Raw genomic sequence first — 54,727 nt, 5'->3', positions numbered from 1 at the left:
CGTGACCCAGAAGACCCCGCACGCGATGACCCCGCCACCGGCCCCCCGTGTACCGGGGGACACCGCCCTGTCCGGCCGGGCGGCACCCGTTGCCGCGGGCCCGCCCGTCGCCGTGCTCCTCGGCGACGGACCGCCGCCCGAGCCAGTGGTCCGCGGCCGGGAGGCCGAGTCCCTCCTGGAGCGGACCCGGGCCCTGGTCGACCCCCGGCTGCGCGCCGCCGTCGAGTCGCTGCCCGGATCGATCCGGCGCGTCGCGATGTACCACTTCGGCTGGCAGGAGGCCGACGGCAGTCCGTCCTCGGGACCGGCGGGCAAGGCGGTCAGGCCCGCGCTGGTCCTCGCCGCCGCCCGCGCGCTCGGGGGCGACTCGGAGCAGGCGGTGCGGGCGGCCGTCGCCGTGGAGCTGGCCCACAACTTCACCCTGCTGCACGACGACATCATCGACGAGGACCGCACCCGTCGGCACCGCCCCACGGCCTGGGCGGTCTTCGGCATCCCGGACGCCGTCATCACGGGCGACGCCATGCTCGCCCTCGCCCAGCGGCTGCTTGCCGAGGACCCGTCACCGGCCGGTGTCCAGGCCGTGGCGCGGCTGTCGACCTGCATGATCGAGCTGTGCGCGGGCCAGCAGGCCGACTGCTCCTTCGAGGACCGCGGGCCCGAGGAGGTCACGCTGGACGAGTGCCTGGCGATGGCCACCGCCAAGACCGGCGCACTGCTCGGCTGCGCCTGTGCGATAGGGGCGCTGTACGCGGGCGCGGGGGAGCGCGCGGTCGGCGCGATGGACGGATTCGGCCGGGAGGCGGGCCTCGCCTTCCAGCTCATCGACGACCTGATCGGCATCTGGGGCGACCCCGTCCGGACCGGGAAGCCGGTCGGGGCGGATCTCGCCGCCCGGAAGAAGTCCTTGCCCGTCGTCGCCGCGCTGACCTCCGGCACCCCCGCGGCGGCCGAACTCGCCGCGCTCTACCGGGGACCGATGGGCACCCCCGGCGAGGTGAGCCGCGCCGCTGACGCCGTGGAGCGGGCCGGTGGCCGGGACTGGGCGCAGGCGGGTGCGGCGGAGCGGATGTCCCGCGCGGTCCACCACCTGTCCCGGGCGGTGGGCGACCTGGCCGGGGCGGGGGACCTGCTGACCCTGGCGGAGTTCGTCACCCGCCGGAGCCACTGAGCGCCCTCCCGCCGCACCCGCAGGACGCGTTCCCGCCGTCCCGCAGGACGCGCTCCCGCCACGTCCGCCGGACGCGCTTTCGTCCAGGCGGCCGAGCGGGAGGGTGACGGGGTGATTGTCGTGGGCACGGGCTACAGTCCGTGCCCATGACAGACGAGTCATGGGCAGGGTGGTACCGCGACCGGCAGGGTTCCGACGCCGTCGTCCTCACCACCGACGGACAGCAACTACGTCTCCGGACACGGGGCACCGACTTCGAGGGCGCGAGTTTCGACGGCCTCGTCCCCGTCGTCGGCACACCACCGGCCGACGACCGGTTCGTCCTGGTGGACGGGGCGTTGAGCGACTGCGTGCTGGAGTGGGACCTGCCGTTCCCGGTCGGCTGGGACGGGGCAGTGCATCAGGCCACGCTCAGCTGCCTGTTGTCGCTGCGCACACCTGATGCGCACCTCAGTCTCGAGCTGCAGTTCGGCGGTGCTTCCTACGCGTCGCACCGCGCCGAGCGCGACTTCGCCTCCGCTCTCGCCACGATCCAGTGCGCGCTGCCGCCCGGGGTGCGGCTGAGGACCTGCGTCGCCTGCGCCCTCTCGGACTACTTCCCGGCCCCGGAGGCGGCCCGCGGGCTCTCCGGCACACTCGCCTGCTTCCGGGGGGCCAGGGACGCCTACCGCGGAGCGGCGGGCGAGAGCGACGTACGGGACCTCTGGGACCGGCGCACCGGTTTCGTCCAGGAGATCTGGAGCTGCCGCGCGTACGAGCCCCGCCCGGACACCGGCGCGGGCACCGGCCACCGGGGCGCCTTCCCGCTCGAACACGCCTGATCCCGCCCGCGCCCGCCCCGCGCGGCCCCTTCCGTCACTCCTCCGCCTTCCTGCCACACACCGCCCCGTATCGGAACAGTCCCGGTGCGGGGCGGAATTGTCACCCGCCCGTTGTTCTACTAGCATGCGAACAAGGGAGGTTTTGATGAACCGAAAGAACCTGGGCGGGGCCCTCTTCGTGGTCCTGCCGTTCATGCTCGCCCTCGTGGCCGATCTGACGCTCTTCCTCGTGTTCCGCGACCGGCTCCCGGAGCGCGTCGCGAGCCACTTCACGGGCGGCGGCCGGGCTGACCAGTACATGGGGCGGGACTGGTACGTGCTGTTCTCCGTGCTGGCGTTCGCCGTGACCGGTGCGTCCTGGCTGCTCATGGCCGCCCGGTGGGAGCTGTACGGGCGGGCCCGTCAGTGGCTCGTCGCCAGCGGCTTCGCCCTGGCGGGATTCCTCGGCTGGCTGATGGCCGCCGCGCTGCTCGCCAACCTGGACGCGGCCACGGGTCCGCGGGGGGAGGCGCTGAGTGTCTCGCTCCCGATGTGGCACTTCGCCGCCGCTCTGGGGGCCGCCGCGCTCGCGGGCGGGGCCGGGATGGCGCTGGCCGCGCTGCGCCCCGCGCCGGAACCGCTGGCCGGGAGCGGGCCGGGCGAAGGCGGGCCGGGCGGAGGCGGGCAGACCGCCGACGGCGCCCGGATCGCCCTGACGGACGGGGAGGTCGCCGGATGGGCCCGCGGCGCCGGGAGCAGGTGGTCGCTGCCGCTCATCGTGCTGCTGGTCGTCGCGGGGCTGGCCCAGACGCTGCTGTGGCGGTGGGACGTCGGGCTGCCGCTGCTGGCCGCCGGGCTGCTGCTGGCCGCGTTCGCCCGCGTGTACGTGGTGGTGGACCGGCGCGGCATCACCGTGTCGGGAATGCTGCGCTGGCCGCGCGTCAGGGTGCCGCTCGACCGGATCGAGTCCGCGGGCAGCCGCCACATCAGCCCCTTCGCGGAGTTCGGCGGCTGGGGGTACCGCGTCCGGCCGGGCGGCCGTGGTGTGGTGCTCCGCTCCGGCGAGGGGATCGTGGCGACACTGGCCGACGGCCGGAAGTTCGCCGTGACCGTCGATGACTCCAAGACCGGCGCCGCGCTTCTCAACACCCTGGTCGACCGGCGTCGGGCGGGCCGCTGAGCATGTTGTTCCGTGTCGATCCAGCCTCCGCCGTGCCGCTCGGCGACCAGATCGCGGCCTGCGTGCGCCGCTCGGTCGCCGAGGGGGCGGTGGTGCCCGGCGAGCGGCTGCCCGCGGCCCGGGTGCTCGCGGACTCCCTCGGTGTCAACGTCCACACCGTGCTCCGCGGCTATCAGCGGCTCCGCGAGGAAGGGCTCATCGAACTGCGCCGGGGCCGCGGCGCCGTCGTCACCGCGGGCGTCCCGCCGCACCGGGCCCGGCTGCTGGAACGCGTACGCGAAGTGGCCGCCGACGCGCGCGAGCTGGGCCTGACGGAGGAGGAACTGCTGGAGCTGGTGCGCAGCGCGCTGCGCACCCCCTGAGACGTCCGGCGCGGTACGCCGCGGGGTGGCATCGGCCACCCCGCGGCGTACCGCGTACGGAACTGCCGGGAACGTCAGGAGGCGTTCTTCAGCACGGTGGCCGCGAAGCCGAACTGCCACAGGTAGTTGACCTGGCTCTTCTCGGACGCGTTCGGGTACGGGTTGGTGCAGGACGTGCCGGGGCCGCCGCCGGACATCAGCTCGCTGCACGGACCGGAGTAGTGGTCCGGCAGGCCGAGCACGTGCCCGGTCTCGTGCGCGGTGACCCGGGTCGAGTTGTACTGCTGGTTCTGCGCGTAGTCCAGGAAGATGTAGCCGTTGCCGTGCCCGTCGGTGCTCGCGTACGAGCCCCGCGAGTCATTGCCCTCGTAGTAGGTGAAGTCGGCGTTCGCCCCTTCCTGGAGACGGACGTTGGAGACGGAGCTGTTCCAGATCTGCGCACTGCTGGATATCTGGCTGCGGAAGCTCGGCGCGTTGGCGGCGCTGTAGACGACGGTGACGGCCTTGAGGCCGGGGTTCGCCGCCCGCTTCTTCGCGACGGACTTGGCGACCGCCTCGAAGAACGCCTTGTTCCCGGCGGCGTTCTCCGCCGAACCGGCGTACGCGGCGTAGTCCGCGCCGTTCTGTGCCACCTGGCCGACGGGTGCGGCGGGGGCCGGGGAGGCGGCGATCGCGGGTGCGGTGCCCAGCGCGGCCGCGAGGCCGAAGCCGAGGCCGACCACGGCCGACATGACGGTCCTGGGGTGCTTCATGGGGGGTCTCCTGCCGTTACCTGTCCGAGGGGCCCGTCCGATGATCGGACTCGGACGGGTGCGGTACGCAGTGAGTGTCGGGGAGCGGAGGCCGCGGCGGATGATGTCAACCGCCGATAGCGCCGCACTATCACCGTCTCTCGTACGGGCGTCGACATCTCCATCAACTCCCGTTGAATTAACGGGATTTGAGATGGTTGGGGAGTCTGGTGCGACTGTCGCCCGCCGCCCTACGCTCCCTCGTATGGAGCTTGAGGTGAGGCACCTCCGGGCGCTGTGCGCCATCGCGGACGCGGGAAGCCTGCACCGAGCCGCCCGCCGGCTGGGCGTCAGCCAGCCTTCCCTGACCACGCAGTTGCGCCGCATCGAGAACACCCTGGGCGCCGAGCTGTTCTGGCGCGAACGGACCGGCTGCCGCCCGACCCTGCTCGGCCGCGCCGTCCTCAGCCGCGCCCGCCCCCTGGTCGACGGCATGACCGCCCTGGTCAGCGATGCCAGGGCGGAGGCCGACGCGGTCCGCGCCACCGGTCCGCGGCTGCGCATCGGCTGCACCGCGAGCCGGGTCATCGGCGGCTGGCTGCGCAGGCTCCGGCTCCGGCTGCCCGGTACGGACATCTCGCTGCGGGTCGACGTGTCGGCCCGCGCCCTGCTCCGCGACGTCGCGACCGGCACGCTGGACGTCGCCTTCGTGCACGAGGTCGAAGGCTGCCCGCTGGCCGTGCCGGACGGACTGGACCAGCGCGTACTCCTGGACCGCGAACCGCAGTTCATCTCCATGGCCAGGGACCACCCGGCCGCCGCCTGCCCGGTGGTCGACCTCGTCGACCTGGCCGCCGACCGGTGGATGGTCGATCCCACGGTGGACGGCGAGTGGGACGGGCTGCGGCGGGTGTTCGACGCGGCCGGTCTCGCGCCGGCCGTCCTGCACGGCGACTACCTCACCGCCGCCTCGCTCATCGTGCTCGGCGAGGCGGTCGCCCCCTGCCAGCCGACCTCCGGGCCGCGCGACGACATGGCGATCCGCCCGCTGCGCGACGACCCCCTCGCCGTACGGCTGCTGCTGGTGTCCCGGCCGGGCGCCGACATGGCGCCGGTGTACGCGGAGCTGGAGGAGGCGTACCGGGAGGCCGCCTCGCGGGCGGCCGGATACCACCAGTGGCTGCTGCGCCACCGAAGCCCGCTCGCCCGCACGCCCTGACCCGAGGGGCCCGAACCGTGCGGCTGACTCCCGGACCGGTTCCCCGGTTCCCGGCCCCGCCGCCCGGTCCCCGATTCCGCCGAGAGCGAGGAACCGTTCCCGGCACGCCGCCGACCGGGCAGAGTCGGGCCCATGAGGCTACTGATCCTGGGCGGTACGGAGTTCGTGGGGCGCGCGGTGACCGAGGAGGCGCTGGCACGCGGCTGGGACATCACGGTGTTCCACCGGGGCAGGCACGCGGCCCCGCCGGGCGTGACGGAGCTGCTCGGCGACCGCACCACGCAGGACGGCCTCGCCGTACTGGCCCGGGGCACCGCCGGTCAGCCCGCCTGGGACCTGGTCGTCGACACCTGGAGCGGTGCCCCCTCGGCCGTCCGGGACGCCGCCCGGCTGCTGGCCGGCCGGGCCGCCCGGTACGCGTACGTGTCCAGTCGTTCCGTGTACGCGGACCCCGCCCCGGCCGGGCTCTCGGAGGACGGCCCGGTGGTGGCCGGGGCCTCGCCGGACGCGGGCGGGGACGTCTCGTACCCGCTGGCCAAACGCGGTGGTGAGCTGGCCGCGCTCGACGCGTTCGGTGACCGGGCGGTGCTCGCCCGCGCCGGACTGATCCTGGGCCCCTGGGAGAACATCGGCCGACTGCCCTGGTGGCTGCGGCGGATCGCCCGCGGCGGGCCCGTGCTGGCCCCGGGCACACCGGACGTGGAGCTCCAGTACATCGACGCCCGGGACCTCGCGAACTGGCTCCTGGACACGGCGCGTTACGGGCTGCACGGCCCGTACAACCTGGTCAGCCGCACCGGTCACGCCACCATGGGACAGCTGCTGGACGCCTGTGTGCGCGCCACCGGCTCCGGCGCCGAGCTGCGCTGGACGCCCGCGGAGACGATCCTCGCGGCGGGCGTGGAGCCGTGGAACGACCTGCCGGTCTGGCTGCCGCCGGGCGAGCTGTACGACACGCTGCACCGCGGCGACGTCGAGCGGGCGTACGCGAGCGGGCTGCGCTGCCGCCCGGTCGAGGAGACGGTCGCCGACACCTGGAAGTGGCTGGAGGAGCTGGGCGGCCGGGCCCCGCAGCGACCGGACCGGCCGGAGGTCGGCCTGGACCCGGAGGTGGAGGCCCGGCTCCTGGCGGACCCGGCCTGACCGGCGGGAAGGGCCCGGCGCCGTGACCCGTCGGGTCCGGGCCGCGCGCTGATCCACCGGGGAGCACGGCCCAGCCCGTAGTTTTGCCCCATGGCCGAACTGCTGCTGCACCTCACCGAAGGCCCGCTGTGGGAGGCGGCCCGCGGGATCGGGACGTTCGAGATGTCCACCCGCGGCCGCACCCTGCACGAAGAGGGCTTCATCCACTGCTCGCTGCCGCACCAGCTCGACGGTGTGGCGGAGATGCTGTACGGCACCGGAAGCGGGGCCGGGTCCGGCGATCAGGAACTCGTCGTGCTCGTCATCGACCCCGACCAGCTCACGGCGCCCGTACGGTACGAGTCCGCCGCGCCCGGCGGCGAGGAGTTCCCGCACATCTACGGCCCCGTCCCGGTGGACGCGGTCGTGGAGGTGCGCCCCTGGCCCCGGAAGGGGGACGGCCCCGCATGAGCGACTCCTCCCGGGCCGCCCGCCCCGGGCCGGACGCCCCGATCGTCGCCGTCACCGGGGCGGGCGGTGCCGTCGGCGGCCGGGTGGCCCGGCGGCTGGTCCGCGCCGGTGTGCCCGTACGGCTGCTCGGCCGCGACCCGTCCCGGCTGCCTGAACTGCCCGGCGCGCTGGCCGCCCCGCCCGCCCCGTACGGCGACGGCGAGGCCATGCGGCGCGCCCTGGCCGGTGCGCATACCCTCTTCCTGGTCTCGGCGCACGAGAGCCCGCACCGGGTACGGGAGCACACCACGGCGGTGGACGCGGCGGTGGCCGTGGGCATCGAACGCATCGTGTACATCTCCTTCCTGGGCGCGGCGCCGGACGCCACGTTCACCTTCGCCCGGGACCACTGGCACACCGAGGCGCACATCCGGGCCGCCGACGTCCGCCACACCTTCCTCCGCGACAGCCTGTACCTCGCGGGCATCCCGGCCATGACCGGCGCCGACGGGGTGCTGCGCGGACCGGCGGGCGACGGCAGGGTGGCGGCGGTGGCGCACGACGACATCGCCGACGCCGCGGTCACCGTCCTGCTGGCCGACGCCGGGGACGGCGCGGCCCGTCACGACGGGAGGAGCTACGACCTCACCGGCCCCGAGGCGTTCACGCTCGCCGAGGCGGCCCAGGAGCTGAGCCGGGCCAGCGGCCGGACCGTCACCTACGTACCGGAGACCCGCGAGGAGGCGTACGCCTCACGGGCGCACTACGGGGCGCAGGACTGGGAGGTGGCCGGCTGGGTCACCTCGTACGAGGCCATCGCCGCCGGCGAGATGGCCACGGTCTCGGACGCCGTTCCACAGCTCACCGGGCACCCCGCGACGGGCCTGGCCGACTTCCTGCGGCGGCATCCGGACAGCTACCGGCACCTGCTCGGAACGGGCTGACCGCACCCGTCGGCGCGGCGGCGGGCGTCCGCGGGAGCGGGCGGGCCCGCCGCGCGCTCATACGACGTACGCTCCCGACCGCGCCGCGGCCCCGGCGGCCGCGGCGGCACGGTCCGCCGCCGCATGGTCGAGCGGATCCCCGCTGGCCAGCAGCCGGTAGTAGAGCGGTGCCGAGACCGCGCGGATCACCTCGCCCGGGTCCGTGCCCGCGGGCAGCTCGCCGCGTCCGACGGCCTCGGTGACGCAGCCCGACCACTCCTCGACACGGATCGAGTAGAACCGGTGCAGGGCCTTCGCCGTATGCGGGTCGCAGGTGGCCGCGGCGATCACGGCCTTGAAGAGCGCGCCCTGCCGCGGGTCGGTGAGGGTGTCCACCACCAGCCGGGCGTTGGCTCTGAGGTCCTCGGCGAGCGAACCCGTGGCCGTACGGGGCGAGGACTGCTCGGCCATGTCGTCCAGAAGGTCCGCGATCAGGCCGGTGGGGGACGACCAGCGCCGGTAGACGGTGGTCTTCCCGACCTCAGCCCGGCGTGCGACATCGGCGAGGTCCAGCCCGCCGAAGCCGTGCTCGGCCAGGGCGTCACCCGCCGCGCGCAGGACCGATGCGCGGACCCGGGCGGTACGGCCGCCGGGGCGCACGCTGCCGGGTTCCTTGCCGTCAGATGTCATAACGGGTCTCCAGTTCCATTAATAGCCCTTCCCCTGCTACGGTGATGCCCATCTTAACGGAACCAGAGTCCCGTTAGAACCTCTCGCTGAGGAAGGCCCCGCCATGTCCGCACCCAGTCACGCCCCATCGGCCACGACCGCCCCCGCCTCCTCGCCTCCTGGGCCGGGCGGCGGTACAGCCGCCCGGATGACCGGTCGGCAGAAGCTCGTCCTCACGCTTCTCCTCGGCGCCCAGTTCATGATCGCCGTGGACTTCTCGATCCTGAACGTCGCGCTGCCGGCGGTCGGACAGGGACTCGGCTTCTCCCTCGCCCAACTCCAGTGGATCGCCACGGCCTTCGCCCTCGCCGCCGCCGGATTCACCCTTCTGTTCGGCCGGATCGCGGATCTGGTCGGCCGCAAGCGGATGTTCCTCGCGGGTATGGCCGTCCTCGGTCTCTCCTCCGTCCTCGGCGGGCTCGCCACGTCGCCCGGGACGCTGCTCGTGGCACGGGTGCTCCAGGGGCTCGCCACGGCGGCCGTCACGCCCGCCGGGCTCGCCCTCCTGACCACGGCCTTCAAGGAGGGGCCGCTGCGCGAACGGGCCCTGGGGCTCAACGGTGCGCTGATGTCCGCGGGCTTCACCGCCGGGGCCGTCCTCGGAGGTCTGCTCACCGATCTGCTCTCCTGGCGCTGGGCGTTCTTCGTCAACGTGCCGGTCGCCGCCCTGGTGCTCGCCCTCGCGCCGTCCGTCGTCACCGACGCGCGGCCCGCCCGGCGCCCCCGGCTCGACGTCCCCGGCGCGGTGACCGTCACCGGCGGACTGCTGCTGCTCGTCTACGGTCTGACCCGGGCCGGCGAGTCCGGCTGGACCGAGCCCGTCACCCTGGCCGCGCTGCTCGCCGGGCTCGCGCTCCTCGTCACCTTCCGGTTCGTCGAGGTGAGGGCCGCGGCGCCGCTCGTTCCCGTGCACATCCTGAAGCGGCGCAGCGTCGTCTGGGGCAACACCGCGGGGCTGATCGCCTTCGTCACCGAGACCTCGCTGGTCTTCCTGCTCACCCTCTACCTCCAGGAGGTTCTCGGCTACTCGCCGCTCGCGACCGGCCTGGCCTTCGGTGTCCTCGGCATCGGTACGGTGCTCGGCGGCGCGTTCGGCGGGCGGGCCGTGGGCCGGTTCGGGAGCCGCGCCACCATCGTCGGCGGCGGGGTCGTCCAGGCCGTCGCGACCCTCTCCCTGGTGGCGCTGGGCAGTACGGGAGGCTGGATCGCGCTGCTGCTGGCGGCCACGTTCGTCGGGGGCGTCGGCAACATGCTGATGATCGTCGGCTTCATGGTCACCGCGACCTCCGGGCTCCCCGACGAGGAGCAGGGGCTGGCCACCGGTCTCGCCACCATGACCCAGCAGGTCGGCATCACCCTGGGCATCCCGGTCATGAGCGCGATCGCCACCGCCCGGATGTCCGCCCTCGGTGACACCGGCCCCGAGGCCGTCCTGTCCGGGGTCGCGGTCGCGATCCTGGTCAACGCGGCACTGGTGCTCCTCGGCGCGCTGCTCGCGGGTGCCTTCCTCGCCCCCCGGCGCCCGGGGAGCGGCGCCCGCCGGTGACGCGGCGCGCCCCGGCCGGGGCGCGCACGGCCGGGCAACCGTCAGCGGCTGCCCGGCCGGCCCGCGTCGTGCGCCTGCCGCAGCGCGGCGATGTCCAGCTTCTTCATCGTCATCATCGCCCGGGTGGTCCTGGCCGCCTTCTCCCCGTCCGGGTCGCTCACCATCTCGGTCAGGCCGTCGGGGACGACCTGCCAGGACACCCCGTACCGGTCCTTGAGCCAGCCGCAGGGCCCTTCCTCACCGCCGTCGGTGAGACTGCCCCAGTAGTGGTCCACCTCGGCCTGGTCCGCGCAGTCGATCCGGAACGAGACCGCCTCGTTGAAGGTGAACACCGGCCCGCCGTTCACCCCGACGAACCGCTGGCCGTTGATCTCGAACTCCACCGTCATCACCGAACCGGCGGGCCCCGGCCCGGCCTCGCTGTAACGGGCGATCCTGCCGAGACGGGAGTTCCTGAAGACGGAGACGTAGTACTCCGCCGCCTCCTCGGCCTGCCCGTCGAACCACAGACATGTGGTGAAGCCCTCGGTCGTCATCGCTGTCTCCCCTCGTGTACGCAGCCCCGTTCGCTGCCCGCGTATACCACCGGGAGCGAAGCGACGGGGGACCGGAATCGGCCGACTCCATATGGTCCCCCGGGAGCGCGTAAACACCTCGACGACACGACCGTGTCCGGGCCATCGGCTCCGCAAACCGCAGCCGCGCGCCGGAGAGTTGTCCCCTCCGGGACGCGCGGACCGCATCGGTCAGGCGGAGGCCGTCGGCCAGGTGCTGTCGGGGAGGCGGCACTGGTAGGTGCGGCTCGTGTGCACCGGCACAGCCGGGTAGGCGGCGGCGATGGTGGCCCGGTACGCCTCGGCGGCGGACTGCGCCGCGGCGTCCTCGTGCGGCTGCTGGGTGGGGGACGAACTGAGCGGGAACTCAAGGGTGGTGCCTATCTCGACCCCGTCGCCGTAGGCCGTGAAGCGGTACGTGACGGCGTGGGCGCCTTCGGGAACAGACATGTTCAATCTCCTGACCGCGGAGGATCACATGGAATGCGATACCAAGTGATCTTAAAGTAAACGATGTTGGGCGCGTGTACCGCCGTGCGCATGTCCGGAATCCGGCCGTGCCCTGGGGGGCATGGATGAGGCCGCCGCTCTCCCGGCTGCCGGGATACCCGTCCGGCGTTCGGCCGATGCCCGTCCTGACGCGCTCCTCTGCGCCGGACGCGGCCGATGGTGCCGACGGCACCACTCCGTACCACGCGTGCGGCCCGCCCCGTCCGCGTACCGTCCGCGGGCGGGGCGGCTCCGGCTCACGACCGACGGGCTGATGCGAGCCTTTCGGACCGGCGCGGGGGCCGCGTCGCCGCGCTCGGGGTCCGTAGCGTCACCGTCATGCGAGTTCTTGTCACAGGAGGAGCCGGATTCATCGGCTCGCGGATCGTCGCCGCGCTGAGCGAGGCCGGTCATGAGCCGGTCGTCCTCGACGCGTTGCTGCCCGGTGTGCACGGAGCCGTCCCGGTGCCCCCGGTGCCGCCGGGCGCGGAGTTCGTCCGTGCGGACGTCCGGGACGCCGAACGTGTCCGGGCGGCGCTGAGAGGGGTCGACGCGGTCTGCCATCAGGCTGCCATGGTCGGCCTGGGCAGGGATTTCGCCGACGCGCCCGCGTACACGGGCTGCAATGACCTCGGGACCGCGGTACTGCTCGCCGCGATGGCGGAGCAGGGCGTACGGCGGCTGACGCTGGCCGGTTCGATGGTCGTCTACGGGGAGGGCCGGTACGTATGCCACCGCCACGGGGTGATCCGGCCCGGGGTCCGGGGCGCCGACGACCTCGCGCGCGGGAGGTTCGAGCCGCACTGTCCCGTCTGCGGCGCGGAGCTTGAGGGCGGGCTGGTGGGCGAGGACACGCCAGCGGACCCGCGGAACGTCTACGCGGCCACGAAGCTCGCCCAGGAGCACCTGGCCTCGGCGTGGGCCAGGGCCGGGGGCGGGACCGCCGTGACCCTGCGCTACCACAACGTGTACGGACCCGGCATGCCCCGGGACACTCCCTACGCGGGTGTGGCCTCGTTCTTCCGCTCCGCGCTCGCCCGCGGTGAAGCCCCGCGGGTCTTCGAGGACGGCCGCCAGCGGCGGGACTTCGTACACGTCGGTGACGTGGCCGAGGTGAACCTGCTCGCTCTGGGAGCCACGGCCGAGCTGCCGGGCGGAGTGCTGACGCCGTACAACATCGGCAGTGGCGACCCTCGTACGGTGGGTGAGATGGCGTCAGCCCTGGCCTGCGCGCACGGCGGGCCGGACCCCGTGGTGACCGGGGAATTCCGGCTCGGGGACGTCCGGCACATCACGGCGGACTCCTCCCGGGCGCGCCGCGAGCTGGGCTGGCTGCCCCGGATCGGGTTCACCGAGGGGATGGCGGCCTTCGCGCGCGCGGAGCAGCGGGCGTCGGTGACGGGCTGAACGGTGCTCGGCGGTCCGCGCCGGAACGGTGCTCCGCGGACGGCGGGCGGTGGGCGGTGGAGGGTGTACTCCGGACGGCGGGCAGTGGGCAGTGGGCAGTGGGCAGTGGGCGGTGGACGGTGGACGGTGGGCCGGGCGACGGCCGCCGGGCGGCGGGCAGGGGCCGTGCGAACCGGCAGCCGTCCGGGACGGACGGACAGGACGACGGAGCCGTCGATCCCGGTCGTCCACTCCCGTCCCGGCTCCCGCTCTGGCTCCCGTTCCCGTTCCCGTCCCGGCTCCCGCTCTGGCTTCCGCTCCGGGGCGGGGCCGGTGATCCGTGCCGGGGCGTCCGGGGAGCCGGACTCGTCCACGGCCCTCAGCGTCGCATCCGCGTGAACACCCCGGTCCGGCCGATCGGGTGGGTGCGGCCGGTGTCCGCGTTTCGCGGGGACGTCTTCGCCCCCGGCGCCTTCCGCGCTTCCTACGGTGAGGGCTGTGACCACCATGACCGTAGATGTCGTTCTCCCCTGTCTCGACGAGTCCGGGGCGCTGCCCTGGGTCCTGACGCGCATTCCGTCCGGGTGGCGGGCCGTGGTCGTCGACAACGGGTCCACCGACGGCTCGGCGGAGGTGGCGGCCGCGTACGGTGCCACCGTCGTGCGGGAGCCCAGGCGCGGGTTCGGGGCCGCGTGCCATGCCGGACTGCTCGCGTCCGACGCCGAGTTCGTCTGTTTCTGCGACTGCGACGCCTCTCTCGACCCCGGCCTGCTGTCCGGTCTCGTCGCGCAGGTGGCCGATGGTTCCGCGGATCTGGTGCTGGGCCGCCGCCGTCCCACGACACGCGGGGCCTGGCCGGTCCACGCCCGTGCGGCCAATCTCGCGCTGTCCGTGCTCGTGCACCGCCGTACCGGGCTGCGGCTGCACGATCTGGGGCCGATGCGGGCCGCGCGGAGAGAGGCCCTCCTCGGCCTGGGCCTGACGGACCGCCGTAGCGGCTACCCGCTGCAGATGGTCGTCCGCGCAGCCGATTCCGGCTGGCGCGTGCGCGAGAACGAGGTGCCCTACCTTCCCCGCGCGGGCCGCTCCAAGGTGACCGGGACGTGGAAGGGCACCTGGCAGGCGGTGCGGGACATGCGGCGCGTGCTCGACGAGCCGGTGAGCCCCGGCCCGGGGCCGGGCCTCCCGGCGGCCTCACCGCGGGTGCGGCCGTGACCACCGTTCTGGTCATCGCGAAGGAGCCTGTGCCGGGACGGGTGAAGACCCGGCTCACCCCGCCCTTCACCGCGGTGGAGGCGGCCAGGCTGGCCGAGGCCGCGCTGGCCGACACGCTCGGCGTGGTGGCGCGCGTCCCCGCACGCAGGCGCGTCCTCGTCCTGGACGGCCGGCCGGGCCGCTGGCTGCCGCCGGGCTTCGAGGTGATGCCCCAGGCAGCGGGCGGACTCGACGTACGGATCGCCGCGGCCTTCGCCTCCTGCACCGGTCCCGCGCTGCTGATCGGGATGGACACACCCCAGGTGACCCCCGCATTCCTCGCACCGGTACTGCGGGGGCAGGAGAGGTACGACGCCTGGTTCGGCCCCGCCGTCGACGGGGGGTTCTGGGCGCTCGGCCTTGCCGTTCCCGATCCGGCCCTGGTGCTCGGTGTTCCGATGTCCACGCCGGACACCGGGGCCGTGCAGTACGCGCGGCTGCGGGCGGCCGGTCTGCGCGTCGGCGGTCTGCCCGTCCTGCGTGATGTGGACACCGCCGAGGACGCCGCGCGCGTGGCCCTCCGGGCGCGCGGTACGCGCTTCGCGGCCCTGCACGCCGAACTGGCGGCGGCACGAGCGGCGCCGACATCGGCGGCGGGGGCAGGAGTGGCGGCGGCGGGAGAGGAGGGAGCGGCCGGATGAAGGCGGCACCCGGGCCGACCGGTCCGTACACCGACGCCCTGCGGACCGGCTGGGCCCGTTGCCCCCGCGCCGCGGTGACGGCCGGCCGCCGCCGCTGGAGGCCGAACGCCGGTGCGCGGCGCCGGACGCCGTCGGCCGGTCCGTACCGAAGAGGTGCCGTGGTGCGGTGCCGCACGCCGGTGAACGCCGCGCCGTCGCGGCCGACGCCGACGGGTCTTTGAGAGGCGGCGGCGGGAGCGGCCCGTCCTTCCGCTGGCGCCCGCCGCACCACCGGGCGTCGGTCCGGCCCGTCAGCCGCCGCGGCCCCGAGGCCGTCAGCCGCCGCGCCGGGTCGCCGGTCCGCCCCGGAGTCAGGGACGGCGCCGGGAGGCCGTCCGCTTCGGGCGGGCGCGCGCGTACCGCTGCCGGGCTTGCGCCTTCCGCCACCGGACGCGTGCGACGGCCCCGGTCGCGGCGGCCACGGCCGCGACGACGAGCAGCAGGTTGCGTCCGTAAGGCAGGGGAAGCGCCGAGGAGGTGAGCGGCTGGCCGGGGCGCAGGAGCGCCGGAAGCGTCACCAGGGTCGCACAGCCCGCCACGACCAGGGCCCCCCGCCACAGGCCGCGTTGGCGCAGCCCCGCGATCAGCAGGCCGCAGGCCAGTACCAGCGGCGCGATGATGCCGTCGTGCAGGACGAGAGCACCGATCAGCCAGGTGAGAACGCCGAACGGGGCCGAACCCGCGGCAACCAGCCAGACCCCCAGCCCGATCGACGCCACCCCGGCACCTCCGGTCACCCAGCGCAGGGCGGTCGCGGCCGTCACAGCACCTCCAGCCGGTGGACCCATTTGGTCTGCAGCACGCCGGGCCGGTTTGGGGCGATGATCCGCGCCGGGTGGCCGTGGTCCAGGGAGAGCGGCTCCCCGTTGAGGGTCAGCGCGAGAAGGGTCAGCGGATCCGCGACGTACTCCGCACCCATGTGCATCACCCGGTAGCTGCCGCGCGCCTCCAGCGAGACGATCCGCGCGGCGGACCGGCCGGGGCGTCCACCGGCCCGCTCGACCAGGTCGCGCACGCGCACCCCCTCCCAGTGGGCGTCGACGCTCCATCCCTCGACACAGTCGATGGGCAGTCGCGCCGCCGCGCCCGGGAGACCGCGGAGCTCGGGCAGGGTGAGTGCGTACGGGCGCGGGCCCCCGACCTCCAGCCGCCACCCCGTCACACCGCGGAGGGTGACGCCCGCGGCGGCGGCGCTCCGGTTCACCGGAAGCCCCTGCGGACCGTGACGGGGACTCCGGGGCGCGAGCAGGTCCGTGGCCGCGAGGGGGGTGAAGGCCTGCCCCACCGTGGTGAGGGTGACGACGCCGACCGCTCCGCCCGTGGCCAGGAGCAGCGAGCGGCGGTCGGCGGCGTCCCGGGCGGGGAGAGCGGCCGTACCCGCGGAACGCCTGGACCAGTGCGCCCCGATCTCTGGTGCCTTGACCGCCACGTGCAGCAGGACCGAGCCGAAGGCGATCCAGGCGACGGCGAAGTGGGCCTGGATGAATCCGAACGGCCAGGGGTACCACTGGACGTTGTTGATCAGGCCGGTGAACACCTCGAAGACCGCGGCGGCCACGAGAACCGCCACGGAGAGCCGTTCCAGCGCATGGCGTACGGAGCGGACCGGCGGCCATACGAACAGCCTCGGGTACACGGTCCAGAGCTTGACCAGGAGCAGCACGACCGCCGCGAGGCCCGTGGCGACGTGCACCCCCTGGGTGAGCCGGTAGCCCCAGACCGGCCGGGCGGGCAGAGCGTCGGCGAGCCAGGGCGGCGGATGCTGGAGGTAGTGACTGACCAGCCCCGTGACGAAGCAGACGGCGAAAGCCGCGCCGAGCCACCGGCCCACGGCGGTCGCCGTGCGGGCGTCGTGCAGACGACCGCCGAAGACGGGCAGTCTCGGCGCAAGGATGCGGGATCTCATGACGCCCATGACACCGGCGCCGGGGTGCTCGCGGGCGGTTCGACACCTGACGAAACCCGAACGCCGCACCATGTCGCGTACCGGCGGAGGGGGTGCGCTGCCAGGCTGCGGACATGCCGCGCATCCGTTGTGTCCTTCTCACCGGTTCGCTGCTCGCCTGCCTTACCGCCACATTGGTGACGCTGCTCCGCGGCGGCGCGGCGGGCTCCGGCTTCCTGGGCGGATACGCGGGCGCCTGGGCCCTGTTCGCGGCGGCGGTGGTCGCACTGCGCGGCGTCCCGGCCCGCGCGGTCGTCCCGCTCGTCCTCGCCGGATCGATCGCCGCCGCCGTCACCGGGCTGGCCGCGGAGCCCAGGACGAGCACGGACTCCTATCGCTACGCGTGGGACGGCCGGGTGCAGGCCGCCGGCCTCTCCCCCTACGACCACGCCCCCGCCGACAAGGCCGTCGAAGGGCTCCGGGACGCCTGGCTCTTTCCCGGGGCGGACGTGTGCGCGGCGAAGGACCGGAATCTGGCCCCGCTCGGTGACGGCGGCTGCACCCGTATCAACCGGCCCACGGTGCACACCATCTATCCGCCGGTCGCCGAGGGCTGGTTCCTCCTCGTGCACGCCGTCTCGCCCGGCCACGTGCGCCACACAGCGCTGCAGGCCGGTGGAGCTCTGCTGTCCCTGGCCGTCACCTGGCTGCTGGTCCGCGTGCTGCGCCGTCGCGGCGATCCCCGGCGGGCGGCGTGGTGGGGATGGTGCCCGGCCGTCCCCGTCGAGGCGGTCAACAACGCCCATATCGACGTGCTGGCCGTCCTGTTCTCCGTCGCCGCGGTGGTGACCGTCGCCCGGCACCGGTTCACCGGCGGGCTCCTGCTCGGGGCTGCGGTCGCGGCGAAACTGCTGCCGCTGCTGCTCGTGCCGGGCGTGCTGTCCGGTCTGCGGCGCCGCCGCCCGGCCCTGGAGACCCTGGCGGCCCTGGGCCTGTCGGTGGGCGTGCTGTACCTGCCCTACGTCCTGATCTCCCGGGAGCCCGTGCTGGGCTACCTGACCGGCTACGCCCAGGAGGAGGGGTACGACGACGCGGCGGCCGGCCGCCGCTACGCCCTGCTCCGGCTGGTCCTTCCCGATGCCTGGGTGCTCCCCGCGGCGGCGCTCGTCCTCCTGCTGGCCGCGGTCGCGGTCTGGCGGCACCGGGATGACAGGAAACCCTGGTCCGGCGCTCTGGTGACGGTGGGCGTGACGTTCCTGGTGCTCACCCCCGGCTACTCCTGGTACGCGCTCCTGCTCGTCGCCCTGGTGGCCCTCGACGGCCGGTGGGAATGGCTGGGGATCGCGTGCGCCGGTGCGGTGGCGTACCTCGCCGGGGCGGCGACGGCCCCGGCCTACGGCTGCGCGGCGGTGGCCGTGTGCGTCGGCTGGTGGGCACGCAGGGCCGCCGCCCCGGCCTCGCACCCCCGCCCGCCCCTGCCCCTGCCCCTGTCCCCCGGGCATTCCCCGGATCCGGGAGGAGCGCCGAGCGCGCGGGGCTCCTGGTAGCAGCGGGCCGCCCGCGAACCGGAGGGCCTGCCACGGCGCGAACGTCTCGCCGCCTCCCGCGATGCGTCGGCCCCGGCACGCTGACCCCGGCGCCCCGCAGACCGTGCGGACGGGGCGCGAGCGCTCCGAAGGGCCCCGGAAGCAGGAAGAGAGGCCCGGCCGCCGAAAGGGGCCGGGCCTCTCTTCACTGTTCTGACCCGCTGTCCGGCCGGAAGCCGAACGGCAGCGAGGTCAGGCCTTCTTCGTCTCCAAGTAATTGGCCAGGTTGGTGACCTGCAGGGATCTTCCCTGTAGGTCGCTGACCTCGCCTTTTATTGATTGGTGGCGACGGATGGCGATGGTCTCGATCGGGTGTCTTGCGGACTGTGTGCGGACTGCTCGGCTCTGCCATGTGCTGAACCGGAGGCCGTGTGACAGGGAAGCCGTCACGTTCCTCTCGGAGACGATCCTTCCGGGCCACTCCAGGGAACGGCTTCTTGGCCGTGGCCGTGAAGGCGGTAGATCAATTCGTCGGGGTGGCGCGTGACGCGAGCCAGCCGCCAGGCAGCGTCGTACGACGTATGGCGGCCTTGTGCCTGAGCGCGGAGGCGTAGAGCCAGAAGGCTTGTGGCTGGGTCCAGGAGGCATCGCCACAGGAGTAATCTCATTTCTGCTCCCCTGTGGCCTCGATGAGGGCTTGGGCAATTTTCTCGTCTCCATGCACCTTGATTGCCTTTGCCAGGATCTTCACGAATTCCTTATGGCCTTCCTCGGTGAGGCCAGCCACGAACTCGTGGAGCAGTTGGGCGACGGTCACCCAACGTGCCTGCGGAGTCCATTCCTGAACCTCGCGTACTAGGTCCGGGAGACTCGTACCTGCTGGAGGCCCACCCAGCCGGGGCCAGTGCTCCGTATGGCGTTCCAGCAGCGTGTAAAGGCGGGCCGAGGCAGGGTTGGCGAGGATCTCGGTACGGACGAAGTCCGCGCGCGCTCGTGCTTGTCTGCGGGCCAAAGCGTCCAACTCGTATTCACGGCGAAGCTGGTCCTGCTCGCGAGTGTGTTCCTCGCGTCGCCGGGCTTCCTCTCGCTCCTGTTCCCGGCGACGGCGAGACTCTTCGAGGGCGTAGCCGTGGCGCATTCGCTCCGCCAGAAGGGCGGCCTTCTGAGTGAAATCATCGACCGTGAGGTGGACACGGCTGTCCAAGACCTCGACGCCGTACCCGGTCAGCGGCAATAGCTCCCGCAAGGCTGCATTGATGTCCTGCTCAGCAGCGTCACGTCGTAATACGTCACATGACCCCGCAGCTTTGTCGACGACGTCCCGGACGAGACGTGCTGCGTCGTGTGGGTTGCCGGTAGCGCCAGCCTGCTCCGCCCGCCACGTCACGTGTATCTGCGCGGTGAACTGCAGCGTCGGGTCGCTGCTGGCTGGCCGGTCGGTGAACGGGTAAGTCGAACTGGGAGGTGGGGGCGGCGGTTCTTCCGCTTGCGTGCTCCGCCGTGTCCAGGGAATGAATCGCCTCACGGGGTGTCGGTCCCCTTGAAGCTGGTTTCGTCCCCAGGGTCATCCTGCTCCTGCACTGCGTCGTACAAGTCCTTGTCAAGGAGGGCGCCCAACTCTTGCCGTAACGTCTCCCTTTCCTCAGAGAAGGGGCGTTCTTCGCCTTGCACCCAACCGTGAGCACAAGCGCGTAGCGTCTCCCGTAGGATTCGCCCTTCCGCGCCTCCTACGTCAACGGCCTTCCGTAGAGATTGAAGAATTAGATCTTTCAGGGAGGGATGCTGTAGGGCGGCGTCCAGCCAAAGAAAGACTGCTGTATCGACTTGCCTTTTCCCAGTTGGTCCAGGCCCTTCTCTCAATAGAGTTCGCCAGCCCTGAATCAGCCCCTCTGATGATGGATGGAACCCCTCGTTATCACCCTGGTTGAGGTTATCCAGAATAAGTGGAATGCCATGGCTATCTTGCTCTGCGGCTGTCGCTAGAGCGGCAAATGTTTGGCGCCCAACGGTGTCCTTGGTTTTGTCGCTTCCGCACCAGCCGGCGATGTCCTTGAACAGCAGAGGCCGCACGGAGGTGTCTGCCCAGAGAGTGCGCACGGCGTCCTGCAGGGCGTCGGCTACGTCAGGATGCTCCGACTCTGCGGCGTGTTGTAGGCGGCGCAGAGCTTTTCCGGTGTGGGTGCGGCCGAACTCTCCGGCGCAGACAGATACGACCGCCAGTGTCAGAGCAACCTCTGTTTTACGCTTTGCCCAAGCCAGCAGCATTGTGTGGATGTACGGAGCGCTGGCTGGGTGAACGGCTGCATCGTCCAGGAGGGCCGTAGCCAAAGGCCACAGCATCTTATTGGAATTTTTGTGCCATGACTTGACGACTTCCTCCAGCGGTTCCTGCCGACGGTGGCGGACTGCCCAGCGGACAGCGAAATCTCCGACCCTCGCAGCCAGTGCCCGTCGGTCGTCAAGGCCCACGCTCTCCATGGCGAGTTTCGGTTCGTCCAGCGGGGCCTGCGCCAGCCACTGCAGGAACGGCATGCGGGCGAGCGGACGGTCCGTCCAGAAGTATTCGAGTGCGGCGTCGTCCCAATGCGGGCGTCGGAAGCTGAGTACGCCTTCCTTTGTTCGGTCCGCGCGGATGGTCCGACTCATGGCGATCACGCCGGGTGCCTTCTGCCCTGCGACCTCGACGTCTTCCCTGTCGAGCGCCTTGTTAAGGTCAGCGGCCTTGGCGTAGATATGGCCGACAGGCGCTCCACGTAACACCGCGGCGGTGACTAGGAAGTTGCGCTGGAAGCTCGTTCGCTCCGGCTCCTCATGCCAGTCATGGAGATCGTCTTCCCAGTTGTTCCGAGCGGCTACGACATCCGCTACCTGTTCTGCGACGGCCTCGTCGTCGGAATCGGCTGAGGCTTCGAGGCGACGGAGCTGCAGTGCATCGAGACCCACGGAGGCTTCAGTGATCGTCCGCAACGCAGTCCGTCGGGCCTCCCTCATGAGTTCCACGATGCTCAGAACCTCGGTCGGATTCTGTCCGTTCAGGAGGGCCTTCATCTTCGGGTGCTTGAGCCAGTTGGCCACCGGAAAGCCGGGCTCCTCAGCTCGAAGCCATCGCTCCGCGACATCGGCAGGACGCGCTGCGCCGAGGTCAGGGGCAATGCCCTCTGAGGCGCCACGACCGATCCTCCGCCACTGGTCGGGAGTGGTGATCACGACAAGATGGCTGTGGCGCGGGCCGAGGTGCTCCGAGACTGCCTTCAGGTTCGCGCCGAACGAGCTGTGGATCTCGAAGCCGTCTTCATCGGGGGGAAGTTCGAGTACGTAGCCACGGTGGTGTTCACGAGGCAGACGCTTGGTAGGAAAGAGCGAACCACTTCCGAACGAGAGTGGCCAGACTTCCTTGATGAGCCTGTCCTCAATGAGGCGAGCCATGAGGGCGTAGGCGGTGATGTTGCGACTTGTGCCAGGCGGGCGACTGAGGACTAGGACTGACCCAGCAGGCTTCAGCAGCGAGTAGGCGTCGTTGAAGGTGCTGCGCTCGGTGCCCGCGAAGTAGTCGCCGTCCTGCTTCGCGTACAGCTCGGCATAGACCTCGCGGACGATGTCAAGGTACCCGGCCGTAATCGGCGCGTGAGTATCGAGCGTCTGCTCGAAGACGTTCTTCACGCCGATCATCTCGCCATTGTTGATCAGAGCGCGCTGAAGGAGTGCGGCCTGTCGGAAGGCTTCTACCGTGGCTGGATCTGGCGTCTGACGTTGGGACGCAGCATTCGGAGGGGCCTCCGGCGTCATGGTGGAGGCAGAGGGTGTGTCACGCGGAGGCGGGACGTTGACAGCGGGTGAATCGTCGGGGGAAGCGTCACGGGCCGCTGGCTCAGCGGTTGGCGGGCCTTGTGATCGGACGTCGTTTGACGAGGGTGTGTAGCCCGGGCCCCAGGCTGTTCCTGCGGCAGCGCGTTCGTTGACTTCGTCGCTGCGGACCTCGTGTGGTGCTTGCGGTGGCGGCCCTGAGCCCTCGGTCTCTGTCTTCAAGCTTGGAGAGACGGAGGCTGTAGGTGGCCCTGCTTCGTTTGCGGAGTGCTCCTGGGGCGCCGGGGCATCCGAACGCGGAGTCGCCTGCCATAACGCCCCTACGGCTAAGGGGGTCTCCTCTCGGGCTGGCTGATTCGCGCCAGATAAGAGGCGCGGCTCGTCGGTGGCCTGCGCAGGTGACTCATCGCCCGACAGCGAGGGTTGACCCAATGGGGGCGATGGGGTCGGCGCGGAATTCCAGTGATGCTCCGCATCATCGGCTTTCACGTCGCTCGATGCAGGGGTGGGTGGCTCTTCGGCATCACGAGGCGTTGGCGGGTTTTCGCCGAGACTTGTGTACGGATCGGACCCTTGTACGTCCGGCCGAGCGTTTTCGTTCTCGAAGCTCATGGTTTAGTTAGCCTTAGCCGATCTGTCCGTCGAAGTGCAGCCCGACTTGTTCGCCTGTCTCCGTGATGGTCTTGGCGGTCTGCGTAACTTCGACGCGGCTCTTAGCCGTCATCCCTTGTGCGCGGATGCCCACCTGCGGCCCTGAGACCTCGTCGGCGTGCTGAGATACATGTGCACCAGGTCGAGAGCGTTGCTCATCCCCGAACGGAAGGCCACGCCCGTACAGCGCTTCTAGGTCCTGCCGCAACTGAGCGAGGAGATCACGGAGCGCTTCGTCGTCACCTTGCAGTAGAGCTGGGCGCGAAAGATAGACCTGGAGGGCCCCTTGTGCCTGGCTAATGCGCTCGACACGTGCGTCAGTAAGTTCTTCAGGGCGCACCTGGAGAGTTTCTGACTGCCCCGCCACGCTCTCCGGCTCATCAATTGGGACACGGCCGGCCCGCCTGTCGAGCACCGCACTTGCCCGATCGAACAGAAATCTGACCGCCTCAGTCAGAACCGTCCCTGCAAGCACCGGAAAAGCCAACGGATCCACGATATTTCCCTCCCCGTTCCCCCATAACGCCCTGACACGGCACGAGAGTGTGCAGCGCCGGTTCAAGGGCAATTGCCCGAGTCACGGTATGAGGGTTGAAAACGAGGCGGAAGGTCCAAACTCGCCAGCATCGAGCTGCTGGAGGAGAGAAGTGTCCGAATTGCTGCGGCTACCGCTGGGTGTCGGCCGAGCCACGGGTTGCCCCCTCGCCGATCGGGGCGGTGGCGGCTTACTCGTATGCCCAGGCCCGGCCGGTCTCCCGGTACTCCTCCACAGGGATCGGATCCACTCCGGCCATCATGCGGGCGGTGTACAGCAGGCCGTCGAGGTGGTCGATCTCGTGGTGGATGAGGCGGGCGAGACCGTGTTCGTACTCGGTGGTTACTGCCTCGCCGGCCAGGGTCGTGGTCTCGACGGCGATCTTCAGAGGGCGGGGTACAAGGCCCCGAACGTCGAAGAAGCTCAGGCAACCCTCGTACTGCTCGTCCGTCTCGCTGGAGCGTTCAGTGATTCGCGGGTTGACCAAGATGATGGCGGGTGCGTCGCCAGGCGGCTGAACCACGGCGACGGCGCGGGCGATGCCGATCTGTGGGGCCGCGATGCCCATGCCCTTGGCGAAGGGATGTACCTGGCCGATCCGGTCCATCGCGGCGAACAGCTCATCGGTGACACGTTCGGCCTCATCCCGCTCGGCTGGCAGGTCGAAGGGGCGGGCCGGTTCGGCGAGGATGCTGACGCCTTCCTGTACGACACCGAGGTCTCGCATGCGCTGGCTGGGCCGCACGTCAATCACCTGAACTCCCCTTGATCCATGTCGCGTTCGGGCTGTGCCCTGAACCGCCACTCAAGACGGTACCGAGCGTGCAGAGCTGGCGCGGCCGTGATCCACGTGAACTGCCGTACCTCGCCGTCGTCGCGGCGGACAGGCGGCGTCCGCAGCGGGGAGGCTTCGGCGGTCATGGAGGTCTCGGCGCCCCAGACCACCGGGTCGAGAGCAGCCGGGAAGGCGAGCTGGACTTCGAGCTGTTCGGTGGGCAGCCGGACGGCCCGTTGGAACCAGTTGCCCCACTTCTCGTCGCCCACGGTGTACGCGTACTCGATCCACACGGATTCGCCGGGGTAGAGCGGGAAGCGGCCGTGCTCGTTGTCGAACAGGAGCCAGATCTCCTTGAACGCGTCGCGGTCGTGCTTGGCCTGCCAGCGCATGGTCTCGCCCCGGCAGGTGGCCGTGAGGTCGAGTTCGTCCCAGGTCAGTGGGTGTGCGCGGTAGTGGGCGTTGGAACGCTCCGGCTCGCCGGGGTAGCGGTCGACGGAGATGCGGATCAGGTAGCGGGTGATTGGGTCGGTGCCGGTGTTCCGCAGCAGTCTGCGCATGGTGAGCCGGTAGGCGCGGCCGTCGTACTCCAGCCGTGCGGCGTCGTGCTCGACGACGAGGGCGGAGCCGCTTGCGTACGGCTGCTCGGGTCCGCGCGGAGCCGGTGGGGCCACAGAAGGGCGCCGGGCGTGACCCTGACTGGCCTTGGCGCGCTCGTAGTCCCGCCAGCGCCGCCAGATCGACTTGCCAGCGTTCAGCACGTCGTCGGCGAGCCGCGCGAACTCCTCGCTGGGCTTGTGGCGGCCGGACTCCACGTGGCTGATGTACGACGGGTCGAAGCCCATGCTGTGTGCGAGGGCGCGCTTGGACAGACCGCGCACCTCGCGCCACCGTGCCACTTCGGCGGCGAAGTCCTCGGCCGCCTGCTCGACCGTGGTGTCCTCGTCCTGCGCTTCCATCGAAGCCCCGCCCCGCGTCCTCGTCGGTGAGCATGAATGAACCGTGAGTGATCCAAGTTCATCATCCCGTCACGGCCAGCGTCGCCGTTTTCCTTCCCTCAGTGGCCCGGATCGACCCTCCGGGCGGACAAGGGAGGCGACGCGACATGCGAGTGCTGTACTTGCTCAACATCTCCAACCCCGACCGGCTGTCAGCGGATTCGGGCTGGATCTTCGCGGATCTGCTCGCACCGGCCTTGGTGGACGCCGGTGCGGAGGTGACCGTGGCGGCCCCGGCACCGGCTGGCGACGAGCGCTGCGGCTTCCACTGTACGAAGGTGCCGGGGACGAAGTACCGGGCCCGATTCTCTCCCGACATCGATGAGTTGGTGGCGCTGATCCGGTCGGAGAAGCCGGACGTGGTGGTGGCCAATCAGGTCGAGGAAGCGCCGGCGATCCGTACGGCCCTGCTGGAGGCGGGGTCGGATGCTCTGCTGGCGGGCTACTGCCACTACCTGCCGTTCTCCTTCAACGGCGGTGGTCAGCTCCTTCTCGATCCATCGCTGGACGACTCGGGTCTCGGCCGGCCGGTGCTGCTGGCGTTCGCCGCCGGGCTGGCCGCCTGCGACCGGGTCCTGGTGCACTCCTCGACGGCGGCTTCCTGGGCGTCTGCCGCCGCGGCCCGTATGACGGTGGACCTCGGCGACAAGCTGCGGGTGGTGCCCGCGCCGCGCGACGAGCGGCTCGTACGCGACCCCGCCACCGCCCGGCCCGACTCGGATGCCGGGGCAGTCGGCATCTACAACCATCGGCTGTACGCGCACTACGGAACCGAGCAGTTCGTCGATCTGGCCCGCCAGCTGAGCGCCACGGGCACGGTCCGGCTGCGGGTCATGAACCTGTTCGGCCAGCGCCGCGCGGAGAGGAAGGGGCTGGACGACAGCCCCGAGCGGATGCGCGAGAAGCTCGCCTCCCTGCCGCACGTCCAGGTCGTCTCCGACCGCGGCGACCGCATCCGCTACAAGAAGCTCCTCGCCGGAGCCCGCTTCGGGATCGCACCGTTCCGGGCCGGCTGTCCTTGGTCCATGTCCGTGATCGACTGCCAGGGCATGGGGCTGCCGGTCATCGCCCCGCGTCTGGGCTGGCTCGCCGAGCACATCGATCCCGAGCTGTGCTTCTCCACCCCGGCCGAGGCCGTCGCACTGGCCGAACGACTCGTCACCGACGACGAGTTCCACACCCTGCACGCCAAGCGTGCCTATGCCTCCACCGCCGACTTCGCCCCCTCCCTCATCGCCGCCCGCTACCTGGAGTCGCTCTCGTGACCGCGTTCGACGCTGTCTTCCTGTCGTACGACGAGCCGATGGCCAACTCCCTCCACGCGCGCGTGCAGCGGACCCTCGGCGGCCTGGTCAAGCGTCTGCACGGCGTGCATGGGATGCGCAGGGCCTACCGGCTGTGCGCCGAGGTCGTCGAGCGCGAGCAGTTCTTCCTCGCTGACGGCGACTTCGCCATCGACACTGACTTCGATCAGGTCTCCGTCGCCCCGCTCGACGAGGGCGTGTCCATGCGAGTGTGGCGGACAGTCAACCCCGTCAACGGCCTGTCCTACGGATACGGCGGACTGAAACTGATCCGGCGCAGTGCCTTGCGCGAGATGGGCGAGGCCGTGGACGTGCTCGCCGCTCTGCCCGGCCGTATCGAGTTCGCCGAACAGACCGCGGGCGTCACGCGGTTCAACCAGAGCCCCTTCCACGCCTGGAAGGCGGGCTTCAGGGAGTGCGCGATGCTCGCTCGCGGCAGCGAGTACGGGATGGCTGACGACGACGGGCGTCGGCGCGTGGAGGCATGGACGACCAGCCACGACGGAGAGTTCGCCGCCTTCGCCGCTGCTGGCGCCCGCGAAGGGGTCGCCTTCGCTCGTGACGCCGCTCGCGATGCGGGACGGTTCAACCATCTCAATGACCCCACCTGGCTACGAGACCGCTTCGCCGCCGCTCATGGGGACCAGGCGGTCTCCGGATGACCACCCCGCTCGTACTCATCGAGCCCTACGCCGACCGCCTGGGCGGGCACCATCAGCGCACCCTTGTGGCGCTTGCTCAGGCGAGGCCCGGCAGCCTGGTCGTCGCCCCGCACGGGATCGCCCGAGATGCGGTGACGGCGCTACGCAGGGCCGAAGCCCGGTTGGTGACCACGCCGACCGGGTGGGAGGCGGCGCTGCTTCTGGCAGCCAGCCACCTCCTGGCCCTGCTTGCCGGGGCCGGGCAATGGCTCCTGCGCCCGCGCTGCTGGTCCCGCTCTCTGCGGCGGCTGCCGCACCAAGTCACCCTGATCGCCCGATGCCTGGCGGAGGCATCGGCGCTGCGGACCGGCCGTCTCCTGGAGCCGGGTGCCGAGGCGGTGGTTGTCCTGACCGCAAGCGAGGCCCTGCACGGGGCCGCAGCTCTCCTCGGCGGCCTGCCGCACCTGCGGTACGTCCATGAGCAGGTCACCACCGAGGATGCCCCCGTGAGGCTGCTCGGCCGCCTCGCCCGCCGGGGCGAGCAGCGAGTGGTCGTGGTGTGCCCGACCCAGGCTGTCGGCGATCAACTCGCCGCAGCCTTTCCCGACCTGCCCGCAGTGGTCCGGGCCTTCGCTGTCGACGACGGCCGCCGACTCACCGATGCTGAACGGGAAGGCGGTCGGCTCGCCTTCGGCATTCCTGCCGCCGAGGCTGTGGCGTGCCTGGTGGGCGGCTGGTGGCCGTACAAGGACATCGAGACCGTCGATGCCGCGCTGTCCCGCCTGCGGGAACCGCTGCACCTCGTGGTCACGGGCGACCCCTTGGACGAGAGGGTCCTGGAACGGTGGCGGAACCTGCCCCGCCTTCGCCTGCACGTGGTTCCAGGCCCAGTCGCCGAGAGCGTGCTCCGGCTGGTGTACGCCGCTGCCGACGCAGCTCTGGTCGCCCGCCACCATGGCGTCGGCAAGGAATCAGGGCTTGCCATGGACGCCGCCCGTCTCGGCGTCTCCCTGATCCTCTCCGACCACGACCCGGTCCTGACCGCTCGACTTCGAGATCAGGGGTGGGCGCTGAGCTTCTCCGCCGGCGATCCGGACAGCCTCGTCGATCGCCTGCACACGCTCGTCCGCCAGTCGCCCGAACGGCCTGGGTCCCAGGCGCCGCACCTGCTGGGGATGCGGACCGCCGAAGAGCAGGCCGACTTCCTCGCTCGTACCTTCGCCTCCCTGCACATGAAGGAGCCCCGATGCTGACCGCGCCTCCAGCTCTCATTGCCGTCATCGGCCCCGTCGAGGTGCCGCTCCTCGCCGACTGGGTCCGCCACTACCGGTGGCTGGGCGTCGAGCGGTTCCTCATCGCCTTTCACTTCCCCGAGCATGTGCCCGACCGGCAGCGACACGAGATTCAGGCCGCCTGCCGAGAGCTGGGCATCGTCCCCTCCGGTACCAGCACGGGGCCGTGGCACGAGCACACCAACACTCAGCTCCGCGACGCCCTTCGCCGCACTGCGGGTCCGGGCTGGCACCTGCTCGCCGACGCCGACGAATTCCAGCAGTACCCGGCTCCGCTCGCCGAGGTTGTCGCCCAGGCCGAGGAGACCGGACACCGTGTGGTGGGTGGGTTGCTGCTCGACCGCGTTGCAGCGAGCGGGCGTCCGACTGGCTGGCTGCCCGAAGGTGGCCTCGACCTCGCCTATCCCCTCGGCGGTCACCTCACCCACCGGCTTCTGCACGGCGATCCCAGGAAGATCGCGCTCGCCCGCCATGACGCCACCGTCGCCTCCGGGAACCACCGGGCTCTTGGGCACCGACCGGACGCGGACAGCATCTGCGCGGTGCATCACTTCAAGTGGCGCGCGGGCGTCCTGGACGACCTTCGCCGCCGAGTTCAGCACTTCGGCTCCGGTACGTGGCAGGAACAGAGCCCAGCCGTGCGCGACGAAGCCGGCCGCTTGCTCGCCCACGTCGGCCGACACGGCGGCGCGATCAACATCAGCGACCCGCGGCTCGCCTTCCGCCGGGTAAACCTGGACCGGCTGCCTTCCGGTTGGCAGGCCGAGGCCCGCAGCATCGTCGCCGGTTGGCAGCCACACGCGTACAGCGGCCAGGATTGATCAGGAAGAATGCCAGCGTTCCCGCACGATCGTCGCGGAAGGAATCACGACGTGCCTGTCGCCGTACTCCTGGCCGGTCTCACCGGCTCCGGGAAGACCACCGTCGCCCAGGCCCTGGCCGCTCACGGCTACATCCGGCTGTCGGTCGATGAGGAAGTGCACCGCCTCCACGGCCGGTACGGCGTGGACTACCCCGAGCACACCTACTTCGAGCGGGAGCGACCGGTGGTCGCAGCCATTCGGGAACGCTTCACCAAGGAGATCGCAGCCGGGAACGACGTCGTCCTGGACCACGGGCTCTGGCGCCGCGATGAGCGCGAGGCATGGAGGCAGGCCGCCCGCGAGGCGGGCGGCCTGCCTCTGGTGGTCTACCTTCCGGTCGACCGGAAGGAGTTGCTGACACGTCTCGCCGTACGCAATGAGCGCGAGGACGCCAACGCCCTCACCGTCACTCCCGAAGCCCTCGACGACTTCTTCGCCCGCTTCGACGTCCCGGCTGATGACGAGGAAGCCATCGTCTACACCGGAGACGTCAACGGGTTGGTGGCCGCGTTGTCCGTTCCTGGTCGGGACTGACGCAGGAACTGTGCGTAACCCGTCCTCCTACCGGCGTCGTCCGCGCTCTGCGGTCTGCTCGCGGACTGGTGCGGATGCGCGCTGCGGTGCGAGCGCTCCCGATGTGGCACTGCGGGTGCTTCGCGTGCGTGCTGCCTGTGCCCGCTTGTTCGGCTGTGCAGCGATGCGCCAGTTGAGGACCTCGGCGGGGCGTTCAGCCGTGTCGAGTTCTCGGCGTGCGGCCACCTCGGCGAGAAGCCGTCGGGCGTTGTGCCCGGCGGTTTCCGCCATGGCGAGAGTGGTGGCCAGGGCAGGCCAGGCGGTATCGGCGAGGATGCGGTCGGCGTGGTCGGGGACGGCTTGGCGCACAGTGGCTTCGAAGCGGTCGATGGTCTGCTGGCGTGGCGCACGGCGAGTGAGATCCGCCAGGACGGGCGCGGCAGCCTGGCGATAGCCCGCCTCCAGGTGGCGGAGGGCTTGCTCGGCGGCTGCCGCTTGCTGCTCGTGGCCGCGCTGGGCGTGCCACTTGGCTGCGGCGCGGGCCACGTGCAAGGTGGCGAAGACCAGGGCGATCGTGAGTCCGCCCGGAATGCTCGGGGCGTAGGCGAGTTCCTGAGCGGCCCGGCGTAGTTCGTTGGCGGCCTGGTGGTCGGCCCGGATCGCCGAGCGGCGGGCCCGGTTGAATACCTGGGCCGCTGCTTGCAGCTCGGCCTGGTGCGGGCCGGTTGTGGCGTGGGCGAGGTTGTGCAGGGCTCCGCCAAAGGCTTCCAAGTGGCCCTGAGCCACAGCATCGCCATCCGCACCGAGGGCCGTGCGTGCGGTGCACACGGCGGCTTCGGTGCGGCGCCACGTGTCCGCTGGGTCGGTCGCCGTCTTCGGGCGGTCGGCGACGTCCTGAGCGGGTAGACGTTCGAGCAGTCGCTTGTAGGACAGGTCGGGGGCGAGTTTGGAGCCGCCGAAGAAGATGGTGTCGTTGGGAGCCGCCAGGCTGTAGCCGTCGACCTCGCCGGACTTGGTGCTGATGCGCGGCTTGACCTGGATGCCCAGAGACCGCAACACGGTGAAGTAGTCGTCGACGCCGTGTACCGAGGCGGCGACCGCGTACGCGCGCTCACGCAGCCACTCCCACGCGGTCACCTCCTGGCCTTGGCGCTCGGCCTTGGCGCGCTCGGCGCCGGTGGGTGTCTTGGGGGCGGTCAGGTCGCCGGACTTGAGCTGGCGCAGCCCGAACTCGGTCTCGATCTTCCGGCATTCGCGCTGGGCTCGCTGTCCGTCGCGGTGGGTGCGGGGGCGGCGACCGTCGGCGCGGACGGTGGTGGCGAGGATGTGGATGTGGTCGTCCGCGTGGCGCACGGCGATCCACCTGCAGGCTTTCTCGTAGCCGTCGGGGGCGATTCCGGTGGCAGCGACGATGCGGCGAGCGACCTCGGCCCACTCGATGTCGGTCAGGTAGCGGTCACCGGGCGCCGTACGAACAGGGCAGTGCCACACGTGCTTCGGCGGCCTCTTGCCTGCTAGCTCGTGAGTGCGCAGGTCCACGTGGTGGTCGAGCCGCTTGGCGAGCTGGGCGTACGTGGCGCCCGGATCGCGGCCGGGGTCGGGAGCGCCGGCCATGTCCCAGGCGGCGACGATGTGCGCATCGGTGTGCTCGTCTCGCCGACCCGGCCCGAAGAGGTAGTTGATCAGGCCGAGGGTGTCGGAGCCTGTTGAGACGTCAGGAACCATGGTGGGCCCCTTCCGCCAGGAGCTGGTCGATCAACTCGTAACTGGCCACGGCTGCCTGCTCGATGCGGTCGAGGACCGCCTCGGTCTGCTCGGGTATGGCGCCGGAGTGGATGGCTCCCATGATCTGGTTGAGGTTGGTGCCGATCCGGTTCAGTGCTTTGGTGTGCGCCTCGACGGCTTCCACCAGCGGGCGGATCGGGTCGTCTTCAGGACTGCCGACCAGGGTTGCCCTGCCGAGCGCGACCGCGAGGGCGGCATCGCCGACGAACCCTGCGAACTTCTGGCCGCGCCGCTCAGCCTCGGCGCCGATGATGCGGACGGCGGTCGGCGTGAAGCGGATGGTCTTGTCCTGGTCGCGCTTCTCGATCGTGCGTTTGCGGTTCATCTGCGCAGGCAGCACTGGGGCGTCGGGCTCGCGCCACGAGGGCTGTTCGACGGGCGGTCGGTTATGGGCGCGATATTCGGTGTGCGGGGCGACAGACTCGGCGTCCGGTTGATGGGTGCTGTCGGCGCAGGATTCAGCGCCGGACTCGGTCACCTCTCCCCTCGGCTCGGGCGCCCGCTGGCGCCCGGCCTCCTCCGCCACCCCAGGGGCGGAGGCAAGCGCGGACGAAGCCTCGTTAGAGGCTCGTTCGCTCCAGCTTGCTGCTGCTCGTCGGGCCAGGCCGAACCACCCCCTGCGGCGGGGAGTGGGGTGGTGGTCATCGGTGTGGGTGTCGTGCATGGTGGTGCTCCAATGGCGCGCGGGCGGGACCTTGTCGCATCCGTCGCATCCGTTGCAGGGCTGGTCAGAGCAGGTACGGACGCAGGTGCAGGTACGGAGGACTCCGTCCCGGTGAGGACGTCCGTCCCCGCGCTGACCTGCGCGGGGACGGACGCGACGGATTGATACGGACTCCGGTTGGAGTCAGCGAGTGGGCTTGGGCCCCGTCCCGCTGCCGGGCGGGCCGATGGGCAGCGACCCTGTTGGTGGGGCGAGCGGCAACCGGCGGGCTTGCCGTGGGGGAGTGGCCCCCTGCTCGGAAGCGGTCGTCGCCTCAGCGAGATCGGGGCAGTTGCGGGCCCAGGCGTCGAGGAACCGGTTGCGCATGTACGCCTTCGCCTGCTTGCCCTTGTCGAAGCGGTGGTTGGCCGGGCTGATGCCGAAGTCCCGCAGCAAGTTGGCCAAGTGGTAGGCGTTCAAACCCTTGGTGCCGAACTCCGCCCAGGGGCCCTCGGCGTCCTGGATCAGGGCGGCGACCAGGTCTTGGGTGGCCAGGGCCTCGGGGTTGCTCTCCCGCTCGAAGACACGGTGGATGTCGCGCAGAAGCCGTGTCTTCAGGTTGGCCTGCTCGTCCTGCGCTGCCTCGTGCCGGGTCATCGCCAGGCAGGCGGCACGAGCCTGGGCGGGCCAGTGACCGCCGGCAAGGTCGGCGACGATGACCAGCGGCTCCCAGGTGTCCGCTGCCCGGTCCTCCACCGGCATCTTCGGCACCATGCGGGAAGCCGGGCCGCGCAGCGGACTCAGCCACGCGGCCAGCTCGTCACGCAGGGCGTTGAGTTCGGGCACCGAATACCGGGAGCGGAACGGGGTGACCTTCTCGCCCGGCTTGCGCTTCTGCATCCGCAGCACGACCGCCCGGTCCATGATCGTGTCCGGGAGGTCGCCGATCCCTGCGAGCGCAGCCATGGCGAACGTGGGGTACGGAGTCGGCTTGTGCTCTGGCCCGGAGATCCGCCAGGCGGGCCGGTTGCGCTGATGGCCCGCGTTGAGCAGCCCGCGCAGGTCCTCCTTGTCACCCGCCTTGGGGCCGAAGATGGTGTCGGCCTCGTCCACCAGCAGGGTGGGCGGCTTCTTGCCGATGACCCTGAAGATGACAGCCGGGGAGGTGTTCACCGTCATCATCGGCTGGTGCACAGTCTCGTGGAGCACGTCGAGCACCCGGGACTTGCCGCAGCCCTTCGTCGGGCTCACCACCGCCAGACGCGGCGCATGTTGCAGAGCAGGCTGGATGTGGGAGGCCGCCACCCACAGAGTGACCGCGGTCAGCGCCTCCTCGCTCGACAGCACCACGTACCTGCCGATCGCCGCCCGCAATTCGTCCAGCAGCACGGCCCCGTCAGGAACTGCATCGGCCCCGGGGCCTTCGGGGTCTCCGGCACTCGCTCCGGCATCGGTGACCGTGATTTCGTGTTGCTCGCTGGCCTGCGCGTTTCCACTAGCTGTGGATATGGAGGCCGGAGCCTGCGGCGCCAGAGGACCGGATGCGTCGCGGGTACGGTCCTCTGGTGCCGCATCAGCAGGGGGCTGGTCCTCGCGGCGCCAGGGGATGCCCTCGCCGGGGACGGCCGCCGTCGGCCAGACAGCGCGGGATGTGTACGTGGTGCTGGGGGACATAGAGTCCTCCACAGGCGTTCCTCTCCGGTGAGGGCAGGACGGGCAAGGTCCGCCCTCACCAGCTCGTTCGTTCAGGGACGGGTGGTCAGCAGGGGAATTTCCGGCCCTCGGCGTTGGCTCGCCGAGGGCCGTTTCCGTGCCAGGGGTCGAGACCGGCGCCTCATGCTGCGGTGCCCCATTCGTTCTGACCGTGGGCCAGCACCTGCTCGTACCGCTGCAGCTCGGCCTCGGGATACAGGACCCGCTTGCCGATCTTGACGCCGCGCGGTCCCTTACCGATCTGCCGCCAGTAGCGGACGGTGCTCGCGGCCGTGCGGTAGCGCTCGGCGACTTCGGCGGTGGTGAGGTATCGAGCCATGCAGTATCCCTTTCGGCTAAGTGTCAATGCGATCTGCATAACTAGTGCCAGGTGATCGCCGGTTAACCAAACCGGGAAGGGTGTGTTTCAATTTGGATAGCGATGGCGAGTGAGGGAGAACGATGGCGGACGGCATGACGGGCGGCACGGAGGTGCCGATGCTCTACAGCGAGGGGAACGTCGCCGCGCGCGTGGCGCTGGAGCGTGAAGTGCGGGGCTGGAGCACGACCGAGCTGGCGGAGCGCGTGACCAAGGCCGGCGTGAAGATGAACCAGACGGCTGTCTGGCGCATCGAGAACGGCGAGCCGCGCCGCCGCATCAACCTCGACGAAGCCCTCGCCTTCAGCAGAGTCTTCGAGCTGCCCCTCGAAGAGCTGATGTCCCCGCCGCTCGAAGGCATCGACATGGAGGGGCGGCGTCTGGTGCAGGAGGCGGTCGAGGCGTACTACGAATCCCGCGACGCCCAGGACCGCCTCCACCACGCCGTCGTCGCGACAGCCGGGTACATCCAGGCCCACCCCGACGGCGCACGCGCCATCCACCAGCAGTGCCTTCGCCTCATGGGGGACGAGCGTGACGCACGCACCCTCACCGCCGACATCGAGGCCGGGGGCTACTACCGATAACCAACCCGAAGGAGAACCGATTTGGCCAACATCCAGAAGCGTCCCAACGGCAAATGGCGGGCCCGATACCGCGACGCCGACGGCAAGGAACACGCCCGCCACTTCGACCGCAAGCTCGACGCCCAGCGGTGGCTCGACGAGGTCACGACCAGCATGGTCACCGGCCTGTACGTCGACCCACGGGCAGGAAAGATCTCATTCGAGAAGTACGCCACCAAGTGGGAGGGCGAGCAGATCGCCGGTGAGGCGGGCACGCGCATCACCGACAACGCCCTGCGGGTCCACCTCATACCCGCGCTCGGCGCCTACGCGATGGCGTCACTGCGCCGCAGCCACATCCAGGCCCTGTTCAAGAAGCTGTCCGAGCAGCTGGGCCCCGGCAGCGTACGCAACGTCTATGACGTCCTGGTCCGCGTCATGACGGCCGCCGTCGAAGACAAGGTCATCCCCGTGACGCCGTGCAAGCGGATCACCCTCCCGCCCATCCCGGACGAGGAGATCACGCCGCCCACGGTCGCCCAGGTCGAGGCGATGTCCAACGCCATGCCGCCGTACATCCGCGCGGCGATCGTCGTCCTGGCTGGGTCGGGCCTGCGCATAGGCGAGTTGCTCGGCCTCAAGGTCTCGGACGTCGACTTCAAGAGCGGCACCATCCGCGTCGAGCGGCAGCGGCTCCAGTCCGGGAAGACCGGCCCGCCGAAGACCGGCAAGTCCCGGCGTACGGTCCCGGTCGGCGAGGTCGTCACCGACGCGCTCCTCGCGCATCTCGCGGCACGCCCCTCGAAGGAGTGGCTGTTCACGATGGAGGAGGGCGAACCCCTCAACTACCGTCGTTGGAAGACCGAATGGAACTGCGCCCGTAAGGCGCTCCAAGCGTCGGAGAACGAGGCGGCCGAGCGCGAGGGCCGCAAGCCCGTCGAGCTGCCGCACATGGTCACCCACGACCTGCGGCACTTCTACGCCTCCGCGCTCATCGCCGGCGGAGCGAGCGTCAAGCAGGTGCAGCTGGTCCTCGGCCACGCGTCCGCCGTCATCACGCTGCGGATCTACGCGCACCTGTGGCCGGGCGAAGAAGACCGCACCCGGGCCGTCATGGACGCCGTGCTCGGCGGCCTGCGGACCGGGTGCGGACAGCTAGGCAGCACGACCCGAGAAAATGCAGGTCAGGCGGCCTAGAGGGAGATCAAGCCTTCTTGGTCTCCCAGAAGATCTTGTCGATCTGGGCGATGAGGTCCAGAGCCTTCTGGCCCGTCTCCGGGTCCGTGGAGGCCTTCGCGGCCGAGAGGGCCTTGAGGGTGTCGTTGACCAGCTGGTGCAGCTCCGGGTACTTCTCGAAGTGCGGGGGCTTGAAGTAGTCGCTCCACAGCACCGAGACGTGGTGCTTGGCGAGCTCGGCGCGCTGCTCCTTGATGACCACCGCGCGGGCCCGGAAGTGCGGGTCCTCGTTGGCCTGGTACTTCTCCTGGACGGCCTTGACGGACTCCGCCTCGATGCGGGCCTGGGCCGGGTCGTACACGCCACAGGGCAGGTCGCAGTGGGCGCTGACCTTCACCTTGGGGGCAAACAGGCGGGAAAGCATGGGGCTGTCCTTCCTCGTGATCGTCTTCTCAGGTGGGACATTACTCGGTGAGAGACGGGTTTTCCCGGGTGCCCCCGTGGGCTTAGGCCAAAAGTCCGGGGCGAGGATGGGGCCAGTGGCCGAATGTACGGGACGCTGTTACCGAGACGGGTACGGAACGTGTGCGGTACGGACCGGGGAGGTGCCGGAGATGCAGGAGGTGCCAGAGGTGCCTGAGCGGACGCAGGAACGGTCCGGACGGGGGCTGGCGGCTCGGGTGCCGTTCCAGGTGGTGGAGGTGACGGGGCCGTCGATGGTGCCGACGCTCCATCACGGGGACTGGCTGCTCGTGCAGTACGGGGCCCCGGTGCGCCCCGGTGACGTGGTGATCCTGCGGCATCCGTTCCAGCAGGACCTGCTGGTGGTGAAGCGGGCCGCCGAGCGGCGCCGGGGCGGCTGGTGGGTGCTGGCCGACAACAGCTTCGCGGGCGGGGACAGCACCGACTACGGGGCGGTCCCCGAGGAGCTCGTCCTGGCCAGGGTCCGGGTGCGGTACCGGCCGCTGGCGAAGGGTCAGCGTTCGGTGCGGGGAGTGGCGGCCTGGGCGGTCTCCGCGCTGCGTCCGGTGTCGGCCGCGCGTTCCGTCTCCAGGCGCTTGCGGGCCCGGTAGGCGGCCACGTTGGCGCGGGTCGCGCAGCGGTCCGAGCAGTAGCGGCGGGACCGGTTGGTCGAGGTGTCGAGGTAGGCGTTGCGGCACGGGGACGCCTCGCACAGGCCGAGCCTGCCGACCCCGTACGACGTGAGGTGGAAGGCCAGTCCCATCGCCGCGATGGCGGCGTACCCGGCCGTCGCGTTCGACGGGTGGTCGGCCAGGTGCATGTGCCAGTCCGGCGTGCCGTCCGCGTCCCGGGTCTCGTGGCCGGAGATCTGCGGGCTGACGGGGAACTCCAGCATCAGCGAGTTGAGCAGGTCGACGGCGAGCGTCTCGTCGCCGCCGTCGGCCGCCTCGAAGACCGAGCGCAGCCGGGCCCGTACGGACCTGAAGCGGGTCACGTCCGCGTCGGTGGCACGCCGGGCCGCCTGCTGGTTGGGGCCGAACAGCTCGCGGACGGCTTCCACGGAGGTGAGGGAGTCCTTGTTGCGGGTCGGCTCCTCGGTGTTGACCAGACGCACGGCGTAATCCGAGTAATAGGCCAGTTCCACTTGTAGTCCTTACGGCGTCGGTCTATGGTCGTTGCAGCAAGCGGCGTAATAGTTGTTTTCCGCTTCAGGGTATTACATGGAGGTTCCGGTGGCAGAGACATCGACAGGTACGGACTGGCGGGCCTGGCAGGAGAGCTGGGACCGGCAGCAGGAGTGGTACATGCCCGACCGCGAGGAGCGCTTCCGGGTGATGCTGGACATGGTCGAGGCCGTCGTGGGGCCGCGGCCGAGGGTGCTGGACCTCGCGTGCGGTACGGGAAGTATTACGGACCGGCTGCTCCGGCGGTTCCCGGAAGCCACCAGTACCGGGGTGGACCTCGACCCGGCGCTGCTCACCATCGCGCGCGGCTACTTCGACGGGGACGAGCGCGTCACGTTCGTCACCGCCGACCTCAAGGACCCCGAGTGGGCCGCGCAGCTGCCGTACGACTCCTACGACGCGGTCCTCACCGCCACCGCCCTGCACTGGCTGCACGCCGAACCGCTCACCGCGCTCTATGGACACATCGGCGGGTTGGTCAGGGACGGGGGCGTCTTCATGAACGCCGACCACATGATCGACACCGCCACGCCCCGGATCAACGCGGCCGAGCGCGCCCACCGGCACGCCGCGATGGACCTGGCCAAGGACGCAGGCGCGGTCGACTGGGCCGACTGGTGGGCGCTGGCCGCCAAGGACCCGGTGCTCGCTGGGCCGACCGCCGAGCGGTACCGGATCTACGGTGAGCACGCGGACGGCGACATGCCTCCCGCGGCCTGGCACATCGACACTTTGCGTGCGGCCGGATTCGGCGAGGCGCGGGCTGTCTGGGCCTCGCCCTCGGACACCCTGGTGCTCGCCGTGAAGTGACGGGCGGCAAGGAGGGAGGGTGGTGCGGCGGACCCGCCGCACCACCCTCCCTCCTTTGCGTTCCCGTCGCACCGTCGCCCGTTCGCGCCGCGGGATTCTGTTCCCGCCGCAACCCGCCGTGCCTCCCACCGCACTGGAAGGGATGAGACGGTCCGCACCCGCGGACCCGGGAGAGGGGCGCCGACGATGCGGATCGATGACGATGCCGCGCTGCACGCCTTCGTCGAAGGCAGACGTACCGCGCTGTTCCGCAGCGCGTACCTGCTCTGCGGCGACCGGCACGAGGCCGATGACCTGGTCCAGGCGACCTTGGTCAAGGTGGTGCTCGGAGGGCGGCGGTACGGACGGCTCGACAACATCGAGGCGTACGCGCGCAAGACGCTGATCAACACCTTCATCGCGTCCCGCCGCCGGTTCTGGCGGCGGGAGCAGTCCTGCGGAGAACTGCCCGACCGCCCCGGCCGGGCGCCGGACACGGACACCGGGCTGGCGGTACGGGCGGCGCTCGCCCGGCTCACCGACAAGCAGCGGGCCGTACTGGTCCTGCGCTACTGGGAGGACCTGAGCGTCGAGGCCACGGCCGGACTGCTCGGGATGCGGGAGAACACGGTCAAGAGCCACACGGCTCGGGGGTTGGCGGCACTGCGCGCCGAGATGGCGGAGGAATTGGTATGAACAACGACGTGCACACGCTGCTGGGGCGGGCCGCGGACGACGCGGGCGAGCCGGTGACCTCGGCGCGGGCGGTGTACGCCGGGGCGGCCCGGGTGCGGCTGCGGCGCCGGGTCGGCGTCTCGGCCGCCGCTGTCGCGGCCGTCGCGGCCGGGGCGGTCGTCGTACCCGGCCTGGCCCCGGCGGGGGACCGGGGCGGCCGGGCCGGTGCGCCGGAGGCGACGGTGGCGGCCCCGGTGGAGCTCGCGGGGAACGGCGGCCGGGCGAAGGAGCTGGCGAAGGTGCTGCCCGGGGGCGTCGGGACCGTGGACCAGGTCTCGCTGTCGGTGATCCTCAAGGGCGACACCTCCCAGCAGGAGATGGAGCACCTCCAGGGCCCGCTGGACGGGCACTTCTCCGTACGCAGGGACGGCGGCGTCGGCTACCTCGTCATCGGGTACATGGACACCGGCAGCCCGGTGGCGGGGAGCGATCCGTGCGAGCCCGCCCAGGGCGTGCCCGGCATGCCGGACTGTGTGAACGAGAAGCGGCCGGACGGCAGTGTGCTGACCGTCTGGAGCGACCCGATGACCCGCACCGGTGCGCCGCGGTGGGGGCGGGAGCTGACCGGGCGGCTCGTGACGAAGGACGGCGCTGTGCTCGCCGTTCGCGACAGCACCGGATTCAGGGGGGAGCGGGCGCAGGGACCGCTTCTGAAGAACCCGCCGCTGACCCGGGACCAGCTGCGGTCCCTGCTGCTCAACCCGGCGCTGCTGCCGAGGAAGTAGAAGAAGCGGAAGCACAGGACGCTGAGGGGCCAGAGGAAGCGGAGGAAGCGGGGCGGGGGAGGTCGTCCCCCGCCCCGGGTTCTACAGGACCTTGGACAGGAACGACTTCGTCCGGTCGTGCTGCGGGCGGGTCAGGACGTCGCGCGGGTGGCCCGACTCGACCACCACGCCGTCGTCCATGAAGACCAGCGCGTCGCCCACCTCACGGGCGAAGCCCATCTCGTGGGTCACGACGACCATCGTCATGCCGTCCTCCGCGAGCCCGCGCATGACGTCCAGGACGTCGCCCACCAGTTCCGGGTCGAGGGCCGAGGTCGGCTCGTCGAAGAGCATCAGCTTCGGCTCCATGGCCAGGGCACGGGCGATCGCCACCCGCTGCTGCTGGCCGCCGGAGAGCTGGGAGGGGTAGTTCCTCGCCTTGTCGCCGAGGCCGACCCGGTCCAGCAGCTTCTCGGCGCGGGCCCGCGCCACCGCCTTGGACTCGTGCTTGACCTGGACCGGAGCCTCCATGACGTTCTCGATCGCCGTCATGTGCGGGAAGAGGTTGAAGCGCTGGAACACCATGCCGATGTCCTGGCGCTTCAGCGCGACCTCGCTGTCCTTCAGCTCGTAGAGCTTGTCGCCCTTCTGCCGGTAGCCGACCAGTTCGCCGTCGACGTACAGCCGTCCGGCGTTGATCTTCTCCAGGTGGTTGATGCAGCGCAGGAACGTCGACTTGCCGGAACCGGACGGGCCGATCAGGCAGAAGACCTCACGCGGCGCGACCTCCAGGTCGATGCCCTTGAGGATGTGCGCGGCGCCGAAGGACTTGTGGACGCCCTCGGCCTTCACCATGGCGGTCATGCCATGCCTCCCTTCGGGCGGCCCAGGGACAGCAGATTGGCCCTGACCTTCTGGAACGGGGTGGGCGGCAGGCTGCGGCTGGAACCGCGCGCGTAGTACCGCTCCAGGTAGTACTGGCCGACGCTCAGCACCGAGGTCATGATCAGGTACCAGGCCGCGGCCAGGAAGTACATCTCGACCGGAGCCCCGGACCCCTGCCCGATGTCCTGGGCGTACTTGAACAGCTCGTAGAACTGGACGGCCGCCACCAGCGACGTCGTCTTGAGCATGTTGATCACTTCGTTGCCGGTCGGCGGCACGATCACCCGCATGGCCTGCGGGACCACGACGCGGCGCAGCGTCTTGTTGTGGCTCATGCCCAGCGCGTGCGCGGCCTCCGTCTGGCCCTCGTCGACCGAGAGCAGCCCCGCACGGCAGATCTCGGCCATGTACGCGGCCTCGTTCAGGCCCAGGCCGAGGAGCGCCGTCAGCAGCGGCGTCATGAAGCTCGACCAGTAGTCCTTGTAGATCGGCATCAGGTCGATGTACTCGAAGACCAGGCCGAGGTTGAACCAGACGAAGAGCTGGACCAGGACCGGGGTGCCGCGGAAGAACCAGATGTAGAACCAGGCGATCGACGAGGTCACCGGGTTCTTCGACAGCCGCATCACGGCCAGCAGGATGCCGCCGACGACACCGATGACCATGGACAGGGCGGTCAGCAGCAGGGTCTGGCCGACGCCCTTCATGATGCGGTCGTCGAAGAAGTAGTCGGGGACCGCACCCCAGTTGATCTTGCCCTGGCTGAAGGCGTAGACGATCGCGACGAGTGCGCCGATGGCGACGATCGCCGAGACGTACCGGCCGTAGTGCCGGACCGGGATGGCCCTGATCGTCTCGGGGCCGGACGGCGGGGCGGGCCGCGCGGGGGGCGGACCGGCCGGGCCGCTTCTCTTCTTCTCGAAGTCAGTCACGGGAGGAACCTTTCTGCGCCGATGCCCTGTCAGGACCCGCCATTGATCTTGGCCTCGGTGACGGCGCCGTCCTCCACCTTCCACTTGGCGAGGATCTTGCCGTACTCGCCGTTCTTGATGACCGCGTCCAGGGCCGCCCGGATGGCCTGGGTGAGCTGGTCGTTGCCCTTGGCGACGGCGATGCCGTACGGGGCCGCGTCGACCTGCTCGCCGACCATCTGGAAGTCCTTGCCGCCGCCCGAGGTCTTCACCGCGTACGCGGCCACCGGGAAGTCGGAGGAGCCCGCGTCGACGCCGCCGCTGCGCAGCCGGGTCTGGGCCTCCAGGTCGTTGTCGAAGGTCTCGATCGTGATCGTCTTGCCGGCCGGGCACTTCTTCGACTCGGCCTTGGCGAGGTCGTGCGAGACGGTGTTGCGCTGGACGGCGATCTTCTTGCCGCAGAGGCCGGGCCAGGACGTGATGCCCTGGTCGTCGCCCTTGCGCGTGTAGATCGAGACGCCGGCGTTGAAGTAGTCGATGAAGTCGACGCCCTCGCCGACCTTCTTCTTCGTCTCGGGGTCGATGCCCTGCTGGCGGTCCTTGGTGTCGGTCATGGACGACATCGCCAGGTCGTAGCGCTTGGAGCGCAGACCGGTGATCAGCGTGTCGAACGTGCCGTTCTGGAACTGGAGGGTCACGCCGAGCTGCTTGCCGATCGCGGCGGCGATGTCGGGGTCAATGCCGACCGTGTTGCCGGACTTGTCCTTGAATTCGACCGGCGGGTAGGCGATGTCCGAACCGACCCGAAGGGTGCCCTTGTCCTTGATCGCGGCGGGCAGGAGGTGGGCGAGCGGGGCCTGGTCGGAAGCGGAGGGGCTCGACCCGTTCTTGGTCTGGTCACCGCAGGCGGTCAGCAGCATGGTGCCGGCGACCGCGATGGCGCAGACCGCGGCGATCCGGTACTTCGCGGCCGGGCGACAGGTGGTGCGTGCGGTCATGATCGGGATTCCTCCGGCAGGTGAGGGTGTGGTGCCAGGCGGTAGGGACACACGGCTGTCGATGTCGCCCCCCTGATTGGTTAGGGCATCTTGCCATTCGGACTGGCGCAAACTTGCCGCTGAACATGTCAAAATCGGATAACGGGCCATCCCCGTAGCCCAGAAGGCCGGTACATGGGGCCGGACCTTCTTCGGGGAATCCATCGGCGGGCCGGAAAATCTGCGGCGCGTCTTGACTGGTGGACACTTTTGTCGTTCGGCGGACTTGTCCAGATATTCGAGTATGAGTCACGTCACCGAGTCGCCCTGGACTCGTCGATGACAGGCTCTGTCCGGTAAGAAAGACCTTTACACCCCTCATCAGGGGCTCGGGGCGCGTTGTGCGGCGCGCCCGCGCGTATGTAGTTCCCCCTGCCGGTGCGGGCCAACCGCCGACGCAGGGACGTACGCGGTGCCCGCCCACCCCTCCTCAACCAGGAGTGGCCACCCTCAAAAGATGAAGAGTTAAGGGGTCAACACCATGGCAGCGGAGATCGTCAATCCTCGCAGCGACAGCAATACCGACAACAGCGGCGCCGACGAACCGTTCGATCCGGCCTTCGCCCTGCACCGCGGCGGGAAGATGGCCGTGCAGGCCACCGTTCCGGTCCGTGACAAGGACGACCTCTCCCTCGCGTACACACCCGGCGTCGCCAAGGTGTGCAGCGCGATCGCGGAGAACCCCGAGCTGGTCCACGACTACACCTGGAAGTCCCAGGTCGTCGCGGTCGTGACGGACGGCACCGCGGTGCTCGGTCTCGGTGACATCGGGCCCGAGGCCTCCCTCCCGGTGATGGAGGGCAAGGCGATCCTCTTCAAGCAGTTCGGCGGCGTCGACGCGGTGCCGATCGCGCTCGCGACCACCGACGCGGACGAGATCGTCGAGACCGTCGTCCGGCTCGCGCCCTCCTTCGGCGGCGTGAACCTGGAGGACATCTCGGCGCCGCGCTGCTTCGAGATCGAGCGCAAGCTCCAGGAGCGGCTCGACATCCCGGTCTTCCACGACGACCAGCACGGCACCGCCGTCGTGACGCTCGCGGCCCTGCGCAACGCCGCGAAGCTGTCCGGCCGCGGCCTCGGCGATCTGCGCGCGGTCATCTCCGGGGCGGGCGCCGCCGGGGTGGCCATCGCGAAGTTCCTGCTGGCTGCCGGGCTCGGCGACGTCGCCGTGGCCGACCGCAAGGGCATCGTGAGCCGGGACCGCGAGGACCTCACCGAGGTCAAGCGCGAGCTGGCCGAGCTGACCAACCGGGCCGGGATCTCCGGCCCGCTGGAGGCCGCCCTGGCCGGTGCGGACGTCTTCATCGGTGTCTCCGGCGGTACGGTCCCCGAGGCGGCCGTCGCCTCGATGGCGCCCGGCGCGTTCGTGTTCGCCATGGCCAACCCGACCCCCGAGGTCCACCCCGACATCGCGCACAAGTACGCGTCCGTCGTGGCGACCGGGCGGTCCGACTACCCGAACCAGATCAACAACGTGCTCGCCTTCCCCGGCATCTTCGCGGGCGCCCTCCAGGTCCGGGCCTCCCGGATCACCGAGGGCATGAAGATCGCCGCCGCGAACGCGCTGGCCGACGTCGTGGGCGACGAGCTCGCGGCGGACTACGTGATTCCGTCGCCGTTCGACGAGCGGGTGGCCCCCGCCGTGACGGCCGCGGTGGCGGCGGCCGCGCGGGCCGAGGGCGTGGCCCGGCGCTGAGCCCGGGGGCGGGCGGGGTACGGGCCGCCGGGCGCGGGGTGCGCCTGCGCCGGGCCCGTACGCCACCCGCCCCTCGTCGCGTCCGGGGCCTTCGCCCCTCGCGTACCGCAGGGGCCGGACCGCCCTCGCGTACCGCAGGGGCCGGACCGTGCGCGGCGCGCGTCACACCCGTGGCCGGTTACGTCCTGGCGCACCCCGGCCTATCGTCGGGTCATGTTCGCCGCCTACGCCTCCCGCATCGACCGCGACCGCCCCCTCGACGGCCTCGAACTGGGCGACCGCCCGGCCCCCGAGGCACGCCCCGGCTGGACCACCGTCGACGTCCGGGCCGCCTCCCTCAACCACCACGACCTCTGGTCCCTGCGCGGCGTCGGCCTCGCCGAGGACAAGCTGCCGATGATCCTGGGCTGTGACGCGGCCGGGACCGACCAGGACGGCAACGAGGTCGTCCTGCACTCCGTCATCGGCCAGAGCGGTCACGGGGTCGGCCCGAAGGAGCCCCGCTCCATCCTCACCGAGCGCTACCAGGGCACCTTCGCCGAGCAGGTCACCGTCCCCAGCTGGAACGTGCTGCCCAAGCCGAAGGAGCTCACCTTCGAGCAGGCCGCCTGCCTGCCGACCGCCTGGCTCACCGCGTACCGGATGCTCTTCACCAACGCCGGGGTGCGCCCCGGCGACTCGGTGCTCGTCCAGGGCGCGGGCGGCGGGGTCGCCACCGCCGCGATCGTGCTCGGACGGGCCGCCGGGCTGCGGATCTACGCCACCAGCCGCGACGAGGCCAAGCGGAAGCGCGCCGTCGAGCTGGGTGCCCTCGACGCCTTCGAGCCCGGCGCGCGGCTGCCGCAGCGGGTCGACGCGGTCATCGAGACGGTCGGCGCGGCCACCTGGTCCCACTCCGTGAAGGCGCTGCGCCCCGGCGGCACCCTGGTCATCTCCGGCGCGACCAGCGGCGACCGGCCCTCGCACGCCGAGCTGACCCGGATCTTCTTCCTGGAGCTCAAGGTCGTCGGCTCGACGATGGGCACCAAGGACGAGCTGGAGGACCTGCTGGCCTTCTGCGCGACCACCGGGGTGCGGCCGGTCATCGACGAGGTGCTGCCGCTGGACCGGGCCCGCGAGGGCTTCGCGCGGCTGGCGGCGGGCGACCACTTCGGCAAGATTGTGCTCACCTGCTCTTGAGGTGTGATCGGTGAGGTGCTCTGATCTGCGCCATGCTGAAGCGGACGCGGATACGGACGGCCAGTGCCGTCACCTCGATCATCACGACGTTCGTGCTCGCGGCGGGGGCCCTGGCCCCCGCCGCCGACGCACGCCCCGCACCACCAGCACGACCAGCACGACCAGCACCGCAGGCCCCACAGGCCCCGTCGGAACGGGCCGGAATCCCCCGGCTCACCGACGACCGGGGCCGGACGCTCACCCTGCGCGGATGGAGCGTCGCGGACAAGGCGAACAGCGGTGACCAGGCGCTGTCCGCCATCACCGAGAAGCACTTCCGCGATCTGCGGGCCAAGGGCTTCAACTTCGCCCGGGTGCTCTTCTTCTGGGACGACCTGGAGCCGCGCCGGGGCCACTACAGCGCGGAGTACCTGCGCCGGATCGGCCGCATCCTGGACTGGGCGCACAGGTACGACATCCAGGTGCTGCTCGACGCCCACCAGGACGTGTTCGGGCCGGTGTTCGGCTCCCGGGGGATCCCGGCCTGGGCGACCCGCACCGACGGCCTCCCCTTCACCCCGCACCCCGAGGACTGGTTCGCGGGGTACTTCGAGCCCGCCGTGCAGCGCTCCTTCACCCACCTCTACCAGGACGCCGACCTCCAGCGCGCCCAGGCGCAGATGTGGCAGGTCGTGGCCAAGCGCTTCGGGCGCCACCCCGCCGTCCTCGGCTACGACCTGATCAACGAGCCGATGGGGGAGATGCGCGAGGGCGAGGACCTGGCGACGGCCGCCCGCCGCATCGAGGCCCAGCAGCTCACCCCGATGTACAACCGGCTGGCCCGCGCGGTCCGTTCGGCCGACCGCGACAACTGGCTGTTCGTCGAACCCACTCCCATCGTCGGCGAGGGCGTGCCCACCGGGCTGGGCACGATCAAGGACCACCGCACCGTTTACGCCCCGCACTTCTACAACACCGCGATGGAGGCCGGCGCCGACTACGACCCCGCGGCCGGCTGGATCGAGTCGTACGAGGCCGCCGTCACCGCGTACCCGGAGCAGCAGAAGATCCCCGTCGTCGTCGGCGAATGGGGCCCGCTGAACAACAAGCTCCCGCAGATGGGCCGCTTCTACCAGGACGCGATGGCCTCCCTGAGCCGCTACAGCTCGGGCTGGGCGGGCTGGGTGTGGTGCTACGGCGGCGGCTACTGCGCCCTGGACGAGAACGGGGACTTCGCCGCCAACAAGGAGCGGACCGCCACCCCGTACGCCCCCGCCGTCGCCGGAACCGTCCACTCCGACACGTACGACGACCGGGCGCGCTTCTACCGGCTCGTGTACACCGCGGGCCGGGGCGGCAGCACGGAGATCTCGCTGCCGACGGCGGCCGGACGGTGGCGGGTCACGGTGGAGGGCCGCGCCGAGGCCCGCAGGCACGGCGGAGAGGTGCGGGTCCACGCCCGTCCGGGTACGCGCGTCACGGTGACGGTGACCGGGAGCGGCCCCGGACGGAGTGTCAATCAGGGTTGACAGTCGCCTCCGTGTCAACTTAAGTTGACGTCATGACAGAAGCGACGGATCTCGCCGAGCGCGCCGGTGACCGAGACCCCCGGGTCGGGCTGCGCGCGGTCGCCGCCCTGCGCAGGCTGCTGGAACGGCTGGAGGCCGTACAGGTCGCGAGCGCCCGGACGCAGGGCTGGTCGTGGCAGGAGATCGCGGCCGAACTGGGCGTCAGCCGGCAGGCCGTGCACAAGAAGTACGGGAGGCAGTGATGTTCGAACGTTTCACCGGCGGTGCCCGGGGTGTCGTGACCGGAGCCGTGGCCCGTGCCGAACGGGCCGGAGCCGTAGCGGTCACCGAGGAGCACCTGCTGCTCGCCCTGCTGGACCGGGGGGAGGGGCGGGCCGGGTTCGCCGCCGCCGCGCTGGGCCTCACCGACCGCCGCGCGGCCGTCGAGGAGGACCTGGCCACGGCCCGCCGCCGGGGCGGGCTGACCAGGGCCGACACCGAGGCGCTGGCCGGCCTCGGCATCGACGTGGCCGAGGTCGTCGCCCGGGTCGAGGAGGCCCACGGCGAAGGGGCGCTGGACCGTTCCCGGCGGCGCGGTGCGGGGCGCCGCCCGTTCACCCCCGGCGCGAAGGACGTGCTGGCGCGGTCGGTACGGATCGCGGTGGGCCACGGGGACCGCGCCATCGGTGACGAGCACCTGCTGCTGGGGCTCGCGGCCCGCCCCGGCGCGGTCGCCGACGTGCTCGCCGCGCACGGCGCGACCCTCGCCGCGGTGGAACGCGCGCTGTACGGCGGCGGCGACGGAAACGGAGGCGGGGAGCACGGCGAAGGGCGGTTCAGGAAGGCGGGCTGAGGACCGGGGCGGGTTCGCTGCCGCCCCGGTCCGGTCCGCCGGGCGTCACCGCTGCCCGCCGGGGTCCTTCCCGCCGCGCAGCAGCGCGTCGATGCGGGCCGCCGCCGTCGACAGGTGGCCCCGGGCGGCGGCCACCTGCTCCTCGGTGACCCCCCGGTCCCGGGCCGCGTCGCGGATCTCGTCGCGGAACCGGTCGAGCAGCCGGTCCAGGTCGCGGGCCGGGTCGCCGGTGCCGGGGGTGTCCCTGTCCCGGTCCGGTCCGGTTCCGGCGGGGTCCGGCTTGGTGTACGGGGACCAGTTGCCGGTCCGGGCGAGGCCGCCCAGCTGGCCGGTGATCTCGGCCAGGCCGTCCCGTACGCCCGCGGGCCAGTCGCCGCGCGCGAAGTGCTCCTGGACCTGGCGGGCGGCGTTCTGCATCTGCTCGCGCGCCCGCTCCTGGGCCTCCTTGGCCTGGCGGCGGGCCTGCTGGGCCTCCTCGCGGGCGCGCCGGGACTCGTCCTTCGCCCGGCGGGCCTGCTCCTTCCACTCCTGCTTCGCCTTGCGCAGCTCCTCCTTCGCCGTGCGCCACGCCTCGGTGTCGGTGAGGTCCCCGAAGTCACCGAAGGGGGTCTCCCGGGAGTCCTTGCGGCCGGAGGAGGAAGTGTGCCGGGTCTCGTCCGCCGCCGCCCGCATCTCGCTGCGCAGCTTGCCCGCGGCGCCGCGTACGTCGTCCCGTATCTCGGCGGCCAGTTCGGAGACCGACTCGCGGATCTCCAGTTCCAGATCGGCCAGCTCGCCGGTGCGGCCGGCCAGCTCGGCGCGGCCCGCGTCGGTGATCGAGTAGACCTTGCGGCCGCCCTCGGTGGCGTGGGTGACGAGCCCCTCGGCCTCCAGCTTCGCCAGACGGGGGTAGACCGTGCCCGCCGAGGGGGCGTACAGCCCCTGGAAGCGCTCCTCCAGGAGCCGGATCACCTCGTAGCCGTGGCGGGGAGCCTCGTCGAGCAGCTTCAGCAGGTAGAGGCGGAGGCGTCCGTGGGCGAATACGGGGGGCATGTCAGAGCACCTTTCCGGTCGGCTCGGCATCGTACGGGCCGTCCTCGGCGGGCGGGCGGCGGAGCAGGGCGATGGAGCCCGAGACGGTCGTCGCGCGCAGTTTCCCCGTCCCGTCGCCGAGCGTGCCGGTGATCTTCTTCGTTCCCCACTGGCCGCTGACCCGCAGATCCGCGAAGCCGTTGGAGACGGAGCCGCTCGCGGTGTTGGCCTCGACCGTCGCGTCCGCCGGATGCGGCAGCCGGATGGCGATCTCGCCGGAGACGGTGGTCAGCCGGATGTCCGTGGGCTTCCCGGTCGGGTCCAGGTCCAGGACCATGTTGCCGCTCACCGATTCGGCCTTCACGGCGGCCCCGGCGCCCTCGATCACCGTCAGGTCGCCGGAGACCGAGTGGAAGCGCAGCGCGCCCGCGACCGACTGGGCCTCGACGCTGCCGGAGACCGTGTCGGCCAGGACCGGGCCGACGAGGCCGACGAGCGTGGTGTCGCCGGTGACGCCCCGTACATCGGTCCGGCCGCGTATGCCGGAGACGACGGCGCCCGCGCCGACCACCCCGACCTTCACGGCGGACCCGGCCGGTACGGCGAGCGAGACGACCGCGCGGCGCTGACGGGCCCCGCGGTCGAACCACTTGAGGAAGTCCTGCCAGGGCAGATCCTCGTAGGCGACCGTGAGCGCCCCGTCCTCCAGGGTCACGATCAGCGGCGGCCCGTCGAGCGAGGTGACCTCCAGCCGGGCGTCCGGCTCGTCGGTGCCCACCACATTGACGGTGCCGCCGACGACGCGTACGTCGAGCGACGTGACGGGGTCGTCGAAGGTCAGCTTCTGGGGCTCGGCGACGGCCCAGGTCGACACAGGCATGGATCTGACCTCCCGGGAAACACGGAATGACGCAACATATCGCGTCTCTTGTTGAACACGATATATCGCGCCATGTGGAAGTCAAGGCCCATCCGGGGTGCGTGACGGGGCGTCGGGGGACAAGTGGTGGGGCAAATGGTGTCGAACGGGTGCACAGTGCCCTAGCGTGTGAGGCATGAACGCGACATCCCCCGCGGGGGCGCTGCTGCTGTGCCGGGCCGAGCCGGAGGCCGTACGTCCGGTAGCCCATCTGCTGCGCGAGCGGATGCTGCTCGCCCCCGCCGGGGACGGCTGGTCCGTCCTGGTGCCCGAGGGAACGCCCTGGCGGGGCGGCGGCGCGGGGAGCGCGGACGGCGGGACGGCGGCGGACGCGGAGCCGGTCGACCGGGTCGTGGCCGGATGGGCGACGGCGCTCGCGGTGGGCTCGACCTGGTCCGTGCTCGCCCTGTGGTGGGACGGCGACCGGGCCGGATACACCCTCGCGGCGGGATTCCGTCGCCCGGTCGGCTACGTCTGGCTCGCCGACGGCACCCCGGCCGGTGAGGACGAGGCCATGCGGACCTTCGCCGACCGCCTCGGCCTCGATCCCGTGCTGGACGTCCAGGCGCTCGAAGAGCTGACCCGCCCGGACGCGGACGCCGACGCCCGCATCCGGCTGCGCGGGCTCGTGGCCGTACTGACCAGGATCGGGCTGGACCTGCCGCCCGGCCTCGACCCGGACACCCCCGGCGAGCGGCTGTACGCGGCGGCCGACGAGCGGCCCGAGTCGGAGGTGCTCGTCTGGACCGGCTGGCGGCGGGCGGTACGGGCGGAACTGGACGCCGTCGAGAGGGGCCGCCTCGGGCCCTGGGTGCGCGGCCCCCGGGCCCGCGCGCTGGCCGCCGCCCAGCTCGTCGCCGGGCTGCCGCTGGTCCTGCTGGGAATCCGGCGCGGCGGCGGCTGGGCGCTCGCGGGCACCCTGCTCCTGGCGCACGGCGCGCTCGGGCTGGCCTACGACCGGATCAGGGACGCCGAGGAGGCCGCCGGAACGCGCTGACGGGCGCCCCGGGGGTGCCTACTCGTCCTCGTCCTCGTCGTCGAGCCGGGCCAGCCAGGTCGCGAGGCGCTCGACCGGCACCTCGAAGTCGGGATTGAGGTCGACGAACGTACGGAGCTGCTCGGCGAGCCACTCGAAAGTGACCTCCTCCTCGCCCCGGCGCTTCTCCAGCTCCTCGATGCCACGGTCGGTGAAGTACATGCCGACCAGCCTAATGCCTGGTGACAGCCCTCTGGAGCCCGGCCCGCGGCTCGTGCGCCGCCGCCGGGAACCGGCCGCCACGGCCCCCGCGTCCTGCCGCGAACATCTCGCATCGTGAGCTAACTGCCGTTAACCTGCGGGGAGTTGGGGAACGGGGGGGTTCATGGCCGACGGTGACGCGCGTATCACGCGGATCGAGATGCCCGACGGTACGGAGGTCTGGGCGCGGATCTCCGGTGCCGGGGAGCCGGTGCCGCCCGGACCGGGCCCGTCCTTCTCGGACATCGGCGCCGGGAACATCGCCGACCGGGTGCAGGCCCGGGTCGAGGGACTGCACTCCCTCGTGACCAGCGTCGCCCGCTCGCTGGCCGAACCGCTGCGGGCGGTGCGGCCCGACACGGTCAGCGTCGAGTTCGGCATCGAGCTCACCGCGAAGGCGGGCAAGGTCATCGGGCTCCTCGCGGACGGCGAGGCCAAGGGCTCCCTCAACGTCACGCTGACCTGGAACGGCGGCCCCCCGCCACTCGACCCGCCCCCGCCCGGCCCGCCCGCGCTTGATCCGCCCGCACCCGACGTGTCTGCGCCTGATCCGCCGACGACGGACGCCGGAGCGTCCGCCGGTGCACCGGCGCACACGGGTCGCACCAGGGCGGACGGCGGAAGCGGATCGTGACACCCCCGCCGGACGGGGGCGCGTGGCGGGACGGGCAGGACGCCGAATCCGCGCTGACGAGCCTCGTGAGGGACGCGACGGTACGCATCCACCGGCCGGGGCCCGGGTATGCCCCGGAAGGGCCGGACGGCGACTTCCTGGGGAGCGGATTCTTCATCGCCCCGAGCTGGGTCCTCACGTGCGCGCACGTCGCGATGGAGGGGAAGGGGCGTCAGGTGGACGTGGTGTACCGGACCGCCCGCGGCGAGGCCGTCAGGGTCGAGGGCGCGGTCCGGGCCGCCCTGCCCGAGGAGCGGTCCGGCACCGGCGGCTGGCCCTCGCCCGACCTCGCCCTGATCCAGCTGCTGCGCCCCGTCGAGCACCCCTGCGCGTACGTCGGCGAGCGCTCCGCCGGCCTGCGCCGCGGCACGTACTACTTCGCGGGCTGGGCGGACGGCGGCTCCGGGGCGCCCCGGCGGCTGGGCCGGGAGTGCCGGGTGGTCGGCACCCTCGACGACGGGGCCGACGACGCGCAGGTGCTGATCGAGACGAGCCAGCTGTACCCCGGGATGTCCGGCGGGCCCGTGGTGGACCTGGCGCGCGGGGAGGTCGTCGGCGTACTCAAGTCCCGCGCCATGGACACGGCCGGCGGTACGGCGATCGGGGTGGAGCGGCTGCGCACCCTGCCGGTGCCGGAGCGGGCGGTCACGGCCGAGCCGGACGACCTGTACCAGGCCGTGTTCCACGCCCACGACCGCTACCACGCCGACCGGCACAAGAGCCCCGTCGACGACCGGGAGACCTGGGCGGACGTCCAGGGCGACCTGGGAACGGCGGCCGGTCCCGCCCTCACCCCGTGGCAGCGTGTCGACCTGCTGGGGCGGCTCGCCACGCTCCCGCCCCCGGTCAGCACCCGCGGCCTGCTCGACCTCCTCGGCGGCCTGGGGTACACGCACCGCGCCGTCGGTGTCCCGGCCCCGCGCGGCTGGCGCGACGGGCTGGGCGTCCTCTACGACGCCCGCGAGGGCAAGGAGGCGCTGGAGCGCGTCCTGCGCTACTGCGTGGCCGCCGTCACCGCCGAGCGTCCCTACGTCCTGCCGTCCACCCCGCTCGCCGAGGACGCGCTGTGGGACTGGGTGGAGAAGACCGCCGAGCACGGACTGCGCCGCCCGTTCCGGGGCGAGCTCGCCCGGCTGCGCGAGCACGACGCGTACCACCGGACCCTGGTTTCCGCCCCGGCCCCCGGGCCGGTCCGGACGTCCGCGCCCGCGGTCGTCGCGCTGCACCTGGAGGCCCGCGCCTGGGAGCCGGACCGCTACGACTGGCGGGTCGTCGCCCGCCCCCACGACGAGGACCTGCCCGTCACGGAGAATCACCAGGGCACCCGCCTCGACGAACTCCCGGCCCGGCTCGCCGCCCCGCTCGGCAAGGCGTTCCACATGTGCGACGAACCGGGCAGTCCCGCGATCCTCCAGGTCGTGACGGGCCCGGCCCTGCTCGGTCTGGAGGTCGACACGTGGGAGCTGCCCGGGGACGGCCGCCCGCTCGGCGTCCAGCGGCCCGTCGTGCACTGCCCGGAGGCGGACCCCGAGGAGTCCGGGGAGCACGGGGAGTTCGGGGAGCACGACGCGTACGACGCGGAGCACACGGCCCGCTGGGAGCGTCTCCACGCCGGTCCGGTGCGGGCCGCGGTCCTCGACTGCGACGACGGCCTCCGCGTATCCGTTCCGCTGCCGGCGGAGCTGCGCGGGCTGGAGTACCGGACCGTGCCGGTGCTCTGCCGGTACGGGGGCCAGGGCGACGCCCGGGGGACCGCCGAGTTCGGCAGGGTGCTCGCCGCCGGGTACGGGGTGGCGCTGTGGCGGCGCCCCCGCGCCGGACGGGCCGCCGCCTGCGCGGAGTTCCACCTCCGCGTGGTGGACACGGTCGACGGTGCCGGGAGCGCCGACCGGCTCCCGCAGCGGGTCCACGCCTTACGGAAAGGGGTGCGCGAGGGCCGCATCGACACCTACTGGTCGGACGGCATCGCCCTGGTCTACGGGCCCCCTCGGCCCCCCGCCCCCGGCCTCTTCCTGCAGGCGCCGTGATGTCCCCGAGTGAGGACGAGGAACCCGTTATGAGTGAACCCAGCGAGTGGCTCATCTACCGAGGGGCCGGTGAACCGCACGAAGGCATAGGGCAGTTGCCGCCGCCCCCGCCCTGGCGGGACTTCGCGGCCCGCGCGCGGGACATCGGCGGGGACGGGGACGGCTCCGCCGACCGCAGGCTCGGCGGCCACCGGCATATCGCCGAACTCCACCGGCCGGGCGCCGAGGAGCTCGAAATGATCAACGCGGCGCTCTATCTGCGGCGCCCGCTCCTGGTGACCGGCGTTCCCGGCGCCGGGAAGAGCACCCTGGCCCACTCCGTCGCCCATGAGCTCGGCCTCGGCCGGGTCCTGCGCTGGCCCGTCGTCAGCCGGACCACCCTGCTCGACGGGCTCTACCACTACGACGCGATCGCCCGTCTCCAGGACGTGCAGATCGCCGCGCACGGCGGCGCGGGCGGCGACGGGGCCGCCGAGGGCGTCGGCAGCTACATCCGGCTCGGACCGCTCGGCACCGCGCTGCTCCCCTCGGACCGGCCCCGGGTGCTGCTCATCGACGAACTCGACAAGAGCGACATCGACCTGCCGAACGACCTGCTCAACGTGCTGGAGGAGGGCGAGTTCCGGATTCCCGAGCTGGAACGGATCGCCGACCGGCTGCCCGACGGCGAGGCCCGGGTCCTGGACGACGACGGCAACAAGGTCACGGTGCGCGACGGCCGGGTGCGGTGCACGGCCTTCCCGTTCGTCGTCCTCACCAGCAACGGCGAGCGGGACTTCCCGGCCCCCCTGATGCGCCGCTGCATCCACCTGGAGCTCGGCCGCCCCGACCACCAGCGTCTGGCCACCTTCGTACGCGCCCATCTCGGCGACGACGCGGCACGCGACGGGGACGAGCTGATCGGCCGGTTCCTGGAGCGCTCGCGCACCGAACTCCTCGCCACCGACCAGCTGCTGAACGCGATCTACCTCACCGACGCCGCGGCCCCGGCCGGTCGCGACCGGCTCGCCGACCTGCTCATCCAGCGACTCGACCGGCCGAGGTGACCGGCTGATGGCGGGCGCCGGGCCGGACGGCCCGCCCGAGGCGCGCGGCACCGGCGACGCGGGGCACTACCCCGCGTTCGTGGCCCGGCTGCGCGAAGCCGGGCTCGACCCCGACGTCGAGCAGCTGCGCGACGCGCTCTGGCTGGCCCGCTGGGCCCGCCGCCCGGCCACGTCCCCGCAGGAGACGCAGGAGACGCGCGACACGCGGGAGCCGCAGGGCGACGGGCCGCGGGCGGGCGCCCCGGCCGCCGCCGCCCCGGCCCCGCGG

Annotated in this window: 57 protein-coding genes; 34 read left to right on the top strand and 23 right to left on the bottom strand. The window is 71.5% G+C overall.

The annotated features are described in order from the left end of the window. The first annotated feature begins 25 nt into the window (after positions 1-25). The 4 genes from ACFVWY_RS32410 to ACFVWY_RS32395 all read left to right on the top strand — a co-directional run bounded on the left by ACFVWY_RS32410 (position 26) and on the right by ACFVWY_RS32395 (position 3,513). Positions 26-1,171: a family 2 encapsulin nanocompartment cargo protein polyprenyl transferase gene (locus ACFVWY_RS32410; protein ID WP_389878494.1), complete on the top strand. Its 1,146-nt coding sequence runs from the start codon at positions 26-28 to the stop codon at positions 1,169-1,171. A gap of 146 nt (positions 1,172-1,317) precedes the next feature. Next, positions 1,318-1,992, top strand: a complete 675-nt coding sequence (locus ACFVWY_RS32405; RefSeq protein WP_389878480.1) for a DUF6304 family protein — start codon at positions 1,318-1,320, stop codon at positions 1,990-1,992. Between the two features lie 145 nt (positions 1,993-2,137). Beyond that, positions 2,138-3,151 carry a DUF1648 domain-containing protein gene (locus ACFVWY_RS32400; RefSeq protein WP_389878479.1) on the top strand — a complete coding sequence of 338 codons (1,014 nt, stop codon included), beginning with the start codon at positions 2,138-2,140 and terminating at the stop codon, positions 3,149-3,151. Between the two features lie 2 nt (positions 3,152-3,153). Beyond that, positions 3,154-3,513, top strand: a complete 360-nt coding sequence (locus tag ACFVWY_RS32395) for a GntR family transcriptional regulator (RefSeq protein WP_389878478.1) — start codon at positions 3,154-3,156, stop codon at positions 3,511-3,513. Between the two features lie 74 nt (positions 3,514-3,587). On the opposite strand, the gene snpA is transcribed toward ACFVWY_RS32395, so the two are convergent. After that, entirely contained in the window at positions 3,588-4,265 is a 678-nt protein-coding gene (gene snpA, locus ACFVWY_RS32390) for a snapalysin (protein ID WP_389878477.1), read from the bottom strand. 244 nt (positions 4,266-4,509) lie between these two features. Between snpA and ACFVWY_RS32385 the strand changes: the two genes are divergently transcribed. The 4 genes from ACFVWY_RS32385 to ACFVWY_RS32370 all read left to right on the top strand — a co-directional run bounded on the left by ACFVWY_RS32385 (position 4,510) and on the right by ACFVWY_RS32370 (position 7,979). Continuing rightward, positions 4,510-5,463 (top strand): LysR family transcriptional regulator, encoded by a 954-nt coding sequence (locus ACFVWY_RS32385; RefSeq protein WP_389878476.1) that lies wholly within the window; start codon positions 4,510-4,512, stop codon positions 5,461-5,463. Between the two features lie 144 nt (positions 5,464-5,607). Further along, a complete protein-coding gene (locus ACFVWY_RS32380) occupies positions 5,608-6,606 on the top strand; it encodes an NAD-dependent epimerase/dehydratase family protein (RefSeq protein ID WP_389878493.1) in 999 nt (332 codons plus the stop codon). Between the two features lie 90 nt (positions 6,607-6,696). Beyond that, positions 6,697-7,056: a DUF952 domain-containing protein gene (locus ACFVWY_RS32375; RefSeq protein ID WP_389878475.1), complete on the top strand. Its 360-nt coding sequence runs from the start codon at positions 6,697-6,699 to the stop codon at positions 7,054-7,056. Continuing rightward, positions 7,053-7,979, top strand: a complete 927-nt coding sequence (locus ACFVWY_RS32370) for an NAD(P)H-binding protein (RefSeq protein WP_389878474.1) — start codon at positions 7,053-7,055, stop codon at positions 7,977-7,979. Before ACFVWY_RS32375 ends, ACFVWY_RS32370 begins: the two co-directional genes overlap by 4 nt. A gap of 57 nt (positions 7,980-8,036) precedes the next feature. Here ACFVWY_RS32370 and ACFVWY_RS32365 read toward each other — a convergent pair whose 3' ends face one another. After that, positions 8,037-8,648, bottom strand: a complete 612-nt coding sequence (locus ACFVWY_RS32365; RefSeq protein WP_389878473.1) for a TetR/AcrR family transcriptional regulator — start codon at positions 8,646-8,648, stop codon at positions 8,037-8,039. Positions 8,649-8,751: 103 nt separating this feature from the next. On the opposite strand from ACFVWY_RS32365, the gene ACFVWY_RS32360 reads away from it, so the two are divergent. After that, a complete protein-coding gene (locus ACFVWY_RS32360) occupies positions 8,752-10,233 on the top strand; it encodes an MFS transporter (protein ID WP_389878472.1) in 1,482 nt (493 codons plus the stop codon). A 41-nt stretch (positions 10,234-10,274) separates the two neighbouring features. Here the strand turns inward: ACFVWY_RS32360 and ACFVWY_RS32355 are convergent, their stop codons facing one another. Continuing rightward, complete coding sequence (locus ACFVWY_RS32355) at positions 10,275-10,769, bottom strand: VOC family protein (protein ID WP_389878471.1); 495 nt, start codon at positions 10,767-10,769, stop codon at positions 10,275-10,277. A 210-nt stretch (positions 10,770-10,979) separates the two neighbouring features. Further along, complete coding sequence (locus ACFVWY_RS32350) at positions 10,980-11,237, bottom strand: hypothetical protein (protein ID WP_389878470.1); 258 nt, start codon at positions 11,235-11,237, stop codon at positions 10,980-10,982. A 378-nt stretch (positions 11,238-11,615) separates the two neighbouring features. Between ACFVWY_RS32350 and ACFVWY_RS32345 the strand changes: the two genes are divergently transcribed. From ACFVWY_RS32345 to ACFVWY_RS32335, 3 genes are all read left to right on the top strand, one after another. Then, a complete protein-coding gene (locus ACFVWY_RS32345; protein WP_389878469.1) occupies positions 11,616-12,683 on the top strand; it encodes an NAD-dependent epimerase/dehydratase family protein in 1,068 nt (355 codons plus the stop codon). 486 nt (positions 12,684-13,169) lie between these two features. Beyond that, entirely contained in the window at positions 13,170-13,877 is a 708-nt protein-coding gene (locus ACFVWY_RS32340; protein ID WP_389878492.1) for a glycosyltransferase family 2 protein, read from the top strand. After that, a complete protein-coding gene (locus ACFVWY_RS32335; RefSeq protein ID WP_389878468.1) occupies positions 13,874-14,557 on the top strand; it encodes a DUF2064 domain-containing protein in 684 nt (227 codons plus the stop codon). Before ACFVWY_RS32340 ends, ACFVWY_RS32335 begins: the two co-directional genes overlap by 4 nt. Before the next feature lie 350 nt (positions 14,558-14,907). Here ACFVWY_RS32335 and ACFVWY_RS32330 read toward each other — a convergent pair whose 3' ends face one another. Both ACFVWY_RS32330 and ACFVWY_RS32325 read right to left on the bottom strand, forming a co-directional pair. Next, positions 14,908-15,360, bottom strand: coding sequence for a hypothetical protein (locus ACFVWY_RS32330; RefSeq protein ID WP_389878467.1), 453 nt, complete (start codon positions 15,358-15,360; stop codon positions 14,908-14,910). Further along, on the bottom strand, positions 15,357-16,502 hold the full coding sequence (locus ACFVWY_RS32325) for a molybdopterin-dependent oxidoreductase (RefSeq protein ID WP_389878466.1): 1,146 nt from the start codon (positions 16,500-16,502) through the stop codon (positions 15,357-15,359). Before ACFVWY_RS32325 ends, ACFVWY_RS32330 begins: the two co-directional genes overlap by 4 nt. 113 nt (positions 16,503-16,615) lie before the next feature. Here ACFVWY_RS32325 and ACFVWY_RS32320 point away from each other — a divergent pair, with 113 nt between their 5' ends. Beyond that, positions 16,616-18,028, top strand: a complete 1,413-nt coding sequence (locus tag ACFVWY_RS32320; protein ID WP_389878465.1) for a glycosyltransferase 87 family protein — start codon at positions 16,616-16,618, stop codon at positions 18,026-18,028. A 643-nt stretch (positions 18,029-18,671) separates the two neighbouring features. Here the strand turns inward: ACFVWY_RS32320 and ACFVWY_RS32315 are convergent. The 5 genes from ACFVWY_RS32315 to ACFVWY_RS32295 form a co-directional block, all read right to left on the bottom strand. Next, positions 18,672-19,532, bottom strand: coding sequence for a hypothetical protein (locus ACFVWY_RS32315; RefSeq protein ID WP_389878464.1), 861 nt, complete (start codon positions 19,530-19,532; stop codon positions 18,672-18,674). Beyond that, positions 19,529-21,676, bottom strand: a complete 2,148-nt coding sequence (locus ACFVWY_RS32310; protein WP_389878463.1) for a hypothetical protein — start codon at positions 21,674-21,676, stop codon at positions 19,529-19,531. The genes ACFVWY_RS32315 and ACFVWY_RS32310 overlap by 4 nt, the downstream gene beginning before the upstream one ends. 760 nt (positions 21,677-22,436) lie before the next feature. Beyond that, positions 22,437-22,958, bottom strand: coding sequence for a hypothetical protein (locus ACFVWY_RS32305; protein WP_389878462.1), 522 nt, complete (start codon positions 22,956-22,958; stop codon positions 22,437-22,439). Positions 22,959-23,187: 229 nt separating this feature from the next. Beyond that, positions 23,188-23,751 (bottom strand): peptide deformylase, encoded by a 564-nt coding sequence (locus ACFVWY_RS32300; RefSeq protein ID WP_389878461.1) that lies wholly within the window; start codon positions 23,749-23,751, stop codon positions 23,188-23,190. Next, a complete protein-coding gene (locus tag ACFVWY_RS32295; RefSeq protein WP_389878460.1) occupies positions 23,748-24,731 on the bottom strand; it encodes a multiprotein-bridging factor 1 family protein in 984 nt (327 codons plus the stop codon). Before ACFVWY_RS32295 ends, ACFVWY_RS32300 begins: the two co-directional genes overlap by 4 nt. A gap of 146 nt (positions 24,732-24,877) precedes the next feature. Here ACFVWY_RS32295 and ACFVWY_RS32290 point away from each other — a divergent pair, with 146 nt between their 5' ends. From ACFVWY_RS32290 to ACFVWY_RS32270, 5 genes are read left to right on the top strand one after another with little or no spacing between them, the layout of a single operon-like run. Further along, the gene (locus ACFVWY_RS32290) at positions 24,878-26,035 is read left to right on the top strand and encodes a glycosyltransferase (RefSeq protein WP_389878459.1); all 1,158 of its coding nucleotides are present in this window, start codon (positions 24,878-24,880) and stop codon (positions 26,033-26,035) included. Continuing rightward, a complete protein-coding gene (locus ACFVWY_RS32285; RefSeq protein WP_389878458.1) occupies positions 26,032-26,736 on the top strand; it encodes a hypothetical protein in 705 nt (234 codons plus the stop codon). The genes ACFVWY_RS32290 and ACFVWY_RS32285 overlap by 4 nt, the downstream gene beginning before the upstream one ends. Continuing rightward, positions 26,733-27,968, top strand: coding sequence for a hypothetical protein (locus ACFVWY_RS32280; RefSeq protein WP_389878457.1), 1,236 nt, complete (start codon positions 26,733-26,735; stop codon positions 27,966-27,968). The genes ACFVWY_RS32285 and ACFVWY_RS32280 overlap by 4 nt, the downstream gene beginning before the upstream one ends. Next, a complete protein-coding gene (locus ACFVWY_RS32275; RefSeq protein ID WP_389878456.1) occupies positions 27,962-28,828 on the top strand; it encodes a glycosyltransferase family 2 protein in 867 nt (288 codons plus the stop codon). The genes ACFVWY_RS32280 and ACFVWY_RS32275 overlap by 7 nt, the downstream gene beginning before the upstream one ends. Positions 28,829-28,879: 51 nt before the next feature. Continuing rightward, positions 28,880-29,404, top strand: coding sequence for an AAA family ATPase (locus ACFVWY_RS32270; protein ID WP_389878455.1), 525 nt, complete (start codon positions 28,880-28,882; stop codon positions 29,402-29,404). A gap of 27 nt (positions 29,405-29,431) precedes the next feature. On the opposite strand, the gene ACFVWY_RS32265 is transcribed toward ACFVWY_RS32270, so the two are convergent. From ACFVWY_RS32265 to ACFVWY_RS32250, 4 genes are all read right to left on the bottom strand, one after another. After that, positions 29,432-31,108 carry a relaxase/mobilization nuclease domain-containing protein gene (locus ACFVWY_RS32265; protein WP_389878454.1) on the bottom strand — a complete coding sequence of 559 codons (1,677 nt, stop codon included), beginning with the start codon at positions 31,106-31,108 and terminating at the stop codon, positions 29,432-29,434. Further along, positions 31,098-31,694: a hypothetical protein gene (locus tag ACFVWY_RS32260; protein ID WP_389878491.1), complete on the bottom strand. Its 597-nt coding sequence runs from the start codon at positions 31,692-31,694 to the stop codon at positions 31,098-31,100. The genes ACFVWY_RS32265 and ACFVWY_RS32260 overlap by 11 nt, the downstream gene beginning before the upstream one ends. A 321-nt stretch (positions 31,695-32,015) precedes the next feature. Beyond that, a complete protein-coding gene (locus tag ACFVWY_RS32255; RefSeq protein WP_389878453.1) occupies positions 32,016-33,497 on the bottom strand; it encodes a DUF3631 domain-containing protein in 1,482 nt (493 codons plus the stop codon). Positions 33,498-33,645: 148 nt separating this feature from the next. Further along, positions 33,646-33,843, bottom strand: a complete 198-nt coding sequence (locus ACFVWY_RS32250; RefSeq protein WP_389878452.1) for a helix-turn-helix transcriptional regulator — start codon at positions 33,841-33,843, stop codon at positions 33,646-33,648. Between the two features lie 122 nt (positions 33,844-33,965). On the opposite strand from ACFVWY_RS32250, the gene ACFVWY_RS32245 reads away from it, so the two are divergent. Both ACFVWY_RS32245 and ACFVWY_RS32240 read left to right on the top strand, forming a co-directional pair. After that, entirely contained in the window at positions 33,966-34,469 is a 504-nt protein-coding gene (locus ACFVWY_RS32245) for a helix-turn-helix transcriptional regulator (RefSeq protein ID WP_389878451.1), read from the top strand. 21 nt (positions 34,470-34,490) lie between these two features. Continuing rightward, a complete protein-coding gene (locus ACFVWY_RS32240) occupies positions 34,491-35,645 on the top strand; it encodes a tyrosine-type recombinase/integrase (RefSeq protein WP_389878450.1) in 1,155 nt (384 codons plus the stop codon). 7 nt (positions 35,646-35,652) lie between these two features. On the opposite strand, the gene sodN is transcribed toward ACFVWY_RS32240, so the two are convergent. After that, on the bottom strand, positions 35,653-36,048 hold the full coding sequence (gene sodN / locus ACFVWY_RS32235; RefSeq protein WP_389878449.1) for a superoxide dismutase, Ni: 396 nt from the start codon (positions 36,046-36,048) through the stop codon (positions 35,653-35,655). A 190-nt stretch (positions 36,049-36,238) separates the two neighbouring features. Here sodN and sodX point away from each other — a divergent pair, with 190 nt between their 5' ends. Beyond that, the gene (gene sodX, locus ACFVWY_RS32230) at positions 36,239-36,697 is read left to right on the top strand and encodes a nickel-type superoxide dismutase maturation protease (RefSeq protein WP_389878448.1); all 459 of its coding nucleotides are present in this window, start codon (positions 36,239-36,241) and stop codon (positions 36,695-36,697) included. Here sodX and ACFVWY_RS32225 read toward each other — a convergent pair. Continuing rightward, positions 36,601-37,230 (bottom strand): CGNR zinc finger domain-containing protein, encoded by a 630-nt coding sequence (locus ACFVWY_RS32225; protein ID WP_389878447.1) that lies wholly within the window; start codon positions 37,228-37,230, stop codon positions 36,601-36,603. The genes sodX and ACFVWY_RS32225 overlap by 97 nt on opposite strands. A gap of 76 nt (positions 37,231-37,306) precedes the next feature. On the opposite strand from ACFVWY_RS32225, the gene ACFVWY_RS32220 reads away from it, so the two are divergent. The 3 genes from ACFVWY_RS32220 to ACFVWY_RS32210 all read left to right on the top strand — a co-directional run bounded on the left by ACFVWY_RS32220 (position 37,307) and on the right by ACFVWY_RS32210 (position 39,519). Beyond that, complete coding sequence (locus ACFVWY_RS32220) at positions 37,307-38,080, top strand: class I SAM-dependent methyltransferase (RefSeq protein WP_389878446.1); 774 nt, start codon at positions 37,307-37,309, stop codon at positions 38,078-38,080. A gap of 186 nt (positions 38,081-38,266) precedes the next feature. Then, positions 38,267-38,755 carry a SigE family RNA polymerase sigma factor gene (locus ACFVWY_RS32215; RefSeq protein ID WP_389878445.1) on the top strand — a complete coding sequence of 163 codons (489 nt, stop codon included), beginning with the start codon at positions 38,267-38,269 and terminating at the stop codon, positions 38,753-38,755. Continuing rightward, positions 38,752-39,519 (top strand): hypothetical protein, encoded by a 768-nt coding sequence (locus tag ACFVWY_RS32210; RefSeq protein WP_389878444.1) that lies wholly within the window; start codon positions 38,752-38,754, stop codon positions 39,517-39,519. The genes ACFVWY_RS32215 and ACFVWY_RS32210 overlap by 4 nt, the downstream gene beginning before the upstream one ends. 81 nt (positions 39,520-39,600) lie before the next feature. On the opposite strand, the gene ACFVWY_RS32205 is transcribed toward ACFVWY_RS32210, so the two are convergent. Genes ACFVWY_RS32205 through ACFVWY_RS32195 form a run of 3 tightly spaced genes read right to left on the bottom strand, consistent with a single transcriptional unit; the run spans position 39,601 to position 42,292 of the window. After that, a complete protein-coding gene (locus tag ACFVWY_RS32205) occupies positions 39,601-40,362 on the bottom strand; it encodes an amino acid ABC transporter ATP-binding protein (RefSeq protein ID WP_389878443.1) in 762 nt (253 codons plus the stop codon). Further along, positions 40,359-41,315, bottom strand: a complete 957-nt coding sequence (locus ACFVWY_RS32200) for an amino acid ABC transporter permease (protein ID WP_389878442.1) — start codon at positions 41,313-41,315, stop codon at positions 40,359-40,361. The genes ACFVWY_RS32205 and ACFVWY_RS32200 overlap by 4 nt, the downstream gene beginning before the upstream one ends. 29 nt (positions 41,316-41,344) lie before the next feature. Beyond that, positions 41,345-42,292 carry an ABC transporter substrate-binding protein gene (locus ACFVWY_RS32195; RefSeq protein WP_389878441.1) on the bottom strand — a complete coding sequence of 316 codons (948 nt, stop codon included), beginning with the start codon at positions 42,290-42,292 and terminating at the stop codon, positions 41,345-41,347. A 520-nt stretch (positions 42,293-42,812) separates the two neighbouring features. Here ACFVWY_RS32195 and ACFVWY_RS32190 point away from each other — a divergent pair. From ACFVWY_RS32190 to ACFVWY_RS32170, 5 genes are all read left to right on the top strand, one after another. Continuing rightward, positions 42,813-44,027 (top strand): NADP-dependent malic enzyme, encoded by a 1,215-nt coding sequence (locus ACFVWY_RS32190; protein WP_389878440.1) that lies wholly within the window; start codon positions 42,813-42,815, stop codon positions 44,025-44,027. Between the two features lie 213 nt (positions 44,028-44,240). Beyond that, positions 44,241-45,206 (top strand): zinc-binding dehydrogenase, encoded by a 966-nt coding sequence (locus tag ACFVWY_RS32185; RefSeq protein ID WP_389878439.1) that lies wholly within the window; start codon positions 44,241-44,243, stop codon positions 45,204-45,206. Between the two features lie 32 nt (positions 45,207-45,238). After that, positions 45,239-46,714, top strand: a complete 1,476-nt coding sequence (locus ACFVWY_RS32180) for a cellulase family glycosylhydrolase (protein ID WP_389878438.1) — start codon at positions 45,239-45,241, stop codon at positions 46,712-46,714. A gap of 32 nt (positions 46,715-46,746) precedes the next feature. Continuing rightward, positions 46,747-46,956 (top strand): helix-turn-helix domain-containing protein, encoded by a 210-nt coding sequence (locus ACFVWY_RS32175; RefSeq protein WP_389878437.1) that lies wholly within the window; start codon positions 46,747-46,749, stop codon positions 46,954-46,956. Continuing rightward, positions 46,956-47,546 (top strand): Clp protease N-terminal domain-containing protein, encoded by a 591-nt coding sequence (locus ACFVWY_RS32170; RefSeq protein ID WP_389878436.1) that lies wholly within the window; start codon positions 46,956-46,958, stop codon positions 47,544-47,546. The genes ACFVWY_RS32175 and ACFVWY_RS32170 overlap by 1 nt, the downstream gene beginning before the upstream one ends. Before the next feature lie 45 nt (positions 47,547-47,591). Here the strand turns inward: ACFVWY_RS32170 and ACFVWY_RS32165 are convergent, their stop codons facing one another. Both ACFVWY_RS32165 and ACFVWY_RS32160 read right to left on the bottom strand, forming a co-directional pair. Then, positions 47,592-48,578 (bottom strand): helix-turn-helix transcriptional regulator, encoded by a 987-nt coding sequence (locus ACFVWY_RS32165; protein WP_389878435.1) that lies wholly within the window; start codon positions 48,576-48,578, stop codon positions 47,592-47,594. A gap of 1 nt (position 48,579) precedes the next feature. After that, positions 48,580-49,437: a DUF4097 domain-containing protein gene (locus tag ACFVWY_RS32160; RefSeq protein WP_389878434.1), complete on the bottom strand. Its 858-nt coding sequence runs from the start codon at positions 49,435-49,437 to the stop codon at positions 48,580-48,582. Between the two features lie 175 nt (positions 49,438-49,612). On the opposite strand from ACFVWY_RS32160, the gene ACFVWY_RS32155 reads away from it, so the two are divergent. Further along, on the top strand, positions 49,613-50,473 hold the full coding sequence (locus ACFVWY_RS32155) for a hypothetical protein (protein WP_389878433.1): 861 nt from the start codon (positions 49,613-49,615) through the stop codon (positions 50,471-50,473). Positions 50,474-50,491: 18 nt separating this feature from the next. Here the strand turns inward: ACFVWY_RS32155 and ACFVWY_RS32150 are convergent, their stop codons facing one another. After that, positions 50,492-50,674: a DUF6104 family protein gene (locus ACFVWY_RS32150; RefSeq protein WP_003961784.1), complete on the bottom strand. Its 183-nt coding sequence runs from the start codon at positions 50,672-50,674 to the stop codon at positions 50,492-50,494. Positions 50,675-50,837: 163 nt separating this feature from the next. On the opposite strand from ACFVWY_RS32150, the gene ACFVWY_RS32145 reads away from it, so the two are divergent. The 4 genes from ACFVWY_RS32145 to ACFVWY_RS32130 all read left to right on the top strand — a co-directional run. Next, positions 50,838-51,347: a CU044_2847 family protein gene (locus ACFVWY_RS32145; protein ID WP_389878432.1), complete on the top strand. Its 510-nt coding sequence runs from the start codon at positions 50,838-50,840 to the stop codon at positions 51,345-51,347. Further along, positions 51,344-53,413: a trypsin-like peptidase domain-containing protein gene (locus ACFVWY_RS32140; RefSeq protein ID WP_389878431.1), complete on the top strand. Its 2,070-nt coding sequence runs from the start codon at positions 51,344-51,346 to the stop codon at positions 53,411-53,413. The genes ACFVWY_RS32145 and ACFVWY_RS32140 overlap by 4 nt, the downstream gene beginning before the upstream one ends. A gap of 29 nt (positions 53,414-53,442) precedes the next feature. Continuing rightward, on the top strand, positions 53,443-54,459 hold the full coding sequence (locus tag ACFVWY_RS32135) for an AAA family ATPase (RefSeq protein WP_389878430.1): 1,017 nt from the start codon (positions 53,443-53,445) through the stop codon (positions 54,457-54,459). A 7-nt stretch (positions 54,460-54,466) separates the two neighbouring features. Further along, the coding region (locus tag ACFVWY_RS32130) for a hypothetical protein (RefSeq protein ID WP_389878429.1) at positions 54,467-54,727 on the top strand (261 nt) is incomplete at its 3' end.

The sequence above is a fragment of the Streptomyces sp. NPDC058195 genome (genome assembly GCF_042883525.1).
Lineage (GTDB): Bacteria > Actinomycetota > Actinomycetes > Streptomycetales > Streptomycetaceae > Streptomyces.
Note: the sequence above shows the minus strand (reverse complement) of the source record. Positions and strands in the feature narration are given on the sequence as shown.

Coding starts and splice junctions, on each gene's coding strand:
- ACFVWY_RS32135 (WP_389878430.1), top strand. CDS start 53,443: ATGAGTGAACCCAGCGAGTGGCTCATCTACCGAGGGGCCGGTGAACCG.
- ACFVWY_RS32320 (WP_389878465.1), top strand. CDS start 16,616: ATGCCGCGCATCCGTTGTGTCCTTCTCACCGGTTCGCTGCTCGCCTGC.
- ACFVWY_RS32155 (WP_389878433.1), top strand. CDS start 49,613: ATGAACGCGACATCCCCCGCGGGGGCGCTGCTGCTGTGCCGGGCCGAG.
- ACFVWY_RS32405 (WP_389878480.1), top strand. CDS start 1,318: ATGACAGACGAGTCATGGGCAGGGTGGTACCGCGACCGGCAGGGTTCC.
- ACFVWY_RS32295 (WP_389878460.1), bottom strand. CDS start 24,731: ATGGAAGCGCAGGACGAGGACACCACGGTCGAGCAGGCGGCCGAGGAC.
- ACFVWY_RS32370 (WP_389878474.1), top strand. CDS start 7,053: ATGAGCGACTCCTCCCGGGCCGCCCGCCCCGGGCCGGACGCCCCGATC.
- ACFVWY_RS32265 (WP_389878454.1), bottom strand. CDS start 31,108: ATGGTTCCTGACGTCTCAACAGGCTCCGACACCCTCGGCCTGATCAAC.
- ACFVWY_RS32165 (WP_389878435.1), bottom strand. CDS start 48,578: ATGCCCCCCGTATTCGCCCACGGACGCCTCCGCCTCTACCTGCTGAAG.
- ACFVWY_RS32175 (WP_389878437.1), top strand. CDS start 46,747: ATGACAGAAGCGACGGATCTCGCCGAGCGCGCCGGTGACCGAGACCCC.
- ACFVWY_RS32215 (WP_389878445.1), top strand. CDS start 38,267: ATGCGGATCGATGACGATGCCGCGCTGCACGCCTTCGTCGAAGGCAGA.
- ACFVWY_RS32395 (WP_389878478.1), top strand. CDS start 3,154: ATGTTGTTCCGTGTCGATCCAGCCTCCGCCGTGCCGCTCGGCGACCAG.
- snpA (WP_389878477.1), bottom strand. CDS start 4,265: ATGAAGCACCCCAGGACCGTCATGTCGGCCGTGGTCGGCCTCGGCTTC.
- ACFVWY_RS32160 (WP_389878434.1), bottom strand. CDS start 49,437: ATGCCTGTGTCGACCTGGGCCGTCGCCGAGCCCCAGAAGCTGACCTTC.
- ACFVWY_RS32150 (WP_003961784.1), bottom strand. CDS start 50,674: ATGTACTTCACCGACCGTGGCATCGAGGAGCTGGAGAAGCGCCGGGGC.
- ACFVWY_RS32210 (WP_389878444.1), top strand. CDS start 38,752: ATGAACAACGACGTGCACACGCTGCTGGGGCGGGCCGCGGACGACGCG.
- ACFVWY_RS32250 (WP_389878452.1), bottom strand. CDS start 33,843: ATGGCTCGATACCTCACCACCGCCGAAGTCGCCGAGCGCTACCGCACG.
- ACFVWY_RS32205 (WP_389878443.1), bottom strand. CDS start 40,362: ATGACCGCCATGGTGAAGGCCGAGGGCGTCCACAAGTCCTTCGGCGCC.
- ACFVWY_RS32185 (WP_389878439.1), top strand. CDS start 44,241: ATGTTCGCCGCCTACGCCTCCCGCATCGACCGCGACCGCCCCCTCGAC.
- ACFVWY_RS32355 (WP_389878471.1), bottom strand. CDS start 10,769: ATGACGACCGAGGGCTTCACCACATGTCTGTGGTTCGACGGGCAGGCC.
- ACFVWY_RS32350 (WP_389878470.1), bottom strand. CDS start 11,237: ATGTCTGTTCCCGAAGGCGCCCACGCCGTCACGTACCGCTTCACGGCC.
- ACFVWY_RS32170 (WP_389878436.1), top strand. CDS start 46,956: ATGTTCGAACGTTTCACCGGCGGTGCCCGGGGTGTCGTGACCGGAGCC.
- sodN (WP_389878449.1), bottom strand. CDS start 36,048: ATGCTTTCCCGCCTGTTTGCCCCCAAGGTGAAGGTCAGCGCCCACTGC.
- ACFVWY_RS32360 (WP_389878472.1), top strand. CDS start 8,752: ATGTCCGCACCCAGTCACGCCCCATCGGCCACGACCGCCCCCGCCTCC.
- ACFVWY_RS32325 (WP_389878466.1), bottom strand. CDS start 16,502: ATGAGATCCCGCATCCTTGCGCCGAGACTGCCCGTCTTCGGCGGTCGT.
- sodX (WP_389878448.1), top strand. CDS start 36,239: ATGCAGGAGGTGCCAGAGGTGCCTGAGCGGACGCAGGAACGGTCCGGA.
- ACFVWY_RS32365 (WP_389878473.1), bottom strand. CDS start 8,648: ATGACATCTGACGGCAAGGAACCCGGCAGCGTGCGCCCCGGCGGCCGT.
- ACFVWY_RS32280 (WP_389878457.1), top strand. CDS start 26,733: ATGACCACCCCGCTCGTACTCATCGAGCCCTACGCCGACCGCCTGGGC.
- ACFVWY_RS32220 (WP_389878446.1), top strand. CDS start 37,307: ATGGAGGTTCCGGTGGCAGAGACATCGACAGGTACGGACTGGCGGGCC.
- ACFVWY_RS32145 (WP_389878432.1), top strand. CDS start 50,838: ATGGCCGACGGTGACGCGCGTATCACGCGGATCGAGATGCCCGACGGT.
- ACFVWY_RS32290 (WP_389878459.1), top strand. CDS start 24,878: ATGCGAGTGCTGTACTTGCTCAACATCTCCAACCCCGACCGGCTGTCA.
- ACFVWY_RS32310 (WP_389878463.1), bottom strand. CDS start 21,676: ATGATCGGCGTGAAGAACGTCTTCGAGCAGACGCTCGATACTCACGCG.
- ACFVWY_RS32410 (WP_389878494.1), top strand. CDS start 26: ATGACCCCGCCACCGGCCCCCCGTGTACCGGGGGACACCGCCCTGTCC.
- ACFVWY_RS32385 (WP_389878476.1), top strand. CDS start 4,510: ATGGAGCTTGAGGTGAGGCACCTCCGGGCGCTGTGCGCCATCGCGGAC.
- ACFVWY_RS32375 (WP_389878475.1), top strand. CDS start 6,697: ATGGCCGAACTGCTGCTGCACCTCACCGAAGGCCCGCTGTGGGAGGCG.
- ACFVWY_RS32195 (WP_389878441.1), bottom strand. CDS start 42,292: ATGACCGCACGCACCACCTGTCGCCCGGCCGCGAAGTACCGGATCGCC.
- ACFVWY_RS32180 (WP_389878438.1), top strand. CDS start 45,239: ATGCTGAAGCGGACGCGGATACGGACGGCCAGTGCCGTCACCTCGATC.
- ACFVWY_RS32245 (WP_389878451.1), top strand. CDS start 33,966: ATGGCGGACGGCATGACGGGCGGCACGGAGGTGCCGATGCTCTACAGC.
- ACFVWY_RS32345 (WP_389878469.1), top strand. CDS start 11,616: ATGCGAGTTCTTGTCACAGGAGGAGCCGGATTCATCGGCTCGCGGATC.
- ACFVWY_RS32190 (WP_389878440.1), top strand. CDS start 42,813: ATGGCAGCGGAGATCGTCAATCCTCGCAGCGACAGCAATACCGACAAC.
- ACFVWY_RS32340 (WP_389878492.1), top strand. CDS start 13,170: ATGACCGTAGATGTCGTTCTCCCCTGTCTCGACGAGTCCGGGGCGCTG.
- ACFVWY_RS32400 (WP_389878479.1), top strand. CDS start 2,138: ATGAACCGAAAGAACCTGGGCGGGGCCCTCTTCGTGGTCCTGCCGTTC.
- ACFVWY_RS32275 (WP_389878456.1), top strand. CDS start 27,962: ATGCTGACCGCGCCTCCAGCTCTCATTGCCGTCATCGGCCCCGTCGAG.